The sequence below is a fragment of the Roseovarius sp. genome (assembly GCF_040223625.1).
In the GTDB taxonomy this organism is placed as follows: Bacteria; Pseudomonadota; Alphaproteobacteria; order Rhodobacterales; family Rhodobacteraceae; genus Roseovarius.
On sequence record NZ_JAVKFX010000047.1, the window covers coordinates 1 to 54,826 of the forward strand.

54 protein-coding genes, 1 tRNA gene and 1 riboswitch (1 of these 56 cut by a window edge) are annotated in these 54,826 nt (G+C 67.6%); of the genes, 27 read left to right on the forward strand and 28 right to left on the reverse strand.

Features of this window, described 5'->3' with window-relative positions; genetic code table 11:
• From RLN94_RS13905 to RLN94_RS13930, 6 genes are all read left to right on the forward strand, one after another.
• Window positions 1-193: transposase (locus RLN94_RS13905; RefSeq protein ID WP_350169093.1), on the forward strand; the 193-nt coding region annotated here is incomplete at its 5' end.
• Window positions 194-406: 213 nt separating this feature from the next.
• Window positions 407-2,011 carry a hypothetical protein gene (locus tag RLN94_RS13910; RefSeq protein ID WP_350065557.1) on the forward strand — a complete coding sequence of 535 codons (1,605 nt, stop codon included), beginning with the start codon at window positions 407-409 and terminating at the stop codon, window positions 2,009-2,011.
• Between the two features lie 321 nt (window positions 2,012-2,332).
• Complete coding sequence (locus RLN94_RS13915) at window positions 2,333-2,755, forward strand: hypothetical protein (RefSeq protein ID WP_350065555.1); 423 nt, start codon at window positions 2,333-2,335, stop codon at window positions 2,753-2,755.
• 310 nt (window positions 2,756-3,065) lie between these two features.
• Window positions 3,066-4,067: an SEL1-like repeat protein gene (locus RLN94_RS13920; protein ID WP_350065553.1), complete on the forward strand. Its 1,002-nt coding sequence runs from the start codon at window positions 3,066-3,068 to the stop codon at window positions 4,065-4,067.
• Between the two features lie 63 nt (window positions 4,068-4,130).
• Window positions 4,131-4,511, forward strand: a complete 381-nt coding sequence (locus RLN94_RS13925; protein ID WP_350126015.1) for a hypothetical protein — start codon at window positions 4,131-4,133, stop codon at window positions 4,509-4,511.
• Window positions 4,511-5,986, forward strand: a complete 1,476-nt coding sequence (locus tag RLN94_RS13930; RefSeq protein WP_350065549.1) for a hypothetical protein — start codon at window positions 4,511-4,513, stop codon at window positions 5,984-5,986. Before RLN94_RS13925 ends, RLN94_RS13930 begins: the two co-directional genes overlap by 1 nt.
• 16 nt (window positions 5,987-6,002) lie before the next feature.
• On the opposite strand, the gene RLN94_RS13935 is transcribed toward RLN94_RS13930, so the two are convergent.
• Window positions 6,003-7,307, reverse strand: a complete 1,305-nt coding sequence (locus tag RLN94_RS13935; protein WP_350065547.1) for an ATP-binding protein — start codon at window positions 7,305-7,307, stop codon at window positions 6,003-6,005.
• 39 nt (window positions 7,308-7,346) lie between these two features.
• On the opposite strand from RLN94_RS13935, the gene RLN94_RS13940 reads away from it, so the two are divergent.
• From RLN94_RS13940 to RLN94_RS13950, 3 genes are all read left to right on the forward strand, one after another.
• On the forward strand, window positions 7,347-8,255 hold the full coding sequence (locus RLN94_RS13940; protein WP_350065545.1) for an MBL fold metallo-hydrolase: 909 nt from the start codon (window positions 7,347-7,349) through the stop codon (window positions 8,253-8,255).
• Window positions 8,256-8,337: 82 nt separating this feature from the next.
• Window positions 8,338-8,412: transfer RNA gene (locus RLN94_RS13945), tRNA-Asn, on the forward strand.
• A gap of 41 nt (window positions 8,413-8,453) precedes the next feature.
• A complete protein-coding gene (locus RLN94_RS13950) occupies window positions 8,454-8,807 on the forward strand; it encodes an FCD domain-containing protein (RefSeq protein WP_350065543.1) in 354 nt (117 codons plus the stop codon).
• Here the strand turns inward: RLN94_RS13950 and RLN94_RS13955 are convergent.
• Together RLN94_RS13955 and RLN94_RS13960 are read right to left on the reverse strand one after the other, a co-directional pair.
• Complete coding sequence (locus RLN94_RS13955) at window positions 8,804-10,330, reverse strand: bifunctional aminoglycoside phosphotransferase/ATP-binding protein (RefSeq protein ID WP_350126012.1); 1,527 nt, start codon at window positions 10,328-10,330, stop codon at window positions 8,804-8,806. The genes RLN94_RS13950 and RLN94_RS13955 overlap by 4 nt on opposite strands.
• A gap of 54 nt (window positions 10,331-10,384) precedes the next feature.
• Window positions 10,385-10,831, reverse strand: a complete 447-nt coding sequence (locus RLN94_RS13960; protein WP_350126009.1) for an ANTAR domain-containing protein — start codon at window positions 10,829-10,831, stop codon at window positions 10,385-10,387.
• Window positions 10,832-11,127: 296 nt separating this feature from the next.
• On the opposite strand from RLN94_RS13960, the gene RLN94_RS13965 reads away from it, so the two are divergent.
• Window positions 11,128-11,397: a hypothetical protein gene (locus RLN94_RS13965; RefSeq protein WP_350126006.1), complete on the forward strand. Its 270-nt coding sequence runs from the start codon at window positions 11,128-11,130 to the stop codon at window positions 11,395-11,397.
• Between the two features lie 62 nt (window positions 11,398-11,459).
• Here RLN94_RS13965 and RLN94_RS13970 read toward each other — a convergent pair whose 3' ends face one another.
• From RLN94_RS13970 to RLN94_RS13995, 6 genes are all read right to left on the reverse strand, one after another.
• Window positions 11,460-12,020, reverse strand: coding sequence for a superoxide dismutase family protein (locus RLN94_RS13970; protein ID WP_350126003.1), 561 nt, complete (start codon window positions 12,018-12,020; stop codon window positions 11,460-11,462).
• Between the two features lie 181 nt (window positions 12,021-12,201).
• Complete coding sequence (locus RLN94_RS13975; protein ID WP_350126000.1) at window positions 12,202-12,813, reverse strand: BON domain-containing protein; 612 nt, start codon at window positions 12,811-12,813, stop codon at window positions 12,202-12,204.
• A 130-nt stretch (window positions 12,814-12,943) separates the two neighbouring features.
• Window positions 12,944-13,642 carry a ZIP family metal transporter gene (locus tag RLN94_RS13980; protein ID WP_350125997.1) on the reverse strand — a complete coding sequence of 233 codons (699 nt, stop codon included), beginning with the start codon at window positions 13,640-13,642 and terminating at the stop codon, window positions 12,944-12,946.
• Window positions 13,643-13,649: 7 nt separating this feature from the next.
• Window positions 13,650-14,387, reverse strand: coding sequence for a hypothetical protein (locus tag RLN94_RS13985; RefSeq protein ID WP_350125994.1), 738 nt, complete (start codon window positions 14,385-14,387; stop codon window positions 13,650-13,652).
• Window positions 14,388-14,397: 10 nt separating this feature from the next.
• Window positions 14,398-15,246 carry an SDR family oxidoreductase gene (locus RLN94_RS13990; protein ID WP_350125991.1) on the reverse strand — a complete coding sequence of 283 codons (849 nt, stop codon included), beginning with the start codon at window positions 15,244-15,246 and terminating at the stop codon, window positions 14,398-14,400.
• A complete protein-coding gene (locus tag RLN94_RS13995) occupies window positions 15,243-15,605 on the reverse strand; it encodes a hypothetical protein (protein WP_350125988.1) in 363 nt (120 codons plus the stop codon). Before RLN94_RS13995 ends, RLN94_RS13990 begins: the two co-directional genes overlap by 4 nt.
• Window positions 15,606-15,783: 178 nt before the next feature.
• Here RLN94_RS13995 and RLN94_RS14000 point away from each other — a divergent pair, with 178 nt between their 5' ends.
• Entirely contained in the window at window positions 15,784-18,246 is a 2,463-nt protein-coding gene (locus RLN94_RS14000) for a vitamin K epoxide reductase family protein (protein WP_350125985.1), read from the forward strand.
• A gap of 18 nt (window positions 18,247-18,264) precedes the next feature.
• On the opposite strand, the gene RLN94_RS14005 is transcribed toward RLN94_RS14000, so the two are convergent.
• Together RLN94_RS14005 and RLN94_RS14010 are read right to left on the reverse strand one after the other, a co-directional pair.
• Complete coding sequence (locus RLN94_RS14005) at window positions 18,265-18,444, reverse strand: hypothetical protein (RefSeq protein WP_350125982.1); 180 nt, start codon at window positions 18,442-18,444, stop codon at window positions 18,265-18,267.
• Window positions 18,445-18,468: 24 nt separating this feature from the next.
• Window positions 18,469-18,831, reverse strand: a complete 363-nt coding sequence (locus RLN94_RS14010) for a SpoIIAA family protein (RefSeq protein ID WP_350158783.1) — start codon at window positions 18,829-18,831, stop codon at window positions 18,469-18,471.
• A 206-nt stretch (window positions 18,832-19,037) separates the two neighbouring features.
• Here RLN94_RS14010 and RLN94_RS14015 point away from each other — a divergent pair, with 206 nt between their 5' ends.
• Window positions 19,038-20,402, forward strand: coding sequence for an APC family permease (locus tag RLN94_RS14015; RefSeq protein ID WP_350125976.1), 1,365 nt, complete (start codon window positions 19,038-19,040; stop codon window positions 20,400-20,402).
• A 7-nt stretch (window positions 20,403-20,409) separates the two neighbouring features.
• Here the strand turns inward: RLN94_RS14015 and RLN94_RS14020 are convergent, their stop codons facing one another.
• The 4 genes from RLN94_RS14020 to RLN94_RS14035 are packed head-to-tail and all read right to left on the reverse strand — an operon-like array spanning window position 20,410 to window position 23,972.
• Complete coding sequence (locus tag RLN94_RS14020; protein WP_350125973.1) at window positions 20,410-21,171, reverse strand: iron ABC transporter ATP-binding protein; 762 nt, start codon at window positions 21,169-21,171, stop codon at window positions 20,410-20,412.
• Entirely contained in the window at window positions 21,168-22,112 is a 945-nt protein-coding gene (locus RLN94_RS14025; RefSeq protein WP_350125970.1) for an iron chelate uptake ABC transporter family permease subunit, read from the reverse strand. Before RLN94_RS14025 ends, RLN94_RS14020 begins: the two co-directional genes overlap by 4 nt.
• On the reverse strand, window positions 22,105-23,052 hold the full coding sequence (locus RLN94_RS14030; protein ID WP_350125967.1) for an ABC transporter permease: 948 nt from the start codon (window positions 23,050-23,052) through the stop codon (window positions 22,105-22,107). Before RLN94_RS14030 ends, RLN94_RS14025 begins: the two co-directional genes overlap by 8 nt.
• Entirely contained in the window at window positions 23,049-23,972 is a 924-nt protein-coding gene (locus RLN94_RS14035) for a siderophore ABC transporter substrate-binding protein (protein ID WP_350125964.1), read from the reverse strand. The genes RLN94_RS14030 and RLN94_RS14035 overlap by 4 nt, the downstream gene beginning before the upstream one ends.
• 131 nt (window positions 23,973-24,103) lie before the next feature.
• Between RLN94_RS14035 and RLN94_RS14040 the strand changes: the two genes are divergently transcribed.
• Entirely contained in the window at window positions 24,104-24,403 is a 300-nt protein-coding gene (locus tag RLN94_RS14040) for a DUF2218 domain-containing protein (RefSeq protein ID WP_350125962.1), read from the forward strand.
• 127 nt (window positions 24,404-24,530) lie between these two features.
• On the forward strand, window positions 24,531-25,064 hold the full coding sequence (locus RLN94_RS14045; protein ID WP_350125959.1) for a hypothetical protein: 534 nt from the start codon (window positions 24,531-24,533) through the stop codon (window positions 25,062-25,064).
• Between the two features lie 106 nt (window positions 25,065-25,170).
• Here RLN94_RS14045 and RLN94_RS14050 read toward each other — a convergent pair whose 3' ends face one another.
• From RLN94_RS14050 to RLN94_RS14080, 7 genes are all read right to left on the reverse strand, one after another.
• Window positions 25,171-27,120 (reverse strand): TonB-dependent receptor domain-containing protein, encoded by a 1,950-nt coding sequence (locus RLN94_RS14050; RefSeq protein WP_350125956.1) that lies wholly within the window; start codon window positions 27,118-27,120, stop codon window positions 25,171-25,173.
• Between the two features lie 243 nt (window positions 27,121-27,363).
• Window positions 27,364-28,365, reverse strand: a complete 1,002-nt coding sequence (locus RLN94_RS14055) for a DUF6925 family protein (RefSeq protein WP_350125953.1) — start codon at window positions 28,363-28,365, stop codon at window positions 27,364-27,366.
• Complete coding sequence (locus tag RLN94_RS14060) at window positions 28,352-29,014, reverse strand: adenosylcobinamide amidohydrolase (protein WP_350125950.1); 663 nt, start codon at window positions 29,012-29,014, stop codon at window positions 28,352-28,354. Before RLN94_RS14060 ends, RLN94_RS14055 begins: the two co-directional genes overlap by 14 nt.
• Window positions 29,011-29,766, reverse strand: coding sequence for an ABC transporter ATP-binding protein (locus RLN94_RS14065; RefSeq protein WP_350125947.1), 756 nt, complete (start codon window positions 29,764-29,766; stop codon window positions 29,011-29,013). Before RLN94_RS14065 ends, RLN94_RS14060 begins: the two co-directional genes overlap by 4 nt.
• Window positions 29,763-30,734 (reverse strand): FecCD family ABC transporter permease, encoded by a 972-nt coding sequence (locus RLN94_RS14070; RefSeq protein WP_502949481.1) that lies wholly within the window; start codon window positions 30,732-30,734, stop codon window positions 29,763-29,765. The genes RLN94_RS14065 and RLN94_RS14070 overlap by 4 nt, the downstream gene beginning before the upstream one ends.
• An 8-nt stretch (window positions 30,735-30,742) precedes the next feature.
• Window positions 30,743-31,612 (reverse strand): ABC transporter substrate-binding protein, encoded by an 870-nt coding sequence (locus RLN94_RS14075; protein WP_350125941.1) that lies wholly within the window; start codon window positions 31,610-31,612, stop codon window positions 30,743-30,745.
• The gene (locus RLN94_RS14080) at window positions 31,599-33,548 is read right to left on the reverse strand and encodes a TonB-dependent receptor plug domain-containing protein (protein WP_350125938.1); all 1,950 of its coding nucleotides are present in this window, start codon (window positions 33,546-33,548) and stop codon (window positions 31,599-31,601) included. Before RLN94_RS14080 ends, RLN94_RS14075 begins: the two co-directional genes overlap by 14 nt.
• A 130-nt stretch (window positions 33,549-33,678) precedes the next feature.
• Window positions 33,679-33,893, reverse strand: a riboswitch (cobalamin riboswitch).
• A 215-nt stretch (window positions 33,894-34,108) separates the two neighbouring features.
• Here RLN94_RS14080 and RLN94_RS14085 point away from each other — a divergent pair.
• Genes RLN94_RS14085 through RLN94_RS14105 form a run of 5 tightly spaced genes read left to right on the forward strand, consistent with a single transcriptional unit; the run spans window position 34,109 to window position 38,919 of the window.
• The gene (locus RLN94_RS14085) at window positions 34,109-35,140 is read left to right on the forward strand and encodes an ABC transporter substrate-binding protein (protein WP_350125935.1); all 1,032 of its coding nucleotides are present in this window, start codon (window positions 34,109-34,111) and stop codon (window positions 35,138-35,140) included.
• A complete protein-coding gene (locus RLN94_RS14090; protein ID WP_350125932.1) occupies window positions 35,137-36,123 on the forward strand; it encodes a FecCD family ABC transporter permease in 987 nt (328 codons plus the stop codon). Before RLN94_RS14085 ends, RLN94_RS14090 begins: the two co-directional genes overlap by 4 nt.
• Window positions 36,120-37,097 carry a FecCD family ABC transporter permease gene (locus RLN94_RS14095; RefSeq protein WP_350125929.1) on the forward strand — a complete coding sequence of 326 codons (978 nt, stop codon included), beginning with the start codon at window positions 36,120-36,122 and terminating at the stop codon, window positions 37,095-37,097. The genes RLN94_RS14090 and RLN94_RS14095 overlap by 4 nt, the downstream gene beginning before the upstream one ends.
• Window positions 37,097-37,891, forward strand: coding sequence for an ABC transporter ATP-binding protein (locus RLN94_RS14100; RefSeq protein ID WP_350125927.1), 795 nt, complete (start codon window positions 37,097-37,099; stop codon window positions 37,889-37,891). Before RLN94_RS14095 ends, RLN94_RS14100 begins: the two co-directional genes overlap by 1 nt.
• Window positions 37,888-38,919 carry a siderophore-interacting protein gene (locus RLN94_RS14105; RefSeq protein ID WP_350125924.1) on the forward strand — a complete coding sequence of 344 codons (1,032 nt, stop codon included), beginning with the start codon at window positions 37,888-37,890 and terminating at the stop codon, window positions 38,917-38,919. The genes RLN94_RS14100 and RLN94_RS14105 overlap by 4 nt, the downstream gene beginning before the upstream one ends.
• A gap of 179 nt (window positions 38,920-39,098) precedes the next feature.
• On the opposite strand, the gene RLN94_RS14110 is transcribed toward RLN94_RS14105, so the two are convergent.
• The gene (locus tag RLN94_RS14110; RefSeq protein WP_350125921.1) at window positions 39,099-39,749 is read right to left on the reverse strand and encodes a hypothetical protein; all 651 of its coding nucleotides are present in this window, start codon (window positions 39,747-39,749) and stop codon (window positions 39,099-39,101) included.
• A gap of 143 nt (window positions 39,750-39,892) precedes the next feature.
• Between RLN94_RS14110 and RLN94_RS14115 the strand changes: the two genes are divergently transcribed.
• A complete protein-coding gene (locus RLN94_RS14115; protein ID WP_350125918.1) occupies window positions 39,893-41,065 on the forward strand; it encodes a hypothetical protein in 1,173 nt (390 codons plus the stop codon).
• Between the two features lie 57 nt (window positions 41,066-41,122).
• On the opposite strand, the gene RLN94_RS14120 is transcribed toward RLN94_RS14115, so the two are convergent.
• Both RLN94_RS14120 and RLN94_RS14125 read right to left on the reverse strand, forming a co-directional pair.
• Entirely contained in the window at window positions 41,123-43,261 is a 2,139-nt protein-coding gene (locus RLN94_RS14120; protein ID WP_350125915.1) for a TonB-dependent siderophore receptor, read from the reverse strand.
• Between the two features lie 86 nt (window positions 43,262-43,347).
• The gene (locus RLN94_RS14125; RefSeq protein WP_350125912.1) at window positions 43,348-44,223 is read right to left on the reverse strand and encodes a helix-turn-helix domain-containing protein; all 876 of its coding nucleotides are present in this window, start codon (window positions 44,221-44,223) and stop codon (window positions 43,348-43,350) included.
• A gap of 214 nt (window positions 44,224-44,437) precedes the next feature.
• On the opposite strand from RLN94_RS14125, the gene RLN94_RS14130 reads away from it, so the two are divergent.
• Window positions 44,438-46,084, forward strand: a complete 1,647-nt coding sequence (locus RLN94_RS14130; RefSeq protein ID WP_350125909.1) for an ABC transporter ATP-binding protein — start codon at window positions 44,438-44,440, stop codon at window positions 46,082-46,084.
• A gap of 15 nt (window positions 46,085-46,099) precedes the next feature.
• Here RLN94_RS14130 and RLN94_RS14135 read toward each other — a convergent pair whose 3' ends face one another.
• The 3 genes from RLN94_RS14135 to RLN94_RS14145 all read right to left on the reverse strand — a co-directional run bounded on the left by RLN94_RS14135 (window position 46,100) and on the right by RLN94_RS14145 (window position 49,108).
• Entirely contained in the window at window positions 46,100-47,476 is a 1,377-nt protein-coding gene (locus tag RLN94_RS14135) for an NAD-dependent succinate-semialdehyde dehydrogenase (protein ID WP_350125906.1), read from the reverse strand.
• Window positions 47,477-47,577: 101 nt separating this feature from the next.
• Window positions 47,578-48,318 (reverse strand): DUF1036 domain-containing protein, encoded by a 741-nt coding sequence (locus RLN94_RS14140; RefSeq protein ID WP_350125903.1) that lies wholly within the window; start codon window positions 48,316-48,318, stop codon window positions 47,578-47,580.
• 160 nt (window positions 48,319-48,478) lie between these two features.
• Complete coding sequence (locus RLN94_RS14145) at window positions 48,479-49,108, reverse strand: LuxR family transcriptional regulator (RefSeq protein WP_350125900.1); 630 nt, start codon at window positions 49,106-49,108, stop codon at window positions 48,479-48,481.
• 293 nt (window positions 49,109-49,401) lie between these two features.
• Here RLN94_RS14145 and RLN94_RS14150 point away from each other — a divergent pair, with 293 nt between their 5' ends.
• The 6 genes from RLN94_RS14150 to sucD form a co-directional block, all read left to right on the forward strand.
• On the forward strand, window positions 49,402-50,613 hold the full coding sequence (locus tag RLN94_RS14150) for an aminotransferase class V-fold PLP-dependent enzyme (protein ID WP_350125897.1): 1,212 nt from the start codon (window positions 49,402-49,404) through the stop codon (window positions 50,611-50,613).
• A 3-nt stretch (window positions 50,614-50,616) separates the two neighbouring features.
• Entirely contained in the window at window positions 50,617-51,597 is a 981-nt protein-coding gene (locus RLN94_RS14155) for a 2-hydroxyacid dehydrogenase (protein WP_350125894.1), read from the forward strand.
• Window positions 51,598-51,633: 36 nt separating this feature from the next.
• The gene (locus RLN94_RS14160) at window positions 51,634-51,861 is read left to right on the forward strand and encodes an N-(5'-phosphoribosyl)anthranilate isomerase (protein ID WP_350125891.1); all 228 of its coding nucleotides are present in this window, start codon (window positions 51,634-51,636) and stop codon (window positions 51,859-51,861) included.
• 309 nt (window positions 51,862-52,170) lie between these two features.
• Window positions 52,171-53,112 (forward strand): HpcH/HpaI aldolase/citrate lyase family protein, encoded by a 942-nt coding sequence (locus RLN94_RS14165; RefSeq protein ID WP_350125888.1) that lies wholly within the window; start codon window positions 52,171-52,173, stop codon window positions 53,110-53,112.
• Window positions 53,113-53,127: 15 nt separating this feature from the next.
• Window positions 53,128-54,312 (forward strand): malate--CoA ligase subunit beta, encoded by a 1,185-nt coding sequence (locus RLN94_RS14170; RefSeq protein WP_350169144.1) that lies wholly within the window; start codon window positions 53,128-53,130, stop codon window positions 54,310-54,312.
• A protein-coding gene (gene sucD / locus RLN94_RS14175; RefSeq protein ID WP_350125882.1) for a succinate--CoA ligase subunit alpha crosses the window boundary here: on the forward strand, window positions 54,312-54,826 show its 5' portion. It continues 367 nt past the right edge of the window; only the first 515 of its 882 coding nucleotides appear in the window; it begins with the start codon at window positions 54,312-54,314; its stop codon lies beyond the right edge, outside the window. Before RLN94_RS14170 ends, sucD begins: the two co-directional genes overlap by 1 nt.

Consider the following 54,826-nt stretch of genomic DNA (forward strand, 5'->3'; position numbering starts at 1 on the left):
CCTCTACCTGCCGCCATACTCCCCGGACCTGAACCCCATCGAGCAAGCCTTCTCGAAACTCAAGGCGCACCTGCGCAGGATCGGCGCCAGAACCTTTACAGACCTCTTCGAAGTCCTCGGAGACATCTGCGATATGTTCTCACCCAACGAATGTTGGAACTTCTTCAAGGCTGCCGGATATGTCGCAGGTTAAAATCGAAACGCTTTAGCCCATTTTTAAGCCGGTTACATGGTTACAAAACGTCTCGTAAATCATTGATTTTATTTGGCGAATGCAGAATTCGAGTCCCTCCGGGCCTACCAGTATTTCGGCGCATCAAAGGAAGATTTCTTGAAACCGAAACAAACGCTGTAGTACAGTCGCACGGTTTCCGGCAATGCAGTTAAAGTAAGAAGCTTATTGCGAATGATATTAACCTCCCTCGACAACATCAGCCAGGTTCAAGAGACCGTACTTGGGGCCGCACATTCTGAAAGCGTTTCCATTTTCGGGGAAGAAGGTTACAGGAATTTCGCCCAACGCCATCGGTTGGAAGACTTCAACCCCATCTACGGCAACTATGCGATAATCTCAAAGACGCCAGACGCGACCCGGATATCAACTGATCATTTCGGTCTCTTCCGCCTGTATGTTTATCGCTCTGATGAAGCCTTCGCAGTCTCGGACAGCATTCTCGAGCTTGTCGAGTTTGCCCGAACCAATCGTCTACCAGTCACGCCCTACGCACCGGCTGCCCATGCATTCCTCATCGGTAAAGGCGTGGGCCAGCAGCTTTCTTCATTCAGGACGCCAGTAGCAGAGATCGAACTGGTGCCCCATTGGTGCGACGTTGTTCTGTGTACCGGAAAACTTGAGCTCGAACGAAAACCGGATGTAAAATGGACACAGGATCTCCGCGAAGCGAACTGGCAGGCCGGGCGGTTCTTTGCGTCATTGTTGAGATCGTATGTTGAAGCCGGAATGAGGCCGTTCATCCGAATGAGTGCGGGCCTGGATTCACGCTGCACGCTGGCTGCCATGTTGTGCATTTCGGATCACGATTGCCTAAAGTACGTGGGGTTGCAGACAAGCCGGCAGGAGAACCGGGCGCACGAGAGGCGGATCGTGATGGATATGATTGAGTATACGCCTTTCGAGGAGATTGACCGAATTCCTTCCATTGGGCGGACTGACTGGTCCGACTGGAAGCGCGCGCATTTAGGCAGTCGGTCGCATTTTGCCAAACAGCTAACCTACGGCCCCCCCTTTCCTGGCTTCACGGGAGCGTGTGGTGAGCTCGCGAGGGAGTTTTATGATTGGGACGGAACGGTCAGCGGCATCCGGATGCCGAATGTTATCCCGGAGGATATCAGAGAGCAGGTTTCCGATGACATTGCGGCTGCGGTCGCGCGATTTGATGGCCAATGCAAGGATTTGCTCACGGTTGAAAACAAGCATTATCAAATGTTTCGAAATCGGTTTCACTTCGGGTCGGCGCTTAGTGAGACGATTTTTGGGTTTCCTCCTTTGGTATATGCGCTTTTGTCCAATGACACCGGACGCGGCGCGAATGAACCACTGCATCGCCTGATATTCGAACTCGGCGGGAAAGAGGTCTTGGAACATGAGTTCGACGAGGAGGAGAAAGGCTTCGCTGGTCCGATTCCCATGGATTGGCGGCAGGTTCGGTTCTCGGAATCCGATCTTATCGAGCGTGAGATATATCTGGATGGTTTGATGGCCGGGAGCCAATTCTCGGAAGCCGAACGCGCCAATCGTGTGGCACGGCCCGTACCGCGACTGGTCTCCGATCAGTTCCTTGGCGAGTGTTCAGCTCTCCTTGCTGAGGTCAAGTACCAAGGGTTATTGTCTGACCATCTGGTGTCTGTGGCCCAAAAGCAGCTCGCAACCCTTCGTGACAAGCGAGACAGGGCGATACCGGCGATTTTCCCGGCCCTGTTTGCCGCATTGTCGCTCGGAGTACCGGCCATGGATAGGAGGATCGACTCGCGCGCGGACACATCAGGCTGAGCGGTCTTGAGATCTAGGACGATGGCGAGCCGGCATACGTGAGGGAGGACGGGGCGAGCCACACCCGTGTCACCCAGCTGATGTTCCTTCTGAACGAAAAGATCGACACGCGCGGCAAACGTCGCGCGGGCTTCGTTGCCGGCGTGTCAGGCGTGCTGGCCAGAACCGGCGCGCCATCCTTGGGAGGCGGCCGGCAATTCTGGATCGCAAAGACTTCACCTTGGCCGAAAATACGCTAGGTTAGCACTTGAGCCGTCTGATGCACCTGCTCTTGCGCCAACGTGGGAAGAGGCGGCCGGTTATTCGGAGGTAAGGTAGATTATGAAACAGCTTTTCACACCCCTTGCTTTTGCCTGTACTGTCGCCCTGCCCCTGCCCCTGCCCCTGTCGCTCCAGCCGGCCCAGGCCGATCCTGCCGTCAGGACCGGGCATATCCCCGCGACGGAGCAGCATCAGGCGATCATCGACTGCAAGTACGAGCTGGGCCTGCGCGGGGCGCCGAAGATCCAGGCGACCTACGTGGCCTATCCGTGGGGCGGCGACAGCGTGCTGCGCATCCTGCCGCACGGGAGCGTGGGCGCCGGCGAGGCCGCGTGGATCAACGCCTGCGCCGATGCGCGGCTGGGGCGGGGGACCGCGACCACGACGGTCGTCACGGTCAAGCGCGTGCGCAAGGTCGACAGTATCTGCCCGCCCTGGGCGTCGGTGCTGTATCGCGGGTCGACCTATTGCGTGGGGAATTGAGCCGGCGTTTCCTTGCGGCGGCTTGTTTGACGTAGGGCAGCTTCCCCCTGCCCCGATACCCCTTTCCCCTGTCGCATGCTGCAGTAGCTTTGCGTCCGCTCCTTCAACCTTTCGGGACGCTTGAGGGCTTGCGGGATCGGGCCTGGTGGAGGTCAATCTGTGGCGGGGCAGGCTTGCCCGCGCCGTCCGGCTAAACGGGCCGGACTGTTCGGAATTTTTCGGGCGGAGCGGTTGATCGGGCGGTGACGGGCCTGTTACGCTCGGCCACATTACCGGTTTTCAAACGGATTTCAGCACAAGGGTATTTGTCATGAGTCAGACTTTGTTTCCGGGGGCGCTCGGCGTCCTTTCCGTGACGATCTTCGGCCTTTTTGCAATCGGTTCGGCGCCGGTGGCGGCGGAGCCGCTGGCCAGCCCGTGGCAGAGCATGCGGGTCGAGGGACGTGCGAGGATGGAGCGGGCCTGTGACGGGGACAAGGCCGCGCGACGGCAGATCGTCGAGGGAGTCGAGGCTGGCACCGATTTCTATTCGATGACCAGTATCGGCTATATCCGCCGCCATTGCGGGCTGTTTCGCGAGTATGACAACGCGGCGATCAGCGCAAAGCTGGGCGCAGCGGCGGAGGCCGGTTATCCGGGCGCGCAGTATTACTGGGGTATCAACATGATTGATGGCACCTCGACGCATATCCCGCATGACCCCGAGGGCGGGGCGGCGATGCTGGACCGTGCCGCGCGGTCGGGCCATGGCACAAGCGCGCAGAAGCTGGCCTTCTGGTATGCATTGGGCACGCTGCTGCCGCGTGACCTGGTGAAGGCGCAGGAATACCTTGCCATCGCCGAGGTCGAGGGGGTGAACGCGAATACGGTCGAGTTCACCCGTGGCAAGATCGAGATGGCGGCGGCGCAGGACGGCGTGCCCGTGCCGGAGGCGCCGGAGATACCGGGCGCCGCGGCGAAGCGGGAGGCGCGCGCGGCGGAGGCGGTGTTCGCGGAGCTGAGAGAGCAGTTCGGCGAGGGGTTCGGGGCCGAGACCGGCTATCTGGAGAAGGCGGGGGTGTATTACTTCCGCCATTGCAGCGCGACATCCTTCGGGAAGCTGGCGGTTTTCCGGCTGCAGGATGACGGCGCGGCGCAGGTCTGGAGCGATGAGAAGGCCTGTGTCAACGGGGTGGACGAGACCGACCTGAACGGCGATGGCGAGCCGGAGATCCGGTATTACACGCAGGGCGGCGGATCGGGGACCTATACGGCGTCGGTGAATTTCCTGCACTGGCCCGAGGGCGAGCCGGAGCCGGAGAAGGGACTGTAATACACCACCTACTCCTATTCGTGGTGGGACGGGCTTTATTCGAAATACGGGTATGACAAAGGGGTGGCGAGCCTTCTGGTCACCACGACCGGGGAGCTGGTCGAGGGGCCGAGCTGCAAGTGGGGCGAATACTGTCCGAGCTGGCCGCAGGACGCGGAGTGCCGGGCGGCCATACGGTGCCCGATGGTGGTAGAGAAATCGCTTTACGTGGGTGGCGAGGACGAGCCCTACCCCGATGAACTGCGCGGCGACCGGGACTGGGAGCGGTTCGTGCAGGATGTCTATGAAGGCACCGGTTACAGGCTGGCCAACAAGGGGGCCCCGGAGGGGATCGTGAGCGCCTCGCTCAGCCCGCTGGAGAAGGTGCTGGATGCCGCCCAGGGCGAGATGCCCGGCGAGGTGTCGGAGGCGCGCAAGGACCTGATCAGCGACTGGCTGAACTGATGGGTGCGGCGATGATACGGGCGGCGCTTTGTGCGCTGATGGTGCTGGTCACGGGCCCTGCCCCTGCCGAGACCTACAAGATCGAGAATATCGGCTCGGGCAACCCGCGCGGCGCGACCGACGGGTTGAGTTTCACCTACGATGTGCATCTGCGGCTGGAGCTTCTGCTGGGCGAGCCGGTGGTGGGCACGCGGTTCCGCTGGCAGCTCAACCCCAATTTCAGCGAGGTCGAGGTCTCGGAGCTGGTGACGGAGGAACGGCGGCGGGTGAAACTGCTGAACCTGCCGCGCGAGGCACAGTTGAAGGCGCGGATCTACGACGTGGATATCGAGTTCGAGATGTCGGGGGCGACGGGTGTCTATTACCTGCTGGCCGATGGCGGCGACCCCGGGCCCGGCGATGGCGAGACGTGGAGCTTCAACGTGCCCGGCTCGCCCGACTGGAGCGAGATGTTCTACCGCACCCCGCTGGACGGGCCGGACGACCGGGCCGATTACGTCTCGGAGACGGAGGCGAAACGGATCTGGAAGGAGGGGCTGCACCTGCATACCGCGCGGCTGGTGGATGTGAAGGTGTCGACCCATGACCTCGTGCGCTGGTACGTGCAGCAGAGCAAGGCGCCGGAGGTGGCGGTGACGCGGAAGGCGATCGGCAACCTGGCCGAGGGGATCAGGGAAGGGTTCGGTTATGACCTCGACGCGGAAGAGTTCGCCGAGGTCACGCCGGAGGACCGCTGGGAGACCGAGGGGATGAGTGGCCTGCCCGAGGAAGAGGGGCTGCGGTCGTCAGAGATCGACTACCAGATCCTGAGCGAGCGGTTGGGCAAGCTCTTGGCGATGCCGAAGAAGTTCGAGCCGACGGGCGAGCTGATCCTCTTCGACGCGGCGGTGGCCGAGCTGCGCTCGGACATCGCGGCGCTTGCGGAGCAGCGCACCGAGCGGGGGTTGAAGGACTATCCGCTGAAACTGGGGCTGTCGCCGCGGGAGTTCGAGGAAGGGCATGACGTGCGGGCGGCGGGCAACAGCTATGAGTTGGTCGAAGACGACGGGGCTTTCTGGGTTGCGGACCTGTCCGGGGAGGAGGTCTACTTTCTGGAATATGAGGAGTTTCTTTTCGCCAAATCCGTCGTGGCCCGCACCCGGAAATGCAGCCTTGAGCTATTTGACCCGAAGAGCGAAGAGGTGGTGTTCGAACACGAGTTCGACTGCAACAGCTGGATCCACTTCGTTGACGTTGACAAGGAGGCCCCGCCGGCAGCGGACCGGTTGAAAATCGCGGTTCACGCCGGGCGGAAGCAGATCGTCAAACGCTACCGCGCCGGGGATTGCAGTGACTGGGGGCAAAGCGAGGTGACGGCATTCGACGTAGAGCTCTACGAGTTCGGAACCGACCTGGAATTGAAGCGGGTCGGGTCGGACCGGCACCGACATACGACGAAAACCGCGTCCGCACAGTTTTGCCTGTCGACGCAGTAAAGCCCCCCTGCCCGCCTCAGCGCCCGATCACCAGCTCGGCGCGCAGGCCGCCCAGGCGCTCACTTTCGCCCAGCCGCAGCATGCCGCCATGGGCGCGGGCGATGTCGGTGGCGATGGCAAGGCCCAGCCCCACGCCCGAGCCGAGGTTCTGGTTGCGCGCGGTGTCGAGCCGGACGAAGGGTTTGACCGCCTCCTCGCGCCGCTCCTTGGGGATGCCGGGGCCGTTATCCTCGACCCGGATGCGCAGGGACCGGTCGGTCAGCAGCACCGAGACCTCGGCCTTCGTGCCGTATCGGACGGCGTTGTTGATCAGGTTCTCGACCGCCCGGCGGATGCCGGCCTGGCGGAGCGCCACGGTGCCCTCGCCCTCGGCGAGGAAGAGTGTGACGTCCCGCTCGGCCCGGCGCATGTCCTCGACGATCTGGGTGACCAGGGCGACGGGGTCGACGTGCTTCGCCTCGCCCTCGCTGGCGCCGCGGGCGAAATCGAGGAACTCGTCGATCAGCCGCTCCATGTCGGCCACGTCCTGTTCCATCGCCTGGCGGTCCTCGTCCTCCAGCATGGAAAGGCCGAGCCTGAGCCGGGTGAGCGGCGTGCGCAGGTCGTGGCTGACGCCCGAGAGCATCAGGGTGCGCTGTTCGATCTGCCGCTCGATCCGGGCGCGCATGTCGAGGAAGGCGTTGCCGGCGGCGCGCACCTCGACGGCGCCGGCGGGCCGGTAATCGAGGTGGCGGCCACGCCCGAACGCCTCGGCCGCGCGGGCCAGGCGGGTGATCGGGCGCAGCTGGTTGCGGAGGTAGAAATAGGCGATGACCGTCATGATCGCCGCAAACCCCACCATGTTGACCAGAAGCTGGTGCGGGTTCGACGCCGAGACGCGGCGGCGGTCGAAGCTCATGCGGATCGGGCCGTCATCGCTTGTGAAGAAGAGCGAGACGCGCTTGTCGTCGGGCAGGTCGACCGCCAGCAGGTCGGGCAGCCGCGCCTTGAACTCGCGGATCACGGTGGCGCCGGTGAAATCGTACCAGCGGCGGTAGCTCTCCTCCGGCACCACGCTCTGGGGCACCGGGTCGACCCGGATCAGCAGCGTGCGGGCGAGCGCCGAATCCGACACCTCCTCGGCCGTCATGCCGCTGTCGAGCATGAGCCGGACCTCGCGGCTGACCGAGTTGGTCATCTGTATGGTCACGCCCTCGAAATGGCGCTGGATGAAGATCACCGATACCACCAGCATCACCGAGATCACCGGCAGCAGCAGGATCAGGATGGCGCGGCCATAGAGGCTGCGGGGCATGTAGAGTTTGAGCCAGCGAAAGGACATGCTTGAACCTAGCCAAGGAAATGTGCGTAAGAAAGGCCCATGAACGAGAGCGATTTCAACCCGGAACCGGGCGTGGCCGAGGATCTGGGCGGCGGGGTGCGCAGGGTGCTGGCGCCGAACCCGTCGCCGATGACGTTTCGGGGGACGAACACCTACCTGCTGGGCGCGCGGCAGGTGGCGGTGATCGACCCCGGCCCGGAGAGCGAGGCGCACCTGGCCGCCATTCTCGGTGCGCTGAATCCGGGGCAGCAGGTGACGCATGTGATCGTGACCCATTCCCATGTCGACCATTCGCCGCTGGCCGCGCGACTGGCGCGGGAAACGGGCGCGCGGGTGCTGGGCTTCGGACCGTCGGGCTCGGGCCGCAGCGCGGTGATGCGGGAGTTGGCGGCGCAGGGGCTGGAGGAGGCCGGCGAAGGCATCGACGCGGGGTTCGCGCCGGACGGGGAGCTGGCCGACGGAGAGACGGTGACGGGCGAGGACTGGTCGCTCACCGCGCTCTGGACGCCGGGGCACCTGGGCAACCACCTTTGCCTGGCCATGGGCGACACGGTCTTTACCGGCGACCTGGTGATGGGCTGGGCCAGTTCGCTGGTCTCGCCCCCCGATGGCGACCTGACCGATTTCATGGCGTCGTGCCGGCGGTTGCGCGTGCGGGGGGCCGAGATCTTCCATTCCGGCCACGGCGCGCCGATCACCGCGCCGATGGCCCGGCTCGACTGGCTGATCGCCCACCGCGAGGGGCGCGAGGCCGCGATCCTGAAGGCGCTGGAGGCCGGGGCTGCGGACACCGCCACGCTGACGGCGGCGGTCTATACCGACGTCGCGCCGCAGATGTGGCCGGCGGCCGAGCGCAACGTGCTCGCGCATCTCATTGACCTCTATCAGAAAAACCGTGTCGAACCGGTGGGGGCGCTGTCCCAGCACGTCCCCTTCCGGCTGGTCTGACCGCCCCTGCCCGGATCGGTGAAATTTTTGTCACAAACCCACTGGACGCCACCGGAGGCTATTGCTATATCGCGCCTCGTGTTCCGGCGTAGCTCAGCGGTAGAGCAGTTGACTGTTAATCAATTGGTCGTAGGTTCGATCCCTACCGCCGGAGCCAAAACTTCCCTAAGCTACTGAATTCATTGGAAATCCGAACTGGTGGCCCTGCGCCAGAGCCTTGCCTCGGACTTCGACGTGGCGCTGATCTACGAGGCAAACGACCGGGTGCACGACACGCTGATCTCCTATTGCGGCAACCGCTTCATCCTCAACGCGCTGGATTTCCACGAGCCCTCGGGCCGGATGAACGAGTACCGCCACTACCAAGACCGCGCGCGGATCCGCACCGCCTGTGACGAGCATATCGCGATCATCGACGCGGTTGCCGCCGGCGAGATGCCGCATGCCGCCGAACTGATGCGCCAGCATATCCTGCGGGCGTCGGAAGCCGGCGCGCGCCCCGTCCGCGACGCGGAGGCCGGGCAAAGCCAGGGGCGGTCCCGGAACGGCTAGCTTTTCCGACCGGACTCAAGAAGTGGTTCGGCCGCGTCCGCCATCGCTTCGATCCCGCGGGAGGCGTCGATCCGGGCCCAGGTCATCGTGCCGATATCCTTCTCCGACTGCCCGCGCACCACATCGGCATCGGCGTCGGAAGCGTCGCCGTGGCGTTCGGTGACGCGGCGGGTCAGCGTGTCGACCGGCGCATCGAGCCAGAGGCCGGTGAAGGGCACCTCCATCTCCTGCGCCAGCCGCCCTGCCCCGTCCCGCTCGTCGGGTGACAGAAAGGTGGCGTCGAGCAGCACTGACTGGCCCGCGGCCAGCAGGTAGCGGGCTCGGTCGGTCAGGCGGGTGTGGACGGCGCGCGCGGCGTCTTTCGTGTAACTGTCCGCCGGCAGCGTGTCGCCGGGCGCGACGCCCGCCAGCGCCTTGCGCTCCAGGTCGCTGCGCAGGTGGACCGCGCCGGGGCGGCGACCGATCCCGGGGGCCAGCCGGCGCGCCAGGGTCGTCTTGCCGGTGCCCGACAACCCGCCCACGGCGACGAGGTGCGGGCCGGTGTCGTACAGGGCATCGAAGGCCGTGTCGAGATAGCCGCGCGCCTCGCGCCGGACCTGCCCACGGTCGCCCGCGCCGGTCTGGACCGCCACCATGGCGCGGATGCCCGCCCGCAGGGCGAGGAACAGCGGCAAGGCGGCGAGCCCCGCATCCTGCCTCCCCTCCTGGGCGTGCAGCCACGCGTTCTGCACGATGTTCGCAGGGCGGGTCAGGCCGCGGTTCAGCAGGTCCATCACCAGGAAGGCGAGGTCGTAGAGCACGTCGCAGGTGCCCAGTTCCTCGTCGAATTCCAGCGCGTCGAAGAGGACCGGCTTGCCGTCGATCAGTACCAGGTTGCGCAGGTGCAGATCGCCGTGGCAGCGCCTCAGGTGACCATCCCCGGCGCGGGTGTCGAGGAGCGGTGCGGTCCGGTCGAAGGCGGCGCGGGTCCGGGCCGAGAAGCCGGCGACACGCTCGGGGCCGAATACCTCCTCCATCTCGGAGAAGGCGGTTTCCAGCTCGTCGATGATGGCGCCGATCCGGGCGGCGCCGTCGCCCGCGCGCCGCGGGGCGGCGTCGTGATAGGCGGCGATCTCGCGCCCGAGCCTGTCGGCCAGATTGTCGGTCAGGTCGCCGCGCGCGGCCAGTTCGGAAAGCTCGTTCTCCTTCGGAAAGCGGTGCATCCGCAGCACCCATTCCACGGGCTTGCCTTCGCCGTCGAGGGCGAGGCCCTCGCCCTCGCGGGTGATGGGCAGGACATCGCGGTAGATCTGCGGCGCGGCGGGCCGGTTCAGCTCCAGCTCGCGGCGGAGCATGGCCTCGCGCGTGTCGAGATCGGTGAAGTCGAGGTAATCGAAATGCACCGCCTTCTTCACCTTCAGCGCCGTGTCCCCCGCAAGGAAGACATGCGCGCCGTGGGTTTCGACGTGGTCGGGCGCCGTGCCGTCATGGGTGGCGGGGTTTTCGAGAAAGGATATCACCTCGTCCTGGCTGTCGCCGGTCATGGTTGCCGCCTTTCGGAGACTTGGCTTGGAATTGCGGTCCTGGTGCCGCCCGCCTCAGGACAGGCGCTCATCCGATCGGTCGGGCCGGGTGAGCGCGGCGGCGACGGCATCCCCCGGAAGGTCGAGATCCAGAGGGCCGGTGCCCGTGACAAGGGTCTCGACCGTGCGCAGGACGCAGGTGTCGCTGAAGGGTTTCACGATGACCTCGTAATCCCGCATCGCCTCGGGCAGATCGTGCAGCGGGTTGGCCCCGTCGGTGAGGAACAGGACCGGGCAGGCATGATCGGCCAGCCGCGCCGCGGTGTCGAGTCGCTTGCGCCGCTCGCGCCGGCCGAGATCGACGATCCCGAGATCCGGGAGGGCAAGGTCGATGGCGCGGTTGGCGCCTTCGGCGGAGTTGCAGACGATCACGGGGTAATACCCCCTGTCCTCCAGCATCGAGGCCACGTCGAGCGCGACGACATTCTGGTCTTCGAGGATCAGTATTCTGCGGGCAGACATTGGCGTACCTTTCCAGAGGTTCCGTCTTTCCCTGATGTCGGGACTTTGACCTGCGGACACAACCGGGCAGGCAAAATCTGGCAGGGTCCAGGCGCGGCGGAGGCCGCCACAACGGGTTTGAAGGGATGCCTTGCAGCAGAAGCGAAACAGCCCATGAAGGAAAGTTAGCCCGTTTCCGGCCCTATTCGAAGTGCCAGCGGATTGCCTCTTCCCCGCAGGCGGAAACCAGCCTGAGTGGCCGCGGCGCACGGAACATTCCCGCCGGTGCCGCTGTTGGCTGGACAGGAGGCTCTTTCATGGAAAACACGCCCGATATCACCAGGTTCCGCACCCGCGAAGGCGACTTTGTCGGTCCCGAGGAACTGCATGATCTGCTGTTGGATGAAGGCTATTCCGCCGGCAATCGCGAGCAGTATCTCAAATCGCTCCTGACCGAACTGTCGCGGGCCGAGGCCGAGCACGAGCATCACCGTGACGGGCGCGACGCGCTGCTGCGCGAGGTGCATGACATCCTGTCCCAGGAACAGGACAAGCAGGGCAATGCCCCGATGGCGGACGACGCCTGAGGCGGTCAGCGTTGTGAAGGATGAAGCGGCCGGGCCGGGTGACCTGCCCGGCCGCTCCCATGTCAGTCGATCTCGGCGCAGGCGATGCGCTCGCCGGCGTCACCCGAGGACTGGCTTTCGTAATCATCCGAGCCGCCATGCACCAGAAGGGCGCGGCCCGAGACGTCGTTGTCCCCTTCCCCGAGCGAGGCGAAGGTGTTCAGCACCTGCGCCTTCAGCGTGCCATCGGCCGCGACATACTGGTTCGGCATGTCGCCGGCATGGGGGCTGCCGTCCACGAAGAACCCGTGCTTGGTGTCGCCGGGATTGAAGTGGCCGCCGGCGGATTTGAACCCGTCTTCGGGATCGCAGCTTCCCTCTTCATGGATGTGGAAGCCGTGCCAGCTTTCCGGCGGCAGGTTCTGCAGGTCGAGCTCGATCAGCAGGCCGTGGGGCGTGCCGGTGAGGGTGGCGGTGCCGGTTTCCTCGCCCTCGGCCGACAGGAACGTGACCTCCTGCGTAGGCATCTCGCTTTCGCCGTCCTGCGCGACGGCGGCGGGGGCGAGCCCAAGGCAGAGCGCGGCGATGGCGCCGCCGCAAAGCGCGCGCGGGGTGCGTGAGGGTGACGGGTGGCGATGGGTCATGTTGGAGTGTCCTTTCTGTGGTGGGCAGGCCCGGCGGCCCTCGACGGGAGGTTGCGGGCTGCTCAGGGGAAAACCGAAAGCGAGCGGTCGTTGTTCCCGAGACGGTCGCGCGGGTCATAAGCGCGCACATCGGCCGGCGACCCGCCACAGGGGCAGGCCCGGCCGGTGCAAGGGCGCCTGCCTAGGCGGTCGCCTGGTTGACGCGGAGGTTGTTCTGCACGTGAACCACGCCCGAGACGCTGTCGGCGCAATCCTCGGCATGCCGCTTGGCACGGCGCGAGTCGACGGTGCCGTCGAGCGTGACCTCGCGGTCGCTGACGCTGACCGTGACCTCGGTGGCGTCGACATACCGGTCTTCGGTCAGCCGGTCGTTGACGTCCTCCTCGATCCGGGCGTCGGAGCGGACATAGTTCTTGGGTCCGCGCCCGCGGTGGTCGGCCTCGCGGCGTTCCTCCGCCGCCTCGTTGCCGAACCAAGAGGCGACCTCGTCCTCGGCGCGCGCCAGCATGCCGCGCTCTTCATAGCCGCGCGGGGGCTGGCGGTGGTCGTAATCCGAGCGTCTTGGCGCGTGGCCGGGGTAGCCGGTGGGCATCCCCGGTTCGGGGGCCGGGTAGACCGGCACGGGCCACGGGTAGCCGGCGGCGGGATATGTGCCCGCGCCGTAGGCCGCGGCGTCATGCCGGCCGTAATAGGGGTCTTCGTAGCCATAGGGGCCGGGCCGCTCCTGCCGGTGGCGGCGGGCCAGCTCCATGCGGGCTTCGTGTTCTGTCATCGGATCGGGTCTGCGGGGCATCTGGGCCTCCTTTGCGAAACGGGCCGGGGAACCGGCGGTGGGTTTCAGGAACAAAACAAAGTGGTCAAGGCGCAGGTTCCTGACCGGAGCGGCTGGCCCGCCGAAACCGGCCGGCCACGCCCCTGCCCGCTCAGACCGCCGCGCGGCTCAGGACCGCGGCGCAGATCACGCCGCAGGCGCTGGCGACGCCGGTCAGGTCGTCGCCGTCGCGGTGGGCCTGCGGAAACAGTTCCGTCACCAGCGACGCGACGACGGCACCGGCCGCGACCGCCCGGATCAGGCCCAGCGGCCCGTCGCCCGCCTCCTGCAGCAGGAGATTGCCGCCGATGGTCACGCCGGACAGGATCAGCGCCGCAATCCCCCAGATCAGGGCCACACGGCGCCCGGACCAGCCCCGCTCGCGCATGTTGCGGGCGCCGGCGGCGGCTTCGGGCAGGTTCGAGAGCATGATCGCCGCCGCGAAGGCCGAGACCTCGCGGGCGCCGGCGCCGATCAGGTCGACCCCAAGCGCCAGGTTTTCCGGGATACCGTCGAGCGAGATGGCGGCCAGCAGGCTCAGCCCGCTCTGCCCGCCCCAGATCTCGTCGACCCAGTGATCGACGATGGCAAACCCCGCCGCCCCGGCCAGCAGCGCCAGCGACGCGGGCCCGGCCCCGGCGGTGTCCATGGCCGGCATGAACAGTTCCAGCACAAGCGAACTCAAGAGCGCGCCGCCGCCGAAGGCCAGCAGGTTGCCCTTCACCCGCTCGGGCAGCGGCAGGAAATAGCCCCAGGCCGCCCCGATCAGAAGCGAGGCGGCGACGGCGACGACGAGAAGGGTCAGGAGCATCGACGGCTCATTGCAGCAGGTCGGCCTCCCAGTATTCCTTTCCGTCGGTGTGCCGGCCCGAGATCAGGGCGGCCACCGTCCGGATCGCGGCGCGGGCGCTGCCGATGGGAAGACCGAAGCGCGACCAGTTGTCATGCCCCTCGCCGTCATGCAGCGGCACGACCACGTCATAGCGCCATGCCTCGCGCAACTCGCCATAGGCGCTGGTGGCGCGGGTCTCGATATCGTCGAGATCGGGGCGTGAGAGGATGCCTTCCTGCCGCGTGGCGCGATGGAGGAGCTTGCGGCGCTGGATGTCGGTGACCAGCGCCTCGATGTCGAGCCCGGCCTCCTGCGCGGCGCGCACCTCGTCGCGCGAGAGCGGCGAGAGGAAGACCGAGCACGTGTCGTAGCGGTCGAGCACGCCGGCCTCGCGCAGCGCGGCGGGCATCCTTGGATTGCCCTCGTAAAGCGCGTGGCGGCCGGTGGCGTGGATACGGTCGATCGCCGCCAGCTCCAGCGCGTGCAAGTCGCCGCGATTGTCGACGACCACGTGGCCCTTGTCCTTCCGCAGCTTTTCCAGCTCCTTCCGCGTGCGGAAATGGTAGGCCTTGCCGTCCTCCTCGCCGGGGCGGCGGAGGCGGTCGGTGGTCAGGACCAGCGTTTCCAGCGTTTCGGCGACCTTCGGGCAGAGCGTGCCGATCCCCTTCACCAACGGGCTTTTCCCGATGCAGGACGGGCCGGAGATCAGGATCAGCTTCGGCATGGTCGCGGGCCTAGTCCGCCGTCGGCGCGCCGCCGTCGGGGTGCAGCACGTGGCCGGTCATGAACGAGCTGTCCTGACAGGCGAGGAAAAGGAGGGAGGGGGCGACCTCGTTGGGCTGGCCGGGGCGACCCATCGGGCTGCCCTCGCCGAAGCCCTCGACCTTCTTCGGCGGGAAGGAGGCGGGGATCAGCGGTGTCCAGATCGGCCCCGGCGCCACGCCGTTCACCCGGATTCCGCGCGGCGCCAGCTTGTGGGCAAGCGCGCGGGTGAAGGACAGGATCGCGCCCTTGGTGGCGGAATAGTCGATCAGCAGGTCCTCGCCCCGGTAGGCGGTGACGGAGGTGGTGGCGACGATGGCCGAGCCGTCGTCGAGATGCGGCAACGCGGCCTGCACCATGAACATCTGGCCGAAGATGTTGGTGCGGAAGGTGGCCTCGATCTGCTCTTCCGAGACGTCTTCGAACTCTTCCTGCCCGTGCTGTTCGGCGGCGTTGTTGACAAGTACGTCGAGCCGGCCCCATTCGCCCGCCACCTGGGCCACGGCGTCGAAACAGAACCGCCGGTCGCCCACGTCGCCGCGGATCGCCATGCCCTCTGCCCCTTCGGCGCGGATGGCATCGAGCGTGTCCTCGGCATCGCGGTCCTCGTTTAGGTAGAGGATGGCGACCTTGGCGCCTTCGCGGGCGAAGAGCACGGCGGTGGCGCGCCCGATCCCGGAATCGCCGCCGGTGATCAGGGCCACCCGGCCCTTGAGCCGGCCGGAGCCGGGATAGCGCGGCATGTAGTCGGGCGCGGGCGACATCTCGTGTTCGAGGCCCGGCTGCTGGTTCTGTACGCGGTTGTCGGAATACTGCGTCATGAGAAGGCTCCAAAGGCTATGAGGATGGCGATGAGGGCGACCGCCCCTGCGGCGAGGGCCAGCAGGCGGCCCGGGCGCAGGCGCGCCCCCTGAAGCTCGGCCGGGCCGCGCTTGTGGTCGGCGGGCGGGGCGCGGTGGGCCTCCGCCTTCTCGGCCACGGCCACTTCCTCGCGCGTGGGGGGCGTGCCGGCGGCCTCGGCATCGGTGCCGAGCGGCGCGGCGGCGGGATCGGAGGCGGCGGCCTTGTCGGCGGCCCCTCCCCGGTCGATGTGGTCACGCAGGCGCGCGGCGCCTGCCGCGCCGTTTTCCTCGGCGGCGTCGGTGTCGGGTGGGCTGGGTTTCCGGCTGTCCTGCGTCATGTGTTTCCAACAAGCCCGCCGCGCGGAAGTTCCGGCCCCCTCTGCGTTTTGCCGGAAATCTGCCGAGCCGGCGCCGCGGCAATCGGCACGATGCCGGGAACATCGTGGCCGACGGGGACGTTGGCCTTGCGGGCGGACATGCCCGCGGCCCCTTCCAAGGCGTTCACAGGAGTATGGCTTGAGCACCAGCACACGCCCGACAGTCGTCATCACCGGCGCGATGGGCCGGATCGGCCAGCAATTGCGCGCGCGCCTGTCGCGACAGTACAACGTCGTCGGGCTCGACCTGCCGGATGCGGCCGAGGGCAAGTGCATCGGCTGCGACCTGACCGACCCGGCCTCAGTCGAACTGGCCTTTCGCACGCTGGCCGAGGAGCATGGGCGCGCCATCGCCTCGGTCATCCACCTGGCCGCCTATTTCGACTTCTCCGGCCGCGAAAGCCCGCTTTACGAGAAGGTCAATGTCGGCGGCACGCGCAACCTGGTCCGGGGCCTGCAGGATTTCGAGGTCGAGCAGTTCATCTATTCCGGCACGATGCTGGTGCATGCCCCCACCCGCCCCGGCGAGCTGATCGACGAAAGCTCGCCCATGGGCCCCCGCTGGGCCTATCCGCAATCGAAGGCCGAGACCGAGGCGGTGCTGCGCGAGGAGGCGGGCGATATTCCGGTGCTGTTCCTGCGGCTGGCCGGTCTCTACGACGACACCACGGCGGTGCCGACCCTGTCGCACCAGATCGCCCGGATCTACGAGCGCGACATGGAATCGCATGTCTATGCCGGCGACACCTCCGCCGGGCAGGCCTTCCTGCACCAGGAGGACATGCTGGACCTGTTCGAGCGGGCGGTCGACAAGCGCGGCGAGCTGGAGCCGGGGCTCGAGGTGCTGGCGGGCGAGCCGGAGGTGATGAATTACGACGCCCTGCAGCACCGGATCGGCGGGCTGATCCATGGCGAGGAGGACTGGCAGACCCTGTCGCTGCCGCCCTCCGTCGCGAGGCTGGGCGCCAAGCTGCAGGTGCGGGCCGAGCCGGTCGTTCCGGATGCCTTCGACGAGGGCGAGACGCCGTTCATCCGGCCCTTCATGATCGACATGGCCTCGGACCATTACGCGCTCGACATCACGAGGGCGCGCGAGCGGCTGGGCTGGTCGCCGGACCACCGGATCGAGGACGGGCTGGAGGCACTGGTCGCCTCGCTCAAGGCGGACCCGGCGGGCTGGTACCGCGCCAACGGGATCAAGCCGCCGGCATGGCTGCGCTCGGCCGACGAGCGGAGCGAGGACGCCGAGGCGCTGCGCGTCCGCCACGAGCGGCGGTACCGCGAGGCGCATCGCGACGGGCTGTGGGCGCATTGGGTGAATGCCGGGCTCGGCGTCTGGCTGATGAGCGCGCCGGCACTTCTAGGCTACGAGGACACGTGGATGACCGTCAGCGACGTGGTCGCGGGCGCGCTGGTCATCGTTTTCGCTTTCCTGTCGATGTCATGGCGGCTCTGGCCCGCGCGGTGGGTGACGGCCGGCCTGGGCGTCTGGGTGATGGCGGCGCCTTTGCTGTTCTGGGCGCCGACGGCCGCGGCCTATGCCAACGGCACGCTGGTGGGGATGCTGGTCGCGGGCTTCGCCGTGGCGATCCGCCCGCCGCCGGGCGTGTCGGCCGCCGCCGCACAATCCGGGCCGGTGGTGCCGCCGGGGTGGAGCTATTCGCCCTCGGACTGGTTCCAGCGCCTGCCGGTGATCCTTCTGGCCGTCGTAGGCCTGATCATCTCGCGCTACCTGACGGGCTACCAGCTCGAAAGCCTGCCGGGGATATGGGAGCCGTTCTTCGAGGGGACCGAGCCGGGCAAGAACGGCTCGGAACAGATCACCACCTCGGACGTGTCGGAGGCGTGGCCCGTTCCGGATGCGGGCGTCGGCGCGCTGACCTACGGGCTCGAGATCCTGGTGGGCGCCATCGGCTCGGCCGCGCGCTGGCGGACGATGCCGTGGCTGACGGTGCTGTTCGGGATCATGATCGTGCCGCTGGGCGCGGTGTCGATCTTCTTCATCGTGATCCAGCCGATCCTGATCGGCACCTATTGCACGCTCTGCCTGATCGCGGCGGCGGCGATGGTGCTGCAGATCCCCTTCTCGGTCGACGAGATGGTCGCGACCTACCAGTTCCTGCGCCGCCGCCACAAGGCCGGGCAGCCGTGGCTGAAGGTGTTCTTCACCGGCGATACCGACGAGGGGCCGACGCGCTTCCCCGCCGAGGATTTCGAGCGCGGCCCGCGCGAGATCATCCGCGACATGCTGGTGGGCGGCATGACCCTGCCCTGGACGCTGGCGGCAAGTGCGGCGCTGGGGGTGGTTCTCATGCTGCTGCCGCTGTTCGTGACATGGGAGAGCCCGATGGCCGGCACCTTCCACGTGGCAGGTGCCCTGGCGATCACGGCGGCGGCGACGGCGCTGGCGCCGGTCGCGCGGCTGGCGCGGGTGTTCAACATGGTCATCGGGGTGGCGCTGCTCTTCGCGCCCTTCGTGGTCGAGGCAAGCTGGGGCGTGTTCGCCATATCGGCGCTGTCGGGGCTGGCGCTGATTGCGCTCAGCATCCCGCGCGGGGCGGTCAACGACAGCTATGGCGACTGGGACAGGCTGATCCGATAAACTGCCCTTTCCCGAGCCCTATTCCGGCTCGGGCGGCGTTTCGTCGGGCCAGCGGGGCGTCTCGCGCGGCTCGTTCGGCACTTCGCGCGGCTCGGGCGGCACCTCGTCCGGCTGGCCGGGCAGTTCATCCGGGCTTGGCGCCGGGACCTCGTTGGGCTGGCGTCCGGCTTTCACGGTATGAGGGGTTGGTTCCAACATTGTAACTCTCCTATCCATGGCCGCTCAGTCGGCGGCGGCCCAGTCCTCGGCCTTGTCCACCTGGTCGCGCAGGAAGAACTCGACCTCGGCGCTGGTCAGCGCCCCGGCGGCCTTGGCGCTCAATCGCTCGCCGCCCGTGCCGCCGACCACGGCGATGCGGCGGAAATCGTCGAAATGGCGGGCATCGAACTTCAGGTCCTTCCAGAGCGTCGCGATATCCCAGCCGCGCATGTCGTCCAGCTCGACCACGGCGTTCAGCTTGCCGCCCGATTGCTTGATCGCCTGTTCGATCTCCGGCACGGCGGTGTCGTATTCCTTCGACGTCAGCTTGCCGCTCACGCGGATGGTGACGAGCCTTTTGGCGGGGGTATGGCCGATCTCGATCATCTGCATTCTCCTTTTTGCCGGAATTGGTCAGAGGGGAAACGCGGGCGTCCTGCGTGACGTTCCCCGCCAGGCCGTGGCGCCATCGGCGGAATGCCGCCCCCTGCCCCGGCCGCTCACACGGGATCGCGATTTCGTGAGCGGAGCCGGGAACCGGGCCGGGCCAGGCCGGGTTGATCCCGTGACCCAGCCTTCGCGGAGTGCCGGCCATGGCCCAGACGACCGATCCGACCCGCCCCTCCGTCCCGTCAGACGCGACCGATACCAAGCTCAAGCGCGCCATCGGCCCGGGCCTTCTTCTGCTCTTCATCGTGGGCGACGTGCTGGGTACCGGCATCTACGCGCTGACCGGCAAGGTGGCCGAGGAAGTCGGCGGCATGGTCTGGGTGCCGTTCCTCGTGGCCTTTGCCGTGGCCACGCTGACCGCCTGCAGCTATCTCGAACTGGTCACCAAGTACCCCAAGGCGGCGGGCGCGGCGCTTTACACGCAAAAGGCGTTCGGCATCCATTTCGTGACCTTCCTCGTGGCCTTCGCGGTGATGTCCTCGGGCCTCACCTCCTCGGCCACGGCGGCACGGGCCTTTGCCGAGAACTTCTCGACCGGCTTCGCCTTCGAGTTCGGGCCGGTGGCGGTGACGATCATCGGGCTGGCCTTCATCGGGGCCATCGCGCTCATCAACCTGCGCGGGGTCAGCGAGAGCGTTCTGCTCAACGCCGTCTTCACCTGTATCGAGCTGACCGGCCTGATCATCATCATCGGCATCGGCGTCATGGTTTTCGGCGAGGGCGAAGCGGATATCGGCAAGGCGTTCGAGTTCGAGAGCTCTGACGGGATATTCTGGCCGGTGATCGCGGGCACCACGCTGGCCTTCTTCGCCATGGTCGGGTTCGAGGATTCGGTGAACATGGCCGAGGAGACGAAGCGGCCCGCGCGGACCTTTCCCAAGGTGCTGTTTGCCGGGCTGGCGATTGCGGCGCTGCTTTACCTGATCGTCTCGATCGTGGCGATTTCCATCGTTCCGGTCGAGGATCTGGCCGAGGGCGACACGCCGCTTCTGAAGGTGGTCGAGACCGGCGCGCCGGCCTTTCCGCCGTGGGTCTTCGGGCTGATCACCATGATCGCGGTGGGCAACTCGGCCCTGATCAACCTGCTGATGGCCAGCCGGCTCGTCTATGGCATGAGCGAGGAAGGCGTGCTGCCAAGGGTGCTCGGGCGCATCAACAGGGCCCGCAAGACGCCCGTGACGGCGATCCTCTTCACCTCGCTGCTGGCGGCGGGGCTGGTGACCTTCGTGGGCGCTGTGCCGGAGCTGGGCGGGACGACCGCGCTGCTGCTGCTGGCGGTCTTCACCGTGGTCAACGTGGCGGTGCTGGTGCTGCGGCGCGACAAGGTCGAGCACGAGCATTTCAAGAGCCCGACGGCCGTGTCGGTGGCGGGCGCGCTGAGCTGTGCCTTCCTCGTGGGCCCGTGGACAGGGCGCGACCCGTCGCAATACACGATCTCGGCGGTGCTGATCGGGATCGGCGTGGCGCTCTGGCTGGTCACGCGGCTGTGGATGCGCCGGTCGGAGTAGGCGCGCCTCAGCGTGACACCACCACCGGACGGCCCGCGTGATCGAGCACGTCGAAGGGCGTCTCGTACAGTTCGCCCAGAACATCCGGCGTCAGGATCTCGGCGCTCTCCCCGCTGGCGTGAATGCGCCCGTCCTTCATCGCCACCACCCGGTCGGCCCAAGTGGCCGCGGCGTTGATGTCGTGCAGCACAACCACAACCGAGCGTGCCGCCGGCCCCGGCCGGGTCAACTCGTGCAGCCGGTGCATCAGGTCGCGGGCATATTTCGGGTCGAGCGCGTTGAGCGGCTCGTCGAGCAGCAGCCACGGCGTCGACTGCGCCCAGACCATCGCCACCTGCGCCCGCTGTCGCTGCCCGCCCGAGAGAGTTTCGAGCGGGCGGTCGGCCATCTGGTCCAGCTCGAACGTCTCGAGCGCGGTCTGCGTCAGCCGCGCATCCTCGGGTCCCGGGCGCCCCTGGTGATGCGGCCAGCGACCGAACGCCACCAGTTCGCGCACCGTCAGGCGGTTGACGATGGTCTGCGACTGCTGAAGCAGCGCCACGGCGCGGGCTCGGTCGCGATCAGCCAGCAACAGGACCGGCGCGCCATCGATCTGCACATCTCCCGCCGCCGGGCGGATCAGCCCGGCGAGGCAGTGCAGCAGCGTCGATTTGCCCGCGCCATTGGGCCCGATCAGCGCGGTGATGCCGCCCGCGGGGATCTCGACCGAGACATCGGACAGGATGCGGGCGCCGCCCGCCTCGTGGCTGAGATTGGAAACCGTGATCAAAGGCGCCTCCGGCCGAAAACGAGTGCGAGGAAGAGCAGTCCGCCAAGGAACTCGACCACCACGCCAAGCGCCCCCTGCTGTCCCAGCAGGCGCTCGAACAGGAACTGCCCGGCGACGAGGGTGATGGCGCCGATGACCGCGGCGGCGGGCAGAAGCAGCGCGTGGCGGCTTTCCGGCACCACCTCGCGCGCAAGGCTGGCGGCGATGAGCCCGAGGAAGGTCATCGGCCCCACAAGCGCGGTCGCCGCCGAAACAAGTATGGCGACCAGCGCCAGCGCCTGCATCACCACCCGGTCATAGCCCAACCCCAGCCCCCGCGCCACGGGCCGGCCAAGAGCGGCCACGTCGAGCGAGGGCGCGAGCCGCAGCGCGCCGAGCATGGCCAGCGCGATCAGCCCCCCGGCGACGCCGAGATTGGCGGTCTCGACGCTGTTGAAACTGGCGAAGGTGACGAATTGCAGGATCGAGAATTCCGACGGGTCGAGCAGCCGCTGCGCGAAATCCGATAGCCCGCGCAGGAGCAGGCCCAGAACGATGCCGGTCAGCACCATCCGCGCGATATCCTCGGCCCCGCGCCGCAGCAGGACGTGGAACAAGAGGAGCGCCGCGCCGGTCATCAGCGCGGTCTCGCCAAGGAAGGTGAGGTTGGGGTGAAGCTGGGTGAACCCCACGCCGCCCAGCACCAGAACCAGCATGGTCTGCAGGAAGATGAAGAGCGCGTCGAACCCCACGATGCCGGGCGTCAGCAGCCGGTTGCCGACGATGGTCTGGAACAGCACCGTCGCCGCCCCGGTGGCCGCGCCGACGAGGACCAGCGCCGCCAGCTTGCCCGCCCTCAGCGACAGGATGAAGCCCATCGGCTCGCGCAGGTGCCACGTCAGGAACAGGAGCGCGGCGGCGAAAAGCACGCCCGTCAGCATCAGCACGCGGCGGTCAGCCATGGGCGCGCCGTGCCGGCCGGGCATTGAGCATCCACAGGAAGACGCAGGCGCCGAAGACCGCGAAGATCGTGCCCGCCGGGATCTCGTAGGGCGGGCGCAGGACCCGGCCGAGGATGTCCGCCGAAAGCACCGAGGCCGCCCCGAGCGCCGCCACTACCGGCAGGTTGGCCCGCAAATTGTCCCCGCGCCAGCGCGAGACGATGTTGGGCGCCAGAAGCCCGACGAAGGGCAGATACCCCACCGTCACCACGATCACCGCCGTGATCACCGCCACCGCCGCCAGCCCGAGGCCCCGCGTCTGGGCATAATTCAGCCCCAGGCTGCGCGCCTGCGCCTCGCCGAAGCCCAGAAGCGTGATCCGGTCGGCGATGGCGTAGAGCAGCACGGCGATGATCGCCACGATCCAGAGCATTTCGTACCGGCCCTGCATGACGCCCGAGAACTCGCCCAGCCGCCAGGTGCCGAGGTATTGCATCAGGTCCGTAGTCCAGGCGATCCAGATCGCCGAGGAAAACAGGATGCCGCCATAGATCAGCCCGATGATCGGCAGCAGCATCGGGTCGTGCCGCGGGATGGCGCGGGCGATCAGAAGGAAAAGCGCCATGCCCAGAAGCGCCGCGACCGCCGCCACTGACATCTTGGTCACGATCGCCGCCCCGGGCGCCAGCAGGGTGATCGCCAAGAGCCCCAGCATCGCCGCCTCGGGCGTGCCGATCAGCGACGGCTCGACCATGCGGTTCTGCACCGATTGCTGCACCACCACGCCCGCCAGCGCCAGCCCGACACCGGTCAGCAGCGCGGCGGCGGTGCGGGGAAAGCGGCTGATCGCCAGCAGCCAGCCCGCGTCAAGCTGGCCCGTGAAGATCGAGGTGGCGCCGACGCACAGGCTGACCGCCGACAGCCCGCCCAGCAGCAGCGCCCAGGCAACCCATCGCTTCAAGAACCGGACCCCTTGCCGCCGAAGGCCGCGATCAGCTCATCCAGCGTGCCCAGCATCGACTGGATGCCGCCGCCCGCGATGTAGAGCGGGCCGGAGGCGAGGTAGAGGATCCGCCCCTCCTTCGCCGCCGTGGTGCCCCTGACCAACGGGTTGTCCAGCGTCGCGGCGGCCGCGTTGCCGGCATGCGCCGCGTCGCCGATGGCCGCGCCCCGGTCGATCACCAGGAGCCAGTCGGGGTCGATCTCGGCCAGGAACTCGAACGAGACCGCCTCGCCATGGGTTTCCGCCGACACGCCCGGATAGGCCTCAGGCAGGCCCGTCGCCGTGTGCAGCCAGCCATAGCGGCTGTCATCGCCGTAGGCAGAAATCTTGCCGCCATTGGTCAGCAGGATCAGCCCGTCGCCCTTGCCCGCGATCGCCTCATGCGCCTCGGCCAGCTTCGCGTCAAGCTGTGCCAGAAGCGCGTCGGCCTCTTCGGTCTTGCCGAAAAGCTTGCCATAGGAGCTCAGCCGCGCCTTGGCCTGCCCCACCATGTCGGCGCCCCAGATCGTCATGTCGATCGTGGGCGCGATGCGCGACAGCGCGTCCACCTGCGGCGAGGAGCGGCCGCCGGCGACGATCAGGTCGGGGCCCATCACCGCCAGCGCCTCGAAATCCGGCTCGAAGAGCGTGCCGACGGGCGTGGTGTTCCCGGCTGCCGCCTCGATATAGGGCAGGTAGAGCGGCCGCGGCGCCCCGTCGACCGTCACGCCAAGCGCGGCCAGCGTGTCGAGCGCCGCGATGTCGAACACCGCCACGCTCTGCGGCTCGGATGGCAGCGCGACATCGCCGCGCGCGGTCTCCACCGTCACCTCTTCGGCCCATGCCGGGCCCGAGGCGCAAAGGAATGCGGCCAGCCCGGCCGCCACAAGGGATTTCATCGCAGGACGCTCCTGATCAACTCTGTGCGCGTGGCTTGCGGATCGCTGGCGGCGCGGGTCGGGCACTGGATACGCTCTTGCCAGCAAGCGGCGCAAGGCTTAATTCTTTCCAAAACAGTCAGGATTTGCACATGACCGAAGAGCTCAAGACCGAAACCGGCGTGTTTCCCACGCCGAACGCCAGCAAGTACATGAAGCAGCTCTGCAAGCACTTTGCCCACAAGATCGAGGTCGAGTTTGACGACACCTCCGCCTCGGCCGCCCTGCCCCCCGGCCCGGCGGAAATGCATGCCACCGACAGCGACTTGACCGTGCGGATCACCGGCAAGGATGAAGAGGCGCTGAAGGTGGCGCGCTACATCATCGACTCGCATCTCGCCCGCTTCGCCTTCCGCGAGAATTTCGAGACGATGGACTGGCAGGCGGTCTGAACGGGCGCTCCGGTTTGGCGCTTTGCAGTTCGTGGTACAGACGAGTATCAGGTACATCGACGTGCAATGTCGGATTCGAGCCCAAGTTTGTCTTCGAGTTCAGCAACGAACGTCGTAGTAAACCTCCATGAGCGCACCAGAAGGCACACCCTATACGGCAGAGGTTTTTGCGGAACTCGTTTTGAACCGCGTCGCTGGACCTCAAGTTGTCGCATGGGCCGAGGCGATGCTGCTGGCCGGGTTCGATAGCGATAACCTGATTATCCTGGTCGGCGAAGTTCCACCGTACAATGAATTTGAACTCAAGGAACTGCTCCAACGAACCGGGCGGGAACTTGAAGTGCCCCCGATTTCCTCGGACAAAGAAGCGCTGGAGATCCTCGTTACGTGTCACATCAGAAGGCATGCCAAGGGATGGACAAGCCGCGCGCAGACATTGGCGGCGATCTCCAGACTGGCCAATGAGGAAGAGTTCCCGCCTGACGCGCTCGACTTCTACTTTCTCGATTGTGCCGTGGAGGATTTGAAAAGTTTTGGAAACTTCGCACCTCATTGGCCGGAGGCCAATCCATCAAACATAGACGATATTATTCGAGGAAAGTTCGACACCTGGCTGACCGCGCATCCCCTTGAAAAGTGGAGAGGCCGGGAATGGGTCTAGGTCCAGCAATCTAATCGACCTCGGGGCTCGGCCAAGTGATGCATCCCGAAACGCAAAAAGGGGCGCGAAACCCGCGCCCCGTCTTCGTTTCACCGAAGGAAACCCCTCAGAACTTCACCCGTGCCGTCAGCTCGAACGTCCGGCCCGGCTCGTTCAGCGGCACCACGTTGCCGAGGCCCACGCCGTCGGAGCTGCGCGAGGCGTAGGTGGCGTCGAGCACGTTGCGCACGTCCAGCCGGAGCTCGACATTCGGCGCCGCTTTCGGCGTGTAGGCGGCGTAGAGATCCAGCGCCTCGTAGCCCGAGAGCTTGACCGGCGTGTCGTGATTGTCGAAGGCGATCTCGGCCGTGCCGCCGAGGCGCCATTGCTGGCTGACATCATAGGCCGCTTCCAGCCCGACGATGCTGCCCATCGGTCGCCCGAAATAATAGGCGGTCGAGGCGATGGTGGCGTTGTCCAGTTCGACATCGGCATAGGTGTAGTTCGCCCGGAAGAAGCCCCGGCTGCCGTAATAGCCGAACGACCCGTCGAAGCCGCGCGACACGAGGTCGGAGACCGCGCCGCGGTTGCCGCCGGTGGGCAGGACGGCGTTGATGTCGTTCACCTCGGTGTAGAACAGCGCGCCGCTCGCCTCCCACGGGCCGCTGGCATAGCGCAGGCCGATCCGCGCGGCGTTGGCGCGCGAGGTGGTGATGCCCGCATAGGTCCACGCGCCGCCGAAGTTGATCAGTGCCGCCTCGCCCAGCTCGTAGCCGCCCCAGCTCGAGGCGAGGCCCGCGTTGAGCGTCCAGCGGTCGCTGAGGATCACGTCGACCGCCGCGTTGGCACTGACGCCGGTATCGTCGAATTTTTGACCGGTCGCCGCGGTGAATTCCTGCGTGTCGATCCGCGCACCGTAGGAGACCGAGACCCGCTCGCTGACATCCTGCCGGGCCTGCGCGTAGAGGCCCACGTTGGTCAGCTCTTCCTTGCCGGAACTGCCGAACGGCCCCGGCCCGCGGCCCCGGCCCCGGGCGGTTTCGTGGAAGAAGTCGAGCCCGGCCGTCAGGGTGCCGTTGCCGATATCCCATTCGTTCTGGACGATCCCGCTCAGGCTGTCATTCACACCCCAGACGCCCGAGGCGTCGATTTCCTGTTCGTTGTAGCTGAGCTGGATCAGCGGGTCGAACCAGCCCTCGGGCTGCTCGTCGGTATAGGTCATCGTGTAGGAGGTGCGGCGCGACAGGGCGTCGACGAAGACGCTGGGCCGGCCCACCACGGCGGCAAAGTCGGGCCGGGTGAACAGGATGCCGCCCGGGCCCGCCTGGGCCGAGCGGGTGCCGGTATCCTCGGTCTGCGAGGCCGAGAATTCCAGCCGCTCGCCGCCCTGGCTTTCATAGGCCAGCTTGAGGATATAGTCGGTCAGATCGGCCTCGGTGCCCGGCACGCGGTTGCCCGAGCCGTCCTCGTAATCGCCGCTCTTGTGGCGGGTGGCGCTCAGCAGCCATTCGAACCCGCCCTGCCTGCCGAAAAGCGTCAGCGTACCGCGCCCGCTCTCCTCGTTCGAGCCGATGGTGGCCGAGGCCATGCCGCCGAAATTGTCGCCCTCGTCCAGAAGGTCCTTGGCATCCTTGGTCTCGTAGGCAATGCGCCCGGCCAGCGCGCCGGGGCCGGCATCGGCGGGCGCGATCCCCTCGCTCACCTCGACCCGCTTCAGAAGCGCAGGGTCGAGCAGCACGTTGCCGGTGTGGTGGAAGGCCGACTTGTTCTGCCGCGCGCCGTCGATGGTGATCGACAGCAGGCTTTCCTCGATCCCGTTGACGAAGACCTTCTGGGCAATCGCCGCCCCGCCGCTGGCCACGATCGAGGACTCGCCGGCAAAGACATCCTTGGTGGTCGAGGCGTTGCGGTTCTCGAGGTCTTCCTCGTCAATCTCCTCGTTGCCGAGCAGCGCCTGCGCCTGGCTCGATTCGATCCGCAGCGTGCCCAGGAAGAACGGGTCCGCCTCCTGTGCCTGTACCTGCGCGGTTCCGAGCGCCGCGACCGCGCTGGAAAGAAGCCATCCGTAGTATTTCATCGTTACCCTCGTGTTCGTCGTGTTTCTCGATTGGCTGAAACGCGACGAAGAGGGCGTTCTGGCTGACGTGAGACTGCCTTTCCGACAGTTTCATGCCTGATACCCGACTATTTTTCTATGTCAATGCGCGGAACCCGGCAAACGCCGGGTGTGTCATATCGGCGATACCCTTTCGCGGCGCTATGCCGCGGCAACGGGCATCGTCGGGCCAGCGCGGATTCGGGGCGCGGGACCGGGGGCGGTTCAGTGCCCCGGATTCTCCGGGTCGGCCTCGCCCTCGCCCCGGTCAAAGGCGCGGGCCCAGGCCGCGACGAGGTCGCTGTCGCCATGCCGCCGGCGCCATTGCCGGATCGCGTTGCGCAGGCCGGCGCGGGCCACGCGGGCATCCGGCTCCCGCCACGCCTCCGGCCCGGTGCCGGTGCCGAGCGCCTGCCAGACCTGTTCTTTCTGGGCGGTGTACGCCTCGGGCCCCCAGGCCGCGAGCAGCGACTGGAACGCCTCGAACGCGACTTCGTCGAAGCTCTTGTCCTCGCCCAGCCGGCCCATCACGGGGCTTTTCGGGTGGAAGCCCGCGCAGGGCACCCAGCCTTCGGGGATGGGCGTATTGGCCGAATGTGTCCGCCCGGCGCGCAGCAGCTTGGGCAGGACATGGGTGTGCGGCCCTTCCGGAGAGGTGCCGCCGGTTTCGGGCCCGCCGATCATCTGGTAGACCTCGACCCGCCCCAGCCGGGTCAGCGCCACGCGGTGCGGATGCGCCTTGAGGATCGCGGGCATCGCCGGGTTGTCCGCCTCGAAAAGCGACCGCCCGGCCTGGGCGCGCAGGGTGGCCAGCAGTGCCGGATCGGCGGTGCGGATGCAGAAATCCACCTGTGGCTGCGCCAGCCCCATGTCGAAGAGCACGGCCTCGCGATCCTCGGGCCGGATGGCACCCTCGTCGGGGCCAAGCTCCGTCAGCGCGTCGCGGCGGTGCATCGCGGCCTCCGCCTCGGGCAGGCAGAGGGAGAGTCCTTGGGTCCAGCGATGGGTCTTCGGACTGAGCGTTTCATAGGCCACGGGCCGCACCCCCTCGAGCCGGTCGATGCGGATGGCGCCGCGGGTCGTGCCCTGCTCCAGTGCCGTGGCCCGTGGCGGGGCGGCATCGCCGGCGACATGGTGAAACTCGGCAATCGCGCCGAAAGAGCCCATGTTCCAACCCGCGTCCGGGTCGTTCAGCCCGCGGCGCAGGACGTCTTCAAGGTGTTGCATTGGTGGTCTCCCCTCGTGTCGCCATCCAGTGGCGGGCGCCGTCCAGAACGGCCTCATAGACGGCGCGGCCCACCGCCTCGCCGATATCGGTGTGCAGCCCGGCATAGCGCACGGGCCCTGTCAATGCCGCGATCGCCACGCAGTCGGTGCCGGTGCCGGTGGCCCGGCCGGGGCCGAGCCGCATGTCCACATCCATCACCGCCGCCGTGCGGGCCTGAACGGCGATGCTCATCGCTTCCAGCAGCGCCGGCTCGGTCAGGCTGCGGTTGAGCCGCAGGGCCACGTTGATCGTGCCCCAGTCGCGGTTCGCGTGGTCGAGCCGGTGGCCGACCCGCTCGGCATTCGACAGGCCGACGGTCGCCACGGCCTGCGCCTCGGTCGCGCCGGCGGAGGCGGTGGCGCGGGTAAAATGCCGGATGTCGCGGGAGGTCAGGAAGGTGACGGCATCGCTCGCATCGCGCGCAGCCAGTTCGCCCTGAAGCCACGTCTCGACATCCAGCTCCTCCGGCAGGTCGGCATTGCGCACCTCGCGCCAGAGGATGCGCCGCGCCTGTACCAGGCCGGGGCGATGCACGGCCCAGCTCAGCACCTGCATCTCGCGGCCCAGGTCGAACTCCAGCCACGGGCGGTCCAGGGTCACGGCACTCACCGGATCACCTCCAGCGGCTGGTAGATCGGCCCGTCCTCGGTGTCGCGATACCAGGCGGTGATGTGGAAGATATGCGCCAGCCGCTCGGGCGTCAGCACCTCGGCCGGGGGGCCGTCAGCGATCACCCTGCCCTCGCCCAGCATCACGATCCGGCTGCAATGTCGTGCCGCAAGGCTCAGATCGTGTAGCGAGACCAGCACTGACTTGCCGGCTTGCGCCAGCCCGGCAAAGGTCTGCATGGTCGAAATCTGGTGCGCCGGGTCGAGCCCCGCGACGGGCTCGTCGGCCATCAAGAGCGGCGTGTCCTGCGCCAGCGCTCGGGCGATCAGCACGCGGGCCTGCTCGCCCCCCGACAGGCGCGTGGCGGCGCGGTGGCGCATTTCGCTCAGTTCCATCCAGTCAAGCGCCGCCTCGGTGCGGGCGCGGTCGGCCTCCGACGGGCGGCGGCCGGTCATGTGCGGCATCCGCCCCAGCATCACCACGTCCTCGACGCTGACCGGCCAGGCGATCTCGCGCGATTGCGGCATCCAGGCCACCTTGCGCGCCCGTTCGGACGGCGACAGCCCGGCCAGCGAGCTTGTCCCGGTGCAAGGCAAAAGCCCCAGCGCGGCGCGCATTAGCGTCGTCTTGCCCGCGCCGTTGGGGCCGATCAGCCCCACCAGCTCGCCCTCGCCGATGGACAGCGAGACATCCCGGAACACGTCCCGCCCGCGCAGCGAAACGCAAAGGTCGGAGAGTGTCAGCAGGCTCATATCCGCTCCTTCCGCAGCTTGAGGATCAGGTGCAGGAAGAGCGGCGCGCCCACCAGCGCGGTCAGCACGCCCAGCTTGAGGTCGCGCGACGGCAGCACCACCCGCACCGCGATATCCGCCGCCAGCACCATCGCCGCCCCGCCCAAGGCCGAGGCCCATAGCAGCCGCGACGGCCGCGCGCCGACCAGCGGGCGCAGGATATGCGGCACCACCAGCCCGACGAAGCCGATCGCGCCCGCCACCGCCGTGCCCGCCCCCACGACACAGGCCGTGCCGAAGACCAATTGCAGCCGCAGCCGCTTGAGCCGCACGCCCATCGCCTCGGCCGCGTCCTCGCCCAGCGTCAGCGCATCGAGCCCCCGGCCCAGCGAGGTAAGGATCGCCACGCCCACCGCCATGAAAGGCAGCGCCAGCCACACATGGGTCATCGACCGGTCGGCCAGCGAGCCCATCATCCAGAAGACGATCTCGTTGGCCGCGAACGGGTTGGGCGACAGGTTCAGCACCAGCGAAGTCAGCGCACCGGCCAGCGCCGACACCGCGATGCCGGCCAGGATCAGCGTCAGCGACCCGCCCCGCGGCCCTGCCAGCAGCATCACCAGCGTCACGCCCCCCAGTGCCCCGGCCAGCGCCATCAGCGGCAGGCCAAGCTCGAAGACCCCCGCAAGCCCGGTTTGCAACGCCAGCACCGCCCCCAGCGCGGCGGAGCCCGAGACGCCGATCAGCCCCGGCTCGGCCAGCGGGTTGCGCAGGTAGCCCTGCATCGCCGCCCCGGCCAGGCCCAGCGAGCCGCCGATCATCACCGCCAGGATCATCCGCGGCAGGCGGATTTCCCGCATCACCAGCGTCAGCGGCCCGCCATCGCCGGCCACCAGCGCCGACAGGCTTTCGCCCACGCCCACGCCCGCCGGCCCGATCAGCAGCGAGGCCAGCATCAGCGCCGCCACCAAAAGCCCGAGTGGGATCATCACCCGGCTCATTCCACGGACCCCGTGATCTCGCGTCGCGCCGCGCCCAGCCCCTCGATCGCGCGCAGCACGTAAGGCGTGCCGCAGACCCAGTCGTGATCGGTCATCGTCGCCCCGACGCGGGCCTCGCGGAAGGCGCGCACGGCCGGGTGGTCCATCACCTCCTCCGAGCGCGAGGCGCCGGGATAGGGCCGCGCGGTGATAACCGCGTCGGGGTCGGTCATCGCCAGCACCTCCAGCGGCAGCTTCATGCCCGAGCCATAGCCCGCCTCGACCGCCGCGTTGCCGAAGCCCGCGGCCGTCAGGATCTGCCCCGCCAGCGTGTTCTCGCCCGAGGTGTAGCCGTTGGCATAGTAGAGCACCGCCGACGGCCGCTCTGTTACTTCCGCCCGCAGGGCCGCGAGCCGCCGGTCATACGACGCGACGAGGTCTTGCGCGGCGTCTTTCCGATGCAGCACCGCGCCCATCCGGGTGATCCGCTCGCGCACATCGTCCAGCGAGGAGGCGGCGGGAAACACCACCACCGGGATACCCAGCCGTTTCAGCATCGCGGTGGTGGCCTGCGTGGAAAACTCGCCCGCGATCACCAGGTCGGGCTGCATGAGATAGATCTCCTCGGCCAGCCCGTGATTGGTGACATACGCCTCCGCCTCCTCGGCCATGGCCGAGGCGCGCCTGTCCCGGGCGATGTAGCTCACCGAATGCAACTGCCCCTCGCCCGCCAGCATCATCGCAAGCTGGTCGGTGCAAAGGTTCATCGACACGACGCGGGCCGGGGCCTCCTGCTGCGCTACCGCTCTGCCGGCGGTGAGAACCGCCAGCGCAAGGGCGCCCAGCCGGGTTATCCAGCCCGCGCAAATCACCTCAGAACGTCGCATTCAGGCCGATGAACGCCGTCCGGCCCGGCGTGTCGTAGCCGAGAACTTCCTGATACTTTTCATCCGTCAGGTTCTCGATCCGGCCGTAGATTTCCACGCTGTCGGTCAACTGGTGGCGCAGGCCGATATTGGCAAGCGTATAGTCCGGCAAGGTGACGGGCACGGAGATGAAGCTGGGCGGGAAGAACAGGTCGACATTATTCGCCACGTGCTGCACATCCATGGTGAACCGTGTCCGGTCATCGGGGAAATTGTAGCCCATCTGCAAGAGCACCTCGTGTTCCGGCCGGCGCACCTCGGTACTGCCGTTCGGGTTCTCCGCCTCCAACCAGGTATAGTTCAGCCCGAGGTCGAGCCGTGCGGTCACCTGCAGGCTGGCACCGATTTCCACGCCTTTGCGGTCACTCTTACCCATTTGGTTGAACGGTTTCCAACGGCCGGTCGCAGGATCGACGGTGGTTGAGATTTCGTCGGTCAACTCGTCCTGGAAATAGGTGATGTCGACGAGGCCACGACCCCCGAGGAACTGTTGTTCGATGCCGATATCCCAGCCCTGGCTTTGCTCGGGTTTCAGATCGGGGTTGCCGATGAAGTCGTTCGAGAAACCGAACTGTTCGAACATGGTCGGGTTCTGTACACCCGTGCCGCCGGAGGCATGCAAGCGCGTGGTCCGGTTGGGCAGCGTGTAGGACAAACCGGCCGCGTAGGTCGTGAAGTCTTCGAACGCGTCGTTGAAATCATGCCGGAGGCTGAGCTGCATGTTGAAACTGTCGGTCAGCTTGCCCTGGTATTCCGCCACGAGCGCGGTTTGCTCGCGCGTCTGCTTGATGAGCTGGCTTGGCGCGGACACGAAAGCCGGATTGTTGTTGACGAAGGTCTCCCGCTCCCACTCGGCCCCCACGGTCACGACGTGCCGCGCCGTCTCGACCGTGCCGCCATCCAGTGCGACGCTGCCCTTGTAACTGATCTTCTGCCGTGTCTCGGTCGTGTCGCCCGATTGCGCCCCGGTGCCGTTGAAACGGTCGGTTTGTATATCCGCGAAGGACAGGTCGAGGCGGTTCCGGAAACGCCCGTCGAACGTGTCGAGCTCGGCGTAGAGTGAGCCGAAGGTCTCGGCGGTATCGGAGCCGGAAAGGTCGTCGACGAGGATCTGCCCCGCGGGCGTGAGCGCGGTGTAGACCTGACTGTCCAGATCGGATCTGCTCTTCACGTGCCGCAGCGTGCCGCCAAAGGTCAGGTTTTCTGTGGCGAAATACTGGGCGTTGAGGTTGTAGGTTTCATTGATATCGCCGTCGTCTTCGCCGTTCAGGCCCGACACGTCGTAGCCGCCGGTATCCCGCCGCGTCGCCGAAAAGCTGAGCGCCAGCTTGTCCGACCGCTGCCGCAGGGCAAGGCTGACCTGCGCCGTCCCGTCGGAGCCGAACTCGACGCCGGCGCGCCCGGAGATGCCCGGCTCGGTCGCGCGCTTGGTGGTGATCGAGATCACCCCGCCGATGGCGTTCGAGCCGTAGAGCGAGGATTGGGGCCCGCGCAGCACCTCGATGCGTTCGATATCGGCGCTCAGCAGGCCGCTGAAGTCATACTCGCCCTGGCTTGGCGAGACCACTTCGACACCGTCGATCAGGACCAGCGTGTGGTTTCCTTCGTGTCCCCGCATCCGCACCTGGGTCAGGCCGCCGGCGGACCCGGTGCGCGAGACGGACACACCGGGCAGCGCGCGGATCAGGTCGACGGCGTATCTTGCCCCGCGATCCTCGATCTCCTCCTCGGTCAGCACCGTGGCGGCGCGGCCGTATTCGCGGGCCTCGACCGGTGTCAGGCCGCCGGAGAAGACCAGCGTACCCAGGTCATAGACCTCCTCGGCCGCAACTGGCGTGGCAACGGGTACTGCAAGGATTGTGCTGGCCAGCAGGCCAAGACGCGCGTGGCGTTTCATGTCGTTCCCTCCGTATCGCACCGTCGTGGCGGTGCGATTCAACTTGGTTGGTCTCGGAGGAATGGCCCCCGCAGACGGTGAATCATCACCTCTACGGAAAGCTCCGTTGCCCATGCGCGCCCCGCGCCCGGACAGGGTGATCGCTGCGGCAGGTCTCCTGACTTGCGGGTCAATGCTTGGCCGGGTCTTCCCACCGCGCTCACGCGCAGCAGTGACATGGTCCGGCTTCGCTCTCCGCCTACAGTTGCGGGGGCAGTCACGGAATTGGCGCCTGATGGCTACACCTCACCGTGTTCCCTTTTCACCGGACGGCGCACCGCCCGGACCGAAGCACCGTTCTGGTAGCGCGGATCGGGGCGCGGGGAAAGGGGAAATCGTCGGCCCCGGTGCGCCGCCCCGCGCGGCCTTGAACCGCCCCCGCACGGGCGGTAAGGTGCCGCTCAATTGGTGACGACTAGGCATCTGGTTCATTCCCGAAACCCCGCTGCACCTTTCCGACCGCGATGGCGTCATCCGCCACCGACCCGAAAAACCACAGCGTTGCCGATTGTCCGGATGCCATGACTCCCCCTTCCCCTACCCGCGCCCGCGCCGCATCGGCCCGCACCCGGCGGCAGGTTCTGACCGCGGCCGGCTGCGCCCTGCTGTCTGCGCCGTCCCTGCTGCGGGCGGCGGAGGCGCTCCGGTTTGACGGGCCTTGGGGCGAGACGATGCTCGACCGGCCCGCGCGGCGCGTCGTGTCGCTGGGCTATACCACGCAGGATCCGCTACTGGCGCTCGGCGTGGTGCAGCTGGCGGTGCGCGAATGGTTCGGCGGGCGGCCCCATGCCGTCTGGCCCTGGGCCGAGGAGCGGCTGGGGGACGCCGCGCCGCAGGTGCTGACGGGCGAGGTCTCGATGGAGCTGGTGGCGGGCCTCGCGCCCGACCTGATCGTCGGCATCGGTTCGGGGATATCGCGGGCGGAGTACGAGCTTCTGTCGCGGATCGCGCCCGTGCTGATGCAGGCGCCCGACCAGCCCGCCTTCGGCACGCCGTGGCAGGACGACACCCGACGCATCGCCCGCGCCACGGGGCTGGCGGACCGCGCCGAACGCCTGATCGCCGGGGTCGAGGCGCGCTTCGCCGCCGCCCGCCGCCGCCATCCCGGCTGGCGGGGCGCCACCGTCGTCGCGGCCTGGCAGAATGGCGGCCAGACCGGCGCCTTCATGCCCGGTGACAGTCGGGCGCAGTTCTTCGCCGGGCTGGGCTTCACCCTGCTCGCCGAATTGCAGAAACTGGCGGCGGTCGACGGGTTCTACACCACGCTTTCGCCCGAGGATCTCTCGCCGCTCGATGCCGACCTGCTCGTCTGGATCTCCTCCTTCAGCGGAGCCGAGGCCATCGCCACCCTGCCCATGCGCCGCACGCTTCAGGCCCACCTAGAGGGCCGCGAGGTCTTCGCCGACGAGGTGACCGCCGCCGCCCTCTCCTTCGGCAGTGTCCTCTCCCTGCCCTTCGCCCTCGACCGGCTCGAGGCCGAGATCACAGCCGCGCTCGATGGCGACCCGCAGACCGTGGTGCCCTCCGCCCGGGCCGCGGGGCTTCTGCCATGAGGCAGGCCGCCCTCCTCGCCCTGCTGCTGGGGCTGGGCGCCGCCCTGTCGCTGACCACCGGGCCGCGGGCGCTCGGCCTGTCCGACTTCCACACCGCCCTCACCGCCTATGACCCGCATGACCCGGCGCATGTGACCCTGATGGCGATCCGCCTGCCCCGGCTGGTGGCGGGGCTGATCGCGGGCGCGGCGTTGGGGGTGGCAGGCACGGTGATGCAGACCCTCACCCGCAACCCGCTGGCCGATCCCGGCATCCTCGGCATCAACGCCGGCGCAGCCTTTGCCCTGCTGCTGGGCGCGGCGGTCTTCGGGCGCGCCGACCAGGCTGCCATCGCGCTTTTCGCCTTTCCCGGTGCGGCGTTGGCCTCGGTCGCGGTCTTCGCGCTTGGTGGCGGGCTGCGGGGCGATGCGGGGCCGGTGCGGCTGACTCTGGCGGGGGCGGCGCTCAACGCGCTGCTACTGTCGATGGTCACGGCGATGGTGCTGGTGCGGCAGGAGTCGCTCGATATCCTGCGCTTCTGGGTGGCCGGGTCGCTGACCGAGGCGGTCTATCGCCCGGTGGCGCAGATGGCGTTGCTCGCCTGTACGGGCGCGGCGCTGGCGCTGCTTATCGCGCCGCTGATCGAGGCGCTGTCGATGGGCGCCGACATGGCGCGCGGCCTTGGCACGCGGCCAGCGCGAGTACAGGCGGGCGGGCTTCTGGCGGTGACCCTGACCACCGGCGCGGCGGTTGCGATTGCCGGGCCGATCGCCTTTCTCGGACTGATGGCACCACACCTCGCCCGCCCCCTCGCCGGCGCCTCCCTCCGAGCGCAGCTTGGCACATCGGCCGCGCTTGGCGCGCTGATCCTGACGCTGGCCGACGTGGCAGGCCGGATCATCCTGGCGCCGGGCGAGGTGCGGGCGGGCATCATGGTCGCGCTCCTGGGCGGGCCGGTCTTCGTCTGGATCGCGCGGCGCCTGCGGCCGGGGGCGATGGCATGAGGGGGGCGGCTTCGCTGGCCCTTTTGCTGGTGCTGGCCAGCGTGGCGGCGTTGCTGCACGGGCAGATCGACGCTGCGCCCTCGGTCCTCTGGCAGGGCCTCGTCACCGGCGAGGGTCCCGGTGCGCTGATCCTCGACACGATCCGGGGGCCGCGCGTCGCCACGGCGCTTGGCGCGGGCGCGGTGCTTGGCCTGTCGGGCACGATCTTCCAGACGCTGTTCCGTAACCCCTTGGCCGCGCCCGATCTTTTGGGTTTCAACGCCGGCGCGGGCCTTGCCATCATCGCCGGCATCGCCTTCGGCATCGCCCTGCCCGCACCGGTGCTGGCCGCCATCGGCGGGCTGGCGGTGGCGGGGGTCGTGGGCGCGCTGGCCTGGCGCCGGGGCAGCGGGACGCCGGCGCTGACCATCATCCTCGTCGGCCTCGGCACCGGGTTCACCGCGACGGCGCTGGCCACCTTCCTGATGACGCTCCTGCCCGGCACCGCAGCGGCGGAGGCGCAGCGCTGGCTGACCGGGTCGCTCGCCGCCCGCAACTGGGCCCATGCGGCGCAGGTCTGGGGGTTCGGCATGGCCCTGACATTATTGGCTTTTTCGCAGGCGCGGCCGTTGATGGTGATGGAGCTGGGGGGCGAGCTGGCGACCGGGCTTGGCGTGCGGGCGGAGCCGGCACGCTGGCGCATTTCCGGCATTGCCGTGCTGCTTGCCGCGGCGGGGGTGGCGGTGGCGGGGCCGGTGCCGTTCGTGGCGCTGATGGCGGGGCCGTTCGGGGCGCGGATGACGGGCGCGCGGAGCCCCGCGGCGAGGATGGCGGCGGGGGCGGCGGCCGGGGCGTTGATCGTGGTGCTGGCGGACCTGCTGGCGCGGGCCTCGGTGCCAGGGCTGCAATTGCCGGTGGGAGTGGCGACGGGGTTGCTGGGCGCGCCCTACCTGCTGTGGCGCCTGTCGCGCGAAATGGATAAGGGAGACCTGTGATGCTGGAGGCAAGCCGGCTGACGCTGGCCTATGATGGCGGGCCCGTGATCGAGGCGCTCGACCTGTCGCTTCCGGGCGACAGGGTCACCGCGATCATCGGGCCCAATGGATGTGGAAAATCCACGCTTCTCAAGGCATTGGCGCGCATACTTCCAGTACGGTCTGGCCGCGTCACGCTGGATGGCGAGGACATGGCGCACCTGCCCCCGCGGGCGCTGGCACGGCGGCTGGCGATCCTGCCGCAGGCGCCGCGGGCGCCCGAGGGGATCCGCGTGGCCGACCTTGTGCGGCGGGGTCGGCTGCCGTGGCGCGGGCTGCTGAGCCCATGGCGCGAGGAGGATCGGGCGGCCTGTGCCGAGGCGCTGGCGGCGGTGGGGATGACGGAGTTGGCCGATCGCGACCTGGCGGAGCTGTCGGGCGGGCAGCGGCAACGGGCGTGGCTGGCGCTGGTGCTGGCGCAGCGGACGCCGTGGCTGTTGCTGGACGAGCCCACGACCTATCTCGACCTCACCCACCAGATGGAGGTTCTGGGCCTGCTGCGGCGGCTCAACCGGCAATCCGGGACGGCGGTGGTGAGCGTCCTGCACGATCTCAACCTTGCGGCGCGCTATTCGGATCACCTTGTTTTGCTTGGAGAAAACGGGGTGATTGCCGCCGGGAGGCCGGAGCACGTCCTCACGCCGGAGCATCTCGGCGCGGCTTTCGGGCTGCGGGCGCAGGTGATGCCCGACCCGGTGACCGGTACGCCGATGGTGGTGCCCCTCGATACCCCTGAAACGGAGGTTCCCGCATGACTGACACCCACCGCAGCACCGCCCGGTTCGACGGCGCCCCGCCCGAGGGCCTTCTGCAACAGACAGCCGGCTACCTGCGCGCCTACGACCTGCCGATCGAGCTGGGCGATACCGGGCTTTCCGCAAGGTTTTCCGAGGCTTACGTCGAACTCTCAATGGACGACGGAGGCTTCTCGCTCGACATCCGGGCGGGCAATTCGGCGCAGCTTCACCAGGCCCGCGAGGGGGTGCTGGTGGTGCTCGACCAGATCAGCCCGGAGGCCTGTGCCGGGCTGGAATGGACGGGGGAGATGGCGCGGAATGTCAGGCCGCCGAATTTCCACCTCGGCACGGTGCTTGAGGTGCGACGAGTGTCGGCGCATTTCCTAAGGGTGACAATGGGTTGCGAGGGGGTGTTACACCTTCTGACCGGGGGGATGCACTTCTCGCTATTACTGCCGCCGGGGCCGGAGCCACGCTGGCCGGAGGTCAACGAGAAGGGCCGGACGGTCTGGCCCACGGGGGAGGAGGCGCTGCACCGGGCGGCCTATACCTTCGTCGAGCTGGATGCGGCGGAGGGGCGGTTCAGCTTCGACGTGTTCGAGCATGAGGGTGGGTTGGCAACCGGCTGGGCCAGGGCTGCGCAACCCGGGGATATCGTGGGCGTGATGGGGCCCGGTGGTGGAGATTTTCCGCAGGCGGATCATATGGTTATGGGCGGAGATGAAACCGCCCTGCCGGCGATCCGGCGGATCCTGGAACACGCGCCGAAGGGCCAGAGGGGCGAGGTTTTCATCGAGCTTGCCGACCCCGCCGACCGCTGCCCGCTGGCCTTGCCGGAGGGCATGCGGCTGACATGGCTGACGCGGGGCGAGGATGCGCCGCTGAAGGCGCATATGCTGGCCGCGGAGCTGCCGGGGCCGGAGGAGAGCCGGTTCGTGTGGTTCGCGGCCGAGGCCGGGGAGGTGCGGGCCGCGCGGCAGTATTTCCGGGAGGAGGCCGGGCTGAAGCGGCAGGAGATGTACCTGTCGGCCTACTGGACGGCGTAAAAGCGATTCGATGGTTAACGGCGTTGTTTTGAAGGGATTTCGACGTCGGTATCACGTCGGTATTTCGTCGGTATCGCGTCGGTTTTCCGGTCTGTGAGGCGGGGTGTTAATGCGGCGTCCCGGGCGCAACAGGCGAGATGTTGTGTGGGGCGCAACGGGGCGCGCCGCCCGGCCTCGGCCTACTCGGTCGCACGGTCGCGGGCGCGCTGGATGAACTCTTCGGAAAAGAGCTTGTCGCGGCGGCGGCAGTCGGGCGGTTGCGGGCGCATGGCATATCGTCCGCCGAGTACGCAGGCATAGGATTTGCGATCCTCCATGCCAATCGAGGCGTGGCCGTTATACCGCCCGCTCGCCTCCCGCTCGTGCAGAATGTCGAGATGGGTCCGGCCCTTCGTATCGCGGCGGTTCAGGAGGGCGGAAAACGCCTCCGGCCGGCCCTGTTCGAGGTAATGCCGGAAGACGGACCGCATCCGTGTGTTGGCGTCGAGGAACCGGATCGACAGGTGGGTCAAAAGGCCCATCGGCTCGGTGTGCCCCGCGGCCTGATCCGGGGTGCAGGCGAAATCGGGTTGTTCGTAGAGCGCCTCGACACCCGGTTGGGCATGGCACCGGCCGAGCCAGAAGCCGAAATCCTCCGCCGTCTCGAACACCGGCAGCAGCGTGCAGAAGTTTTCCCGGAAGCCGCCCTCGCAGGTGACCCTTTCGAGCAGCTCGCGGGCCGAATACTCCTTGAGCGTCAGCGTCTCGGCGCGCGCGCCCGGGGCGAGTGCCCCCAAGATCAGGGCGCAGACCCATACCAACTTCCACCACGAACCGCCCGCCAAACGCATCCCCGAGACCCCCAAAACGATGTTCCTGCCTGCAGCCTATCGGACACGGTCGGGCAAAGGCAACATGCCCAACCCCTTGCCAATGGGCGATAATTGCGCTTCGTTCGGCGGTTGACGAAGGGGAAACGCGGGGGAAGCGGGCCATGGCCATCAGGAAACTCATGTCGCCGAAATCGGTGGACTATCCGATCACGGTGGCGGCGGTGGCGGTTTCGGCGGGGGAGACCGTTGCGAAGGGCGACAGGCTCTATGACCTGACGACGGCCACGGGCCGGCAGATCCGCATCCGCTCGCCCCTGTCGGGGCGTCTGACCGGCCCGGTTCAAGGCGAAGGCACGGTGCTGGAGGCGCCGCAGATCCTGGCCTCGATCGACGACGATCCCGGGCCCGAGGAGATCTTTGCCGACGTGGCGGAGGAGCCGGGCGACAGCGTGTCCCGGACGGAGGCGAGGCCCGCGGGGCGCGAGACGGGCACGGCCGGCACGGCGGAGGCGCACCCTGCCCGCCCGGCGGACCCGCCGCCGCGGGCGGGTCGCGCGGTGCTGAAGGCGGCTCTGGTGCTGCTGGGCTTTGCCCTGCCGCTTGTCACCACCTACGTGGCGCTGCATGTCGCGCATTCGCCGCTGCCGCTCTGGATCGGTCTTTGCGCGATTGCCGCCGCGCTGGTGGTGCCGCTTGTCGTCATGGCCTTCGTGCCGGTGGCCGCCGCCGCGACCGCGACCGCGTTTTCCGCCCTGCTGATTGCGCTGCCGCTGTCGGCGCTGTCCTATGTCACGCAGGTGCAGAAGCTGGTCGCGCTCGATTCCACCGCCGTGCACCGGATGCTCTTGCCGATCGTGGGCGGTCGCTACCAGGTCGAGGATGGCACGCTTCTGGTGCTGGGGCGCCCGGTTGCGGGGAAGGAAACGCAGTTCCCGAAGCGGCCCTCGCGGCTCAATGACAAGGCGCTGCTGATCCGGCAGACCTTTCTTTACACCGCCAAAGGCCGGGTGATCGACATGAACGCCCGGATGCGGGAAGACGGGCTGGTTCCGCCGGGGGGATGGATCCACGGCAGGTGCGCGGCCACGGGGCCGAACCGCTTCATCGATCCCGACGATCCCTATCTGGCCGGCAATCTGCTGGTGACCGTCTCGCTGATCAGCACCGAGGAATGGGGCGAGCGCGCCCATGATGACAAGGACATGCGGCTTTTCTGGTTCGACGGGACCGGGTCGCTGATCGCGACCGAGGACCGGATCGGCCGGATGGCGACAACCTGCGATTTCACGTCGACCTCGCTCTACGGGATCAATGTGCGGGATAGCGGCGGGTGAAACGGCGCGGGGCGCGGCCGTTTCAGACCGCGCCCCATTTCCGTCGCACGGAAGCCCTCAGAACCGCGAGGTCACCGAGAAGTTGAACTCCCGCCCCGAGCCGTAGGAGCAGACATAGACCGTCTGGCAGCCGGTGACATAGCGCTCGTCGGCGACGTTGGTGACCGACAGGTTGGCCTCGAGCCCGTTCCTGAAGGCGTAGCTGGCGTAGAGGTCGTAGATGGTCGAGTCGGGCACGGTCAGCGTGTTGGCCGCATCGGCGAAGCTTTCGCCGCGATGGCGCACCCCTGCCCCCAGTTCCAGCCCCTGCAAGCTTCCGGAGAAGGCATAGGTGCCCAGCAGCGACAGCTCGGTTTCCGGGATGAGCGTGGGCGTCGTGCCGATCAGCGCAGGGTTGCTGTCGCGGCGCACTTCGGCGTCGAGCCAGGTGGCCGCCGCCTGCAGGTAGAAGCCGTTGCCGAAATCGTATTCGCCTTCCAGCTCCACCCCGCGCGAGCGGACCTCGCCCAGCTGGCTGAAGGTCGGGAAGACGCCGACGACCACGTTCTCGCGGTTGATCTCGAAGGCCGCGCCGGTGAGCGAGAAATTCCCGCCCTCGGGCGCCCATTTGAAGCCCAGCTCGACCTGGTCGCCGGTTTCCGGTTTGGTCACGCCGTTGGCGGGCGAGGTGATGAGCGGGTTGAAGAAGGTGGAATAGGTCACGTAGGGCGTGAAGCCCGACGCGGTTTCATAGGCCAGTGCCGCGCGCCAGGAGGTTTCGCTGTCGTCGCGGCTGAAGGCGCCGGTTCCGTCCTGGCTGGTCTTGACGATATCGTGGCGCAGGTTGAGCGTGGCGATCCAGCCGCTGCCCCAGCGCATCTGGTCCTGAACGTAGAGGCCGACCTGGCGCTGTTTCGTTGTCGAGTCCTGGTAGGGCGCGCCCAGCACCGGGGTGCCCGGCGGCGTGGGGCCGACGACCCGGTTGGAGCCGAAGCCCGAGGCCTGGGTCTCGTCGATCTCGTAATAGCGCGCGTCGAGGCCGAAGAGCAGGTCATGCTCGACCGCGCCGGTCGAGACGGTGCCGTAATAGCGCAGGTCGGTCTGGGCCGTGGCGACTTGCGTGTCATGCTCGAAGGCGATCAGGCTGAGCGTGCCCTGCGGATCGGTCGGCGTGGGCGAGAAGCCGGCATAGCCGAACGGGTAGTAGTAGCGTTCGTGCACGTCGGCATAGCCGAGGCGGCCGATGCCGGTGAAGGTGAAGCCGTTGGCGAACTCGTGCTCGACGATGGCCGAGACCGAGGCCTGCCGGCGCTCGTACTTGTCCCAGCCGGGGTCGGAGAAGTTGGCGTCGGGGTCGATATAGCCGAACTGCGCGGTCGGCGCGACGGTGCCCCAATAGGGCAGGAAGGTGCTGCCGTTGTGCTTTTCGTCGGCGACGTGGATGTTGGCGAGCAGCGTGACCTCGGTGCCGCCATCGGTGGTGAAGCGGTAGGAGGGCGCGAAAGTGCCGCGCAGGCCTTCGTTGAGGGCATCGTAGGTGTCGCCGCCTTCGAGCCGCCCGGTCAGGCGGTAGGACCGGCTGTCGCCGAGATCGTCGCCGTAGTCGAATTCGAGATAGGCGGCGGTGGCGTCGTTGGCGCCGAGGGTGAATTCGCGGATCCGCCCGCCGGGGCGTTTCGAGACGTAGTTGACGATGCCGCCCGGGTTCGACCCGCCATAGAGCGCCGAGGACGGCCCGCGCAGCACCTCGATCCGCTCGATCGTGTAGGGGTCGATGAAGAAGGAGCCGAAGGCGAAGGAGAGGTTCTGGGCGTTGTCGAGGTAGATGCCGGTCTGGTCGGCCTGGAAGCCGCGGATGCGGAGCCAGTCGTAATCGTTGTCGTCGCCGAACACGTCGGAGGTGACGCCGGCGGTGTAGCGCAGGGCTTCGCTGACGCGGTCGGCGCCGAAGCGCTCGATCTTCTCGCGGCCGAGGACCGAGACGGATTGCGGCACCTCGCTGACGGTGACGGGGGCCTTGGTGCCGGTCACGGTGGGCGGGTTGGTGTCGCCGCCCACGGGGCCTGTCGCGTCTTCCTGGTTGCGCAGGGTGAGCGTGCCGAGGTCGAAATTCTCCTCCTCCGCCTGGGCGTGGGCGGTGGTGGCGGTGGTGAGCAGCAGAAGCCCGAGCGCGCCCAGTCGGGCGGGTCCGCGGGCGCGGGTGTTGGTATTGGCCATGTCGGCGTCCCTCTGAAAGTCATTTCGCGGCTGGCCCGACCGGAAAGGAGGGTCTGACAGCTGGCGATCCGAGTTCCTGATAAAAACTATCGGGAAGGATTGTCTTGAACAATCGGACCATTCGGCCCCGCCGCCTGTTCCCGCGCCCAATGGGCGGGCGCCGCGCCGGTTTCCGCCCGGAAACTGCGCGAGAAATGGGCCTGGTCGGCGAAACCCGTGACCTGGGCCACCTCGGCGCAGGGCACGCCGTGGACCAGCAGGCGCCTGGCATAGCCCAGCTTCAGCCCCAGCACCCAGCGATAGGGCGATTGCCCGGTGGCGCGGCGGAAGGTGCGGTTGAAATGGGTGCGCGAGAGGCCGGCGGCGCGGGCGAGGTCGTCGATGGCGATGCGGTGGGCCATTTGGTCGAGCACGTGGGCGCGCAGCGTGTCGAGCCATGTCTCGCCGTGCCCGAGCTGGCCCGCGCGGCCGAGGTGGAACATCTCGGTCACCGCGGCGCGGGCCAGCGCCTCGCCGCGCGGGGCGGAGGGTTTGGCCGCCGCGCATTCGTCACGCAAGAGGCCCGCCAGCGGCGCCAGCGGGCCGAGATCGGGCAGGATCACCGGGCGGTCGAGCGGCGTGCCGGGCTCGGTCAGTTCGCGCAGGCGGGAGCGTGGCAGGTGGATGTCGACATGGCGCAGCTCGCCGGCCTCGGGCAGCGTGCCCCAGATTTCCAGACCGGCCGGGATGTAGCAGCCCGCCGCCGGCTCCGCCGCCCCGCCGCGCGCGCGGGAGAGCGACAGGCGGCGGTCGTCGAGGATCAGCACGAAGCGGGGGTGGAGCGAGGCATAGCGCCCCCCTGCCCCGGCCCGGCCCCGGACGCGCCAGTAATCCACGACCATGCGGTCGAGCGACAGGCTTTTCAGCTCGCCCAGCGGCTGGAAGCCCTGAACGGCGGCGTACATCCTGGGGTGAAAACTCATGCGCCTCGCCTCTGGGTCTTTGTGGCTTGGCGGGGGCGCTGGCTGACGGGTGTTGTACCGCGTGGCGGGCGGGTGTCAACCAAAGGGGCCGATCCTTCAAGCGGCGGGGATTGCCCCTTTCCCGTTCAGCGATTATCACCCCGCTCAGCCAGCCGGCCCGCGCCAGACGCGGACGCCAGCCAAATCACGACCCAACAGCGCGGGCGACCGACGGATGCTCAGACATTTCCTGTCCTACTACCGCCCGTGGCGGAGTCTGTTCCTGCTGGATTTCGGCTGTGCCATCGCCAGTGGCTTGCTGGAGCTGGCCTTTCCCATCGCCATCAAGTTCTACATCGACCGGCTGTTGCCGAGCGGCGACCTGCCGCTGATCATTCTTGCCGCCCTGGGGCTGCTGGTGGTGTACCTGTTCAACGCCGGGCTGATGGCGGTGGTGACCTATTGGGGCCACATGCTGGGCATCAATATCGAGACGGAGATGCGGCGCAAGGCGTTCGACCAGTTGCAGCGGCTGTCCTTCGCCTTCTTCGACCGGCAGCGCACCGGCACGCTGGTGTCGCGGGTGACGCGGGACCTCGAAGAAATCGGCGAGGTGGCGCATCACGGGCCCGAAGACCTGTTCGTGGCGCTGATGACCTTCGTGGGTGCCTTCGTCCTGATGGCGTTCATCAATGTCGAGCTGGGGCTGATCACGGCGGTGATCTTCCCGGCGGTGGTGGTGCTTGTGGCGGTCTATGGCCGCAGGCTCACGCAGACATGGCAGCAGATCTACCGCAGCGTGGCGAATTTCAACGTGCGGCTCGAGGAGAACGTGGGTGGCATCCGGGTGGTGCAGTCCTTCGCCAACGAGGCGCATGAAAAGGACCTGTTCGCGCAGGACAACGCCAATTACCGGCGCACCAAGCTCGATGCCTACCGGCTGATGGCGGCGTCGACCACGCTGAACTACATGGGGATGCGGCTGGTGCAGGTGGCGATCCTGGTGGCCGGCGCGCTGTTCGTGGCACGGGGCGACCTGTCGATCGGCGGGTTCGTGGCCTTCCTGCTGCTGGTGAACGTGTTCTTCCGCCCGCTCGACAAGATCGCGGCGGTGATGGAGCTTTATCCGCGCGGCCTTGCGGGGTTCAAACGCTACCGCGAGCTGATGGCGCTGAAGCCCGATGTGGCCGAGACGCCCGATGCGCAGGAAGCGCCGGCGTTTCGCGGCGACATCACCATCGAGAATGTCTCGTTCAGCTACGACCCGGCGATGCCGGTGCTTGAGGACATCTCGATCTCCGTGAATGCGGGCGAGACCATTGCCATCGTCGGCCAGTCGGGCGCAGGCAAGTCGACGCTGGTGTCGCTGGTGCCGCGCTTCTACGACCCGCAGGGCGGGCGCATCCTGATCGACGGGGTGGATATCCGCGAGTTCACCCTGACCAGCCTGCGCCGCCAGATCGGCGTGGTCAGCCAGGACGTGTTCCTGTTCGGCGGCACGCTGCGCGAGAACGTGGCTTATGGCCGGCTGGGCGCGAGCGAGGCGGAGATCCTCGAGGCGCTGGCGCAGGCGCAGTTGAGCGAGCTTGTCGCCAACCTGCCGCAGGGGCTCGATACCGTGGTGGGCGAGCGCGGCGTGGCGTTGTCGGGCGGGCAGAAGCAGCGGGTGGCGATTGCCCGGACCTTCCTGAAGGATCCGCCGATCCTGATCCTCGACGAGGCGACATCGGCGCTGGACCTCGAGACCGAGAAGCGCATCCAGACGGCGTTGAACCGCCTCTCCGAGGGGCGCACCTCTCTGGTGATCGCGCACCGGCCGCAGACCATCAAGGATGCCGACCGGGTGCTGCGGGTCGAGGGCGGCCAGCTCGTCGCGGCCTGACCGCCCCCGGAAAGGCTAGGCCGCCATGTAGAGCGACTTGGCGTTCACGAACTCCTTCATGCCGAAGCCGCCATGCTCGCGGCCATAGCCCGAGTCCTTGACGCCGCCGAAGGGCATGTTGGGCAGGGCCACGTTGTACTTGTTGATACAGACCATGCCGGTGTCGAAATGCTGCGCCGCCAGCTTGCGGGCGCGCTTGGTGTCCTTCGAGAAGATGCCGCCGCCGAGGCCGTAGCGGCTGTCATTGGCGATGCGCATGGCGTCCTCGTCATCCTTGGCCCTGATGATCGAGGCCACGGGGCCGAAGAGCTCGTCATCGTAAGCCGGCTGCCCCGGTTGCACGTCGACCAGCACGGTGGCGGGGTAGTACGCCCCCTTGCCCGCCGGCACCTCGCCGCCGCAGAGGACGCGTGCGCCTTTCGCCACGCTCTCCTGCACCTGCTCGGCCAGCGTGTCGCGCAGGTCGGTCCGCGCCATCGGGCCGAGCTTGGTGTCCTCGTCGGTTGGCGCGCCGGTGGCGATGGCCTTCATCTGCTCGGTGAAGCGCTCGACGAAGGCGTCGTAGTTCTTTTCCGTCACGATGAAGCGCTTGGCGGCGACGCAGGTCTCGCCGTTGTTGTAGATGCGGCCCGCCACGCAGGTCTTCACCGCGAGGTCGAGATCGGCATCGTCGAGCACCACGTAGGCGTCGTTCGAGCCCAGCTCCAGCACCGTCTTCTTGAGGTGTTTCGCGGCCTGTTCGGCCACGATCCGCCCGGCGCCGTCGCTGCCCGTGAGGGTGACGCCACGGACGCGCTTGTGGGCGATCACCTTGTCCGACTGGTCATGATCGATCAGCAGGATGGTGAAGAGATGCTCGGGCAGGCCCGCCTGTTTCATCACGTCGCGCAGGAACAGGCCGCTGCCGGTGCAGCTTTCGGCATGTTTCAGCATCACGCCGTTGCCCGCCATCAGGTTGGCGATCGTGTAGCGCACGGCCTGGTAACAGGGGAAGTTCCACGGCTGGATGCCATAGATCACGCCCACCGGCGCATAGGCGACGATGCCGGTGCCGCCGGGGATGTCGCGCTCCTCGTCGGCCAACTCCTTCGGGCCGTTCTCGGCGGTGTAGTCGCAGATGGCGGCGCAGAGCTCGACCTCCTCGCGGCTGTCGTTGATCAGCTTGCCGACCTCGCGGGTCATGAGCTGGGCGAACTCTTCCTTGTTGTCGCGCAGGGCCTGTCCGATGGCCTTGATCATCTTGGCCCGCTCCTCGAGCGAGACCAGCTTCCATGTCTCGAACGCGCCATGGCAGAGGTCGATGGCGGCGCGCATCTCCTCGTCGCTCATGGTGGTGTAGGTGTCGATCGTCTCGTCCGTGGCGGGGTTGATGGTTTTCAGCGTGCTCGTCATGGGATCCTCCAGTCGCGTGTGTCGCGGGGTGTCTGAAGGGCAACGCATGGCGCGGCAGATGTTTCCATCACGTCCGGATGACGCTGCGTCGGGCGTGCGTGTCAGACGCCCCGGCGCATCCGGCTGGGCTCGTCATAACCGGCGGGGACGAACTGCCATTCGCGGTCGTCGAGCTTCAGGATGATCCAGCAGATCGGTCCGGCATCCGTCCCCTCGTAGGTGACCAGCATCACCGGCCCGGCGCCCCCGGCCCCGTCGCAGGTCGGGGCCAAGGTGAAGGTCGCGTTGCCCACCACGATGCCGAGGTAGCGGTCCTCGATCCGGTCCTCGCGGATGATGGTGGTGGCCGAGCTTTCCTCCAGGTCGTGCCAGACCCCCTGCAACGACTGGAGGACCGCCTGCAGGTCCACGTTTTCCGCCGCCGGTTCGGGCTCGGGCGGCGGCGCCGCCGCCCCGGTGATCCGCACGGTCGCTTCGCCCGTCTGGCCCACGACGATTTCGCTGAACCGTTCTCGGGCGTAGCCCCGCGCCTCGCATTCGGTATCACCGACGATGGTGAAGGACGTCTCGCTGGTGCAGAAGTAGAAATCGCCGGCCGGGAAATCCTCCTCCCCGGTGGAGCCGCGCCAGTAGTAATGCGTCAGCGGCAGCGGCCCCGGCACCACGGTGGCGCAGTCCCCCGCCGTCACCTCCCACCAGCCTTCCGAGGTCCAGCCCTCGGCGCCCTTGTAGCCGATGGCCAACACGGCCCGCCCGGCACTGTCGTTGCAGAAGGTCAAATCCGCCCGGGCCGGCGCGGCAGCCCACAGAACGGCGCAGATGGCGATCAGAAAAAGGCGCATGACAATCCCCCCGAAGAATATCCCTGCGCGCGAGCCTAGCACAGTTTCACGCGCCCCGAGCGCCAATTCGCGCCGGGTGGCGGAGTGCGCACCCTGCCCTTTCATTGTTCCAAAAATACTCAAATCCCCGGCCCGCCCCCCGCGCCGCCGCCCGAGGTGGTCAGTAATTCCCCGCCACGTACTTCGCGATGGCCGCCCCGCGCGAATTCACGTCGAGCTTCTGGTAGATCGCCTTGAGGTAATATTTCACCGTGTTCTCCGACAGGCCCAGCCGGGCGGAGATCTGGAAATTGGTCAGCCCGTCGACCAGCAGCGCGAGGATCTCGTGTTCGCGCCGCGACAGGCTGTCGGCGTTTTCCGAGGTCAGGCGGCGCAGGATGTCGGTGGGCACGATGGAATGCCCTTCGACCAGCTTGCCCAGGATGCGCGGCAGGCTGGTGAGGATCTGGCTCATCATGCAGACCGAGTTGGCGCCCGACTTGATCGCCGTGCGGATGAAGGCGAACTCGGTATCCTCGGCCACGACCACGATCATCACCTGCGGGTAGCTCTTGCGCACCGTATCGAGCACCGAGGTCAGGTCGCCATCCGAGAGGCGCACGCCGAGGATCAGGATGGCGGGGCCTTCGGTTTTCGACAGGAGCTGCTTGAGCCCGGCCTTGTCGGTGGCGAAGGGGCCCAGCCGCACCTCGGGGATCTGCGCCACGAGCGAGCCGATGCCCTGGCAGACGATGAGCTGCCGGTCGGCGACGATCACCTGCGGGCGCTCTGCCATGGTCTCGGCTGTCATTTCTGCGTGGTCCTGCGCGTGTGTCATCGGTCGAGCATACACCATACCGGGCGGGCCCGGAGGGAATGGTTTGCGACACTTCGGCGCCGGAAACCGATGAAATCAAACGAAAAATCTGTATGCAAGCGCATGCCGTGGTGTCCCGTCGGGCCGGGCTCACCCGAAAGGGTGGGCCGTGGCTACCCGTTCGGTGGCGCCCCTCCGCCACCGGCGGGCACGGGGTATCCCCTTGGGCGTTACGCCGCCGGGCGCGAGCGCCGATACAAGGGGCGATCGAGACGAGGAGACCCCAGATGAACGGCTACCAGCACCTTTTCATTCCCGGCCCCACCAACGTGCCCGAGCCCGTGCGGCAGGCGATGAACCTGCCCATGGAAGACATGCGCGCCCCCGATTTCCCCGGTTTCGTCAGCGGGCTGCTGGCGGACCTGAAGAAGGTCTACCGGATGGAGGGCGGGCGCGTCTTCGTGTTCCCGTCCTCCGGAACAGGCGCGTGGGAAAGCGCCATCCAGAACACGCTGCGCCCCGGTGACAAGGTGCTCATGTCGCGCTTCGGGCAGTTCTCGCTTCTGTGGGTGGACATGGCCGAGCGGCTGGGCCTCGAGGTGGAGCTGTGCGAGGTCGAATGGGGCAAGGGCGTGCCGGTGGAGGCCTATGCGCGTATTCTCGAGGCCGACAAGGAGCACGAGATCAAGGCGGTCTTCGCCACCCAGAACGAGACGGCGACGGGCGTGACCTCGGATATTGCGGCTGTGCGCCGCGCGCTCGATGCCTGTGGCCATCCGGCGATGCTCTATGTCGACGGGGTGAGTTCCATCGCCTCGATCGAGTTCGAGATGGAGAAATGGGGCGTCGACCTGGCCGTTTCGGGCTCGCAGAAAGGGTTCATGTTGCCCGCCGGGCTGGGCATCCTCGGCGTGTCGGACAAGGCGCTGGAGGCGAACCGGGCGCTGGCGGGCCGTGGCATGGCGCGGTGCTTTTTCAGCTTCGAGGACATGATCAAGCTGAACGACACCGGCTATTTTCCCTATACGCCCGCGACCCAGCTTCTGCGGGGCCTGCGCTGTTCGCTGGATATGCTGCTGGAGGCCGGGATGGAAATCGTCTGGGCGCGGCATCACCGGCTGGCGGGCGGCGTGCGCGCCGCCGTGGCGGCGTGGGACGGCTGCGAGCTGGTGGCGGCCGGGCCGGAATGGGCCTCCGACACGGTGACGGCGATCTATACGCCCGAAGGGGTCGATGCGCGCGACGTGATTTCCGGCGCCTATTACAAGTACCAGACCTCGCTGGGCTCGGGGCTCAACAAGCTGATGGGCCGCGCGTTCCGCATCGGGCATCTGGGGTCGCTGAACCCGGTGATGCTCTGCGGGGCGATCTCGGCCGCCGAGATGGCGCTGGTGGATGCGGGCGCGCAGATCGTGCCGGGTTCGGGCGTGGCCGCCGCCCAGGCGCATTTCCGCGAGACCACCCCGGCGGCGGTGACCCTGCCCGCGAAGGCCGCCTGAGCCATGGCGGAGCGGCAGATCCTCGTCACCCGCGCCTGGCCGAAGGCGGCGGAGGAGCGGCTGGTGGCCGAGGGGTTGGGCACCGTCACCCTGCGCCACCCCGACAGCCCGATGAGCCGGGAGGAGTGGATGGCGGCGGCGGAGAGCTATGACGCCATCCTGCCCACCGTGTCGGACCGGATCCCGGCGGAGTTCTACGGGGCCGCGAAGGGCAAGGTTCGGGTGATGGCCAATTACGGCGTGGGGTTCAACCATATCGACATCGGGGCCGCGCGCGCCAACGGCATCGCGGTGACCAACACGCCGGACGTTCTGACCGACTGCACCGCCGACCTGGCGATGGGCTTGCTGCTCGCCGCCGCCCGCCGCATCGGCGAGGGCGAGCGCGAGACGCGGGCCGGCGGATGGGACGGCTGGCGGCCCACCCACATGATCGGCAAGAAGGTCTCGGGCGCGACGCTGGGGATCGTGGGCTTTGGCCGGATCGGCCAGGCGATGGCGCGGCGGGCCCATGGCGGGTTCGGCATGCCCGTGGTGTTCCACGATGCCTGGGCCGTGCCGGCGGAGATCCGGGCAGCGAACGGTCAGGCCGAGCAGCTCGGCTCGATCGCCGAGGTGGCGGCGGAGGCGGATTTTCTGTCGCTCCACTGTCCCGGCGGGGCGGAGACGGTCAAGCTGATCGGGGCGCAGGTCTTCGAGGCGATGAAGCCCGGCGCGATCCTCGTGAACACGGCGCGCGGCGACGTGGTGGACGAGGACGCGCTGTTCGCGGCGCTCGAGTCAGGGAAGCTGGCGGCGGCGGGGCTCGACGTCTACATGGGCGAGCCAGCGCTGGATGCGCGGTTTCTGACGTATGAAAACGTGGTTCTGGCGCCGCACCTGGGCTCTGCCACCGAGGCCACGCGCGTTGCCATGGGCCACCGGGCGATCGACAATCTGAGGGCGTTCCTAGCAGGTGAAACGCCGGGGGACCTGGTGACGTAAACCGGACATTAACCAAGGTGAGGGAAGGATCGGGGCATGAGAGATCATGGTCCGATCACGCCCGAGCAATGGCTGGGCAAGCTGTTCTCCTCGCGCGCGGCGCGCGAGGGGCGCGTCATCCGCCGGCAATTGCGGGACATCGACCATTATATCGGGCGCGACCGGTTCGAGGCCGAGCTGGCCCGGCGCGGCTATCACGCGGTCGAGAATGCCGGGCAAATGGTCATTTTCTGCAACCAGGAACCGATCCGCGTGATCCTGTAGGTACTTTCCGCGCGGAAAGTACCCTCGGGAAATGCGCATTTCCCGAGCCCGGAAGGTTCGAAAATTCCGGGTTTCCGCCGCTGGCGTCGCGCCAAAAGTTTCCGATCGTAAACCCCTGTCATCCATCCACTTCTCTGCGCCGCGGCGAGTGCATCCCACCGCATCCCGCAACCCCCGCGCCGGGTAGGCCCGCCCTACCCGTTCGTCGCCCGCGCCCCTCCCCGCGCGGCCATTCTTACCCGCAGGGAAGTATCGCCCCGGCCCGCCCGGCGCGACACTGGTCCCAACTCGCAACAAGGGATCACGGACATGAGCTACACCCTCCACCCGCTCAAGAAGCAGCGCCTGCAACGGTCGGAACTGGCCGTGCCGGGCTCGAACCCGTCGATGATCGACAAGGCGGCCGACTCGGAGGTCGATTACATCTTCCTCGACCTCGAGGATGCGGTCGCGCCCCCCGACAAGGTGCAGGCGCGGGCCAACATCATCCAGGCGCTGAACGACATCGACTGGAAGGCCAAGGGCAAGACCATGTCGATCCGGATCAACGGGCTCGACACCCATTACATGTATCGCGACGTGGTCGAGATCGTGGAACAGGCGGGCCAGCATCTCGATACCGTGCTGGTGCCCAAGGTGGGGGTGCCGGCGGATCTCTACACGGTCGAGACCCTGCTCAGCCAGATCGAGGAGGCGAAGGGGTTCTCGCACCAGATCGGCCTCGAGGCGCTCATCGAGACCTCGCTGGGCATGGCCAATGTCGAAGCCATCGCCGCCGCGCCCGGGCGGCTGGAGGCGATGCATTTCGGCGTGGCGGATTATGCCGCCTCGACCCGCGCGCGCACCGTGGTGATCGGCGGGCTCAACCCCGACTACCCGGGCGACCAGTGGCATTTCGCCCTGTCGCGCATGACCGTGGCCTGCCGGGCGTATGGCCTCCGCGCCATCGACGGGCCGTTCGGCGATTTCTCGGACCCCGAGGCCTATATCGCCTCGGCCAAGCGCGCCGCGGCGCTGGGGATCGAGGGCAAATGGGCCATCCACCCCAGCCAGGTGAAGCTTGCCAACGACGTATTCTCGCCCCCCGAGGGCGAAGTCACCAAGGCGCGGCGCATCATCGAGGAGCTGAAGGCCGCCGCCGCCCAGGGCAAGGGCGCCGCCGCGCTTGACGGCAAGATGATCGACGCCGCCAGCGAGCGGATGGCCAACAACGTCATCACCGTCGCCGACGCCATCGCGGCCAAGGGATAACAAGGAGGTCACCCCATGGACATTCACGAATACCAGGCCAAGGAGATGCTGCGCCGCTTCGGTGTCAACACGCCCCGCGGCGGCATCGCCTATTCGCCGGAACAGGCCGTCTATCGCTGCTCGGAGCTGTCGGGCGACAAGTGGGCCGTCAAGGCGCAGATCCATTCCGGCGCGCGCGGCAAGGCCGGTGGCGTGCGCATCTGCGCGACCGAGGAGGAGGTGGCCGAGGCCGCGCAGTGGATGCTGGGCCGCCGCCTTGTCACCCACCAGACCGGGCCGCAGGGCAAGCTGGTGAACCGGCTTTATGTCGAGGAGGCCACCAATATCGCGCAGGAGATCTACCTGGGCTTCGTGATGGACCGCAAGCTCGAGCGCGTGGTCGTCGTGGCCTCGGCGCAGGGCGGCATGGAGATCGAGGAGATTTCCGCCAACGAGCCCGACTCGATCATTCGCAGCGTGGTCGACCCGGCGGTCGGCATGCAGAACTTCCAGGCGCGCGAGATCGCCTTTCAGCTGGGGCTCGAACCGGCGCTCATTCCGGCCGCCGTGAAAACCATCATCGGCTGCTACCGCCTGATGAGCGAGACCGACGCCAACATGGTCGAGATCAACCCGCTGGTCGTCACCTCGGCCAACGAGATCGTGGCGCTGGATGCCAAGCTGGCCTTCGACGACAACGCGCTCTTCCGCCACCCGGATATCTCGGAGCTGCGCGACAAGAGCCAGGAAGACCCGCGCGAAACCTACGCTAGCGACCGCGGCCTCAACTATATCTGCCTCGACGGCCGGATCGGCTGTATCGTCAACGGCGCGGGCCTCGCCATGGCGACGCTCGACATGATCAAGATGGCGGGCGGGGAGCCGGCCAACTTCCTCGACGTGGGCGGCGGGGCGAGCCCCGAGCGGGTGCTGATGTCCTTCAAGGCCGTGCTCAACGACCGCAATGTCGAGGGCATCCTCGTCAACATCTTCGCCGGCATCAACCGCTGCGACTGGATCGCCGAGGGGGTGATCCGCGCGGTGAAGGAGCTTGACCTGCAGATGCCGCTCGTCGTGCGCCTCTCGGGCACCAATGTCGAGGAAGGCCGCAAGCTCATCGCCGACAGCGGCCTCGACATCATCACCGCCAGCACCCTTGCCGAGGCGGCCGAGAAGGTCGTCGGCGCCTGGAAGACGGCCCATATGAAGGAGGCCTCGTGATGGCCATTCTGATCGACAGCAGTACCCGCGTTCTCGTGACCGGCATCACCGGCCGGATCGGCAGTTTCCACGCGCAGGACATGATCCGGCACGGCACCAATGTCGTGGGCGGCGTGACGCCCGGCAAGGGCGGCACCACCCATCTCGACCTGCCGGTCTTCAACACCGTCAAGGGCGCGGTGGCCGAGACCGGCGCCGACCTCGTGGTCAGCTTCGTGCCGCCGCCCTTTGCCGCGGATTCGATCATGGAAGCGGCGGATGCGGGGATAAAGACCTGCGTCTGCATCGCCGACGGCATCCCGGCGCAGGACATGATCCAGGTGAAACGCTACATGCGCCGGTACAAGGAAGACCGGCGGATGCGCCTCATCGGCCCGAACTGCGCGGGGATCATCACGCCGGGCCAGGCCTTTGCCGGGCTGATGCCGCCGTCGATCTACACACCGGGGCGCGTGGGGATCGTCGGGCGGTCCGGCACGCTGGGTTACGAGGCGGCGAGCCAGATGTCGGAGCG

What these genes read in the sequence shown, in the direction of transcription:
- RLN94_RS13910 (WP_350065557.1), top strand. Translation starts at nt 407, where the DNA reads ATGATATTAACCTCCCTCGACAACATCAGCCAGGTTCAAGAGACCGTA.
- RLN94_RS13915 (WP_350065555.1), top strand. Translation starts at nt 2,333, where the DNA reads ATGAAACAGCTTTTCACACCCCTTGCTTTTGCCTGTACTGTCGCCCTG.
- RLN94_RS13920 (WP_350065553.1), top strand. Translation starts at nt 3,066, where the DNA reads ATGAGTCAGACTTTGTTTCCGGGGGCGCTCGGCGTCCTTTCCGTGACG.
- RLN94_RS13930 (WP_350065549.1), top strand. Translation starts at nt 4,511, where the DNA reads ATGGGTGCGGCGATGATACGGGCGGCGCTTTGTGCGCTGATGGTGCTG.
- RLN94_RS13935 (WP_350065547.1), bottom strand. Translation starts at nt 7,307, where the DNA reads ATGTCCTTTCGCTGGCTCAAACTCTACATGCCCCGCAGCCTCTATGGC.
- RLN94_RS13940 (WP_350065545.1), top strand. Translation starts at nt 7,347, where the DNA reads ATGAACGAGAGCGATTTCAACCCGGAACCGGGCGTGGCCGAGGATCTG.
- RLN94_RS13955 (WP_350126012.1), bottom strand. Translation starts at nt 10,330, where the DNA reads ATGACCGGCGACAGCCAGGACGAGGTGATATCCTTTCTCGAAAACCCC.
- RLN94_RS13960 (WP_350126009.1), bottom strand. Translation starts at nt 10,831, where the DNA reads ATGTCTGCCCGCAGAATACTGATCCTCGAAGACCAGAATGTCGTCGCG.
- RLN94_RS13965 (WP_350126006.1), top strand. Translation starts at nt 11,128, where the DNA reads ATGGAAAACACGCCCGATATCACCAGGTTCCGCACCCGCGAAGGCGAC.
- RLN94_RS13970 (WP_350126003.1), bottom strand. Translation starts at nt 12,020, where the DNA reads ATGACCCATCGCCACCCGTCACCCTCACGCACCCCGCGCGCGCTTTGC.
- RLN94_RS13975 (WP_350126000.1), bottom strand. Translation starts at nt 12,813, where the DNA reads ATGCCCCGCAGACCCGATCCGATGACAGAACACGAAGCCCGCATGGAG.
- RLN94_RS13980 (WP_350125997.1), bottom strand. Translation starts at nt 13,642, where the DNA reads ATGCTCCTGACCCTTCTCGTCGTCGCCGTCGCCGCCTCGCTTCTGATC.
- RLN94_RS13985 (WP_350125994.1), bottom strand. Translation starts at nt 14,387, where the DNA reads ATGCCGAAGCTGATCCTGATCTCCGGCCCGTCCTGCATCGGGAAAAGC.
- RLN94_RS13990 (WP_350125991.1), bottom strand. Translation starts at nt 15,246, where the DNA reads ATGACGCAGTATTCCGACAACCGCGTACAGAACCAGCAGCCGGGCCTC.
- RLN94_RS13995 (WP_350125988.1), bottom strand. Translation starts at nt 15,605, where the DNA reads ATGACGCAGGACAGCCGGAAACCCAGCCCACCCGACACCGACGCCGCC.
- RLN94_RS14005 (WP_350125982.1), bottom strand. Translation starts at nt 18,444, where the DNA reads ATGTTGGAACCAACCCCTCATACCGTGAAAGCCGGACGCCAGCCCAAC.
- RLN94_RS14010 (WP_350158783.1), bottom strand. Translation starts at nt 18,831, where the DNA reads ATGATCGAGATCGGCCATACCCCCGCCAAAAGGCTCGTCACCATCCGC.
- RLN94_RS14015 (WP_350125976.1), top strand. Translation starts at nt 19,038, where the DNA reads ATGGCCCAGACGACCGATCCGACCCGCCCCTCCGTCCCGTCAGACGCG.
- RLN94_RS14025 (WP_350125970.1), bottom strand. Translation starts at nt 22,112, where the DNA reads ATGGCTGACCGCCGCGTGCTGATGCTGACGGGCGTGCTTTTCGCCGCC.
- RLN94_RS14035 (WP_350125964.1), bottom strand. Translation starts at nt 23,972, where the DNA reads ATGAAATCCCTTGTGGCGGCCGGGCTGGCCGCATTCCTTTGCGCCTCG.
- RLN94_RS14040 (WP_350125962.1), top strand. Translation starts at nt 24,104, where the DNA reads ATGACCGAAGAGCTCAAGACCGAAACCGGCGTGTTTCCCACGCCGAAC.
- RLN94_RS14045 (WP_350125959.1), top strand. Translation starts at nt 24,531, where the DNA reads ATGAGCGCACCAGAAGGCACACCCTATACGGCAGAGGTTTTTGCGGAA.
- RLN94_RS14050 (WP_350125956.1), bottom strand. Translation starts at nt 27,120, where the DNA reads ATGAAATACTACGGATGGCTTCTTTCCAGCGCGGTCGCGGCGCTCGGA.
- RLN94_RS14055 (WP_350125953.1), bottom strand. Translation starts at nt 28,365, where the DNA reads ATGCAACACCTTGAAGACGTCCTGCGCCGCGGGCTGAACGACCCGGAC.
- RLN94_RS14065 (WP_350125947.1), bottom strand. Translation starts at nt 29,766, where the DNA reads ATGAGCCTGCTGACACTCTCCGACCTTTGCGTTTCGCTGCGCGGGCGG.
- RLN94_RS14070 (WP_502949481.1), bottom strand. Translation starts at nt 30,734, where the DNA reads ATGATCCCACTCGGGCTTTTGGTGGCGGCGCTGATGCTGGCCTCGCTG.
- RLN94_RS14075 (WP_350125941.1), bottom strand. Translation starts at nt 31,612, where the DNA reads ATGCGACGTTCTGAGGTGATTTGCGCGGGCTGGATAACCCGGCTGGGC.
- RLN94_RS14080 (WP_350125938.1), bottom strand. Translation starts at nt 33,548, where the DNA reads ATGAAACGCCACGCGCGTCTTGGCCTGCTGGCCAGCACAATCCTTGCA.
- RLN94_RS14085 (WP_350125935.1), top strand. Translation starts at nt 34,109, where the DNA reads ATGACTCCCCCTTCCCCTACCCGCGCCCGCGCCGCATCGGCCCGCACC.
- RLN94_RS14090 (WP_350125932.1), top strand. Translation starts at nt 35,137, where the DNA reads ATGAGGCAGGCCGCCCTCCTCGCCCTGCTGCTGGGGCTGGGCGCCGCC.
- RLN94_RS14095 (WP_350125929.1), top strand. Translation starts at nt 36,120, where the DNA reads ATGAGGGGGGCGGCTTCGCTGGCCCTTTTGCTGGTGCTGGCCAGCGTG.
- RLN94_RS14100 (WP_350125927.1), top strand. Translation starts at nt 37,097, where the DNA reads ATGCTGGAGGCAAGCCGGCTGACGCTGGCCTATGATGGCGGGCCCGTG.
- RLN94_RS14105 (WP_350125924.1), top strand. Translation starts at nt 37,888, where the DNA reads ATGACTGACACCCACCGCAGCACCGCCCGGTTCGACGGCGCCCCGCCC.
- RLN94_RS14110 (WP_350125921.1), bottom strand. Translation starts at nt 39,749, where the DNA reads ATGCGTTTGGCGGGCGGTTCGTGGTGGAAGTTGGTATGGGTCTGCGCC.
- RLN94_RS14115 (WP_350125918.1), top strand. Translation starts at nt 39,893, where the DNA reads ATGGCCATCAGGAAACTCATGTCGCCGAAATCGGTGGACTATCCGATC.
- RLN94_RS14120 (WP_350125915.1), bottom strand. Translation starts at nt 43,261, where the DNA reads ATGGCCAATACCAACACCCGCGCCCGCGGACCCGCCCGACTGGGCGCG.
- RLN94_RS14125 (WP_350125912.1), bottom strand. Translation starts at nt 44,223, where the DNA reads ATGAGTTTTCACCCCAGGATGTACGCCGCCGTTCAGGGCTTCCAGCCG.
- RLN94_RS14130 (WP_350125909.1), top strand. Translation starts at nt 44,438, where the DNA reads ATGCTCAGACATTTCCTGTCCTACTACCGCCCGTGGCGGAGTCTGTTC.
- RLN94_RS14135 (WP_350125906.1), bottom strand. Translation starts at nt 47,476, where the DNA reads ATGACGAGCACGCTGAAAACCATCAACCCCGCCACGGACGAGACGATC.
- RLN94_RS14140 (WP_350125903.1), bottom strand. Translation starts at nt 48,318, where the DNA reads ATGCGCCTTTTTCTGATCGCCATCTGCGCCGTTCTGTGGGCTGCCGCG.
- RLN94_RS14145 (WP_350125900.1), bottom strand. Translation starts at nt 49,108, where the DNA reads ATGACAGCCGAGACCATGGCAGAGCGCCCGCAGGTGATCGTCGCCGAC.
- RLN94_RS14150 (WP_350125897.1), top strand. Translation starts at nt 49,402, where the DNA reads ATGAACGGCTACCAGCACCTTTTCATTCCCGGCCCCACCAACGTGCCC.
- RLN94_RS14155 (WP_350125894.1), top strand. Translation starts at nt 50,617, where the DNA reads ATGGCGGAGCGGCAGATCCTCGTCACCCGCGCCTGGCCGAAGGCGGCG.
- RLN94_RS14160 (WP_350125891.1), top strand. Translation starts at nt 51,634, where the DNA reads ATGAGAGATCATGGTCCGATCACGCCCGAGCAATGGCTGGGCAAGCTG.
- RLN94_RS14165 (WP_350125888.1), top strand. Translation starts at nt 52,171, where the DNA reads ATGAGCTACACCCTCCACCCGCTCAAGAAGCAGCGCCTGCAACGGTCG.
- RLN94_RS14170 (WP_350169144.1), top strand. Translation starts at nt 53,128, where the DNA reads ATGGACATTCACGAATACCAGGCCAAGGAGATGCTGCGCCGCTTCGGT.